The 55694-nt window shown below is 63.1% G+C and carries 55 protein-coding genes, 1 tRNA gene and 1 pseudogene (1 of these 57 running past the window's edge); 30 read left to right on the top strand and 27 right to left on the bottom strand.

Going from position 1 to position 55694, the window contains the following annotated elements; translation table 11 throughout:
* Both LB543_RS25195 and LB543_RS25190 read left to right on the top strand, forming a co-directional pair.
* Positions 1-218, top strand: the 3' end of a protein-coding gene (locus LB543_RS25195) for a hypothetical protein (RefSeq protein ID WP_224616094.1). Its footprint begins 301 nt before the window's first position; 218 of the gene's 519 nt are visible here — the last part of the coding sequence; the start codon falls outside the window, past its left edge; it ends in the stop codon at positions 216-218.
* A 61-nt stretch (positions 219-279) separates the two neighbouring features.
* Positions 280-768, top strand: coding sequence for a hypothetical protein (locus tag LB543_RS25190; protein WP_224594872.1), 489 nt, complete (start codon positions 280-282; stop codon positions 766-768).
* 48 nt (positions 769-816) lie between these two features.
* On the opposite strand, the gene LB543_RS25185 is transcribed toward LB543_RS25190, so the two are convergent.
* A complete protein-coding gene (locus LB543_RS25185; RefSeq protein ID WP_140813564.1) occupies positions 817-1614 on the bottom strand; it encodes a lytic transglycosylase domain-containing protein in 798 nt (265 codons plus the stop codon).
* Between the two features lie 292 nt (positions 1615-1906).
* On the opposite strand from LB543_RS25185, the gene LB543_RS25180 reads away from it, so the two are divergent.
* From LB543_RS25180 to LB543_RS25150, 7 genes are all read left to right on the top strand, one after another.
* Positions 1907-3004, top strand: coding sequence for a putative zinc-binding metallopeptidase (locus LB543_RS25180; RefSeq protein WP_224616092.1), 1098 nt, complete (start codon positions 1907-1909; stop codon positions 3002-3004).
* 65 nt (positions 3005-3069) lie between these two features.
* Positions 3070-3666 carry a DUF1236 domain-containing protein gene (locus LB543_RS25175; protein WP_224616091.1) on the top strand — a complete coding sequence of 199 codons (597 nt, stop codon included), beginning with the start codon at positions 3070-3072 and terminating at the stop codon, positions 3664-3666.
* A gap of 176 nt (positions 3667-3842) precedes the next feature.
* On the top strand, positions 3843-4796 hold the full coding sequence (locus tag LB543_RS25170) for a CPBP family intramembrane glutamic endopeptidase (RefSeq protein WP_224616089.1): 954 nt from the start codon (positions 3843-3845) through the stop codon (positions 4794-4796).
* 699 nt (positions 4797-5495) lie between these two features.
* Positions 5496-7091, top strand: a complete 1596-nt coding sequence (ffh, locus tag LB543_RS25165; RefSeq protein ID WP_224616087.1) for a signal recognition particle protein — start codon at positions 5496-5498, stop codon at positions 7089-7091.
* Positions 7092-7098: 7 nt separating this feature from the next.
* Positions 7099-7425, top strand: a complete 327-nt coding sequence (locus LB543_RS25160) for a chorismate mutase (protein ID WP_019862096.1) — start codon at positions 7099-7101, stop codon at positions 7423-7425.
* A 49-nt stretch (positions 7426-7474) separates the two neighbouring features.
* Positions 7475-7876 carry a 30S ribosomal protein S16 gene (gene rpsP / locus LB543_RS25155; RefSeq protein ID WP_224616084.1) on the top strand — a complete coding sequence of 134 codons (402 nt, stop codon included), beginning with the start codon at positions 7475-7477 and terminating at the stop codon, positions 7874-7876.
* Between the two features lie 152 nt (positions 7877-8028).
* On the top strand, positions 8029-8874 hold the full coding sequence (locus LB543_RS25150) for an acyl-CoA thioester hydrolase/BAAT C-terminal domain-containing protein (protein WP_224616083.1): 846 nt from the start codon (positions 8029-8031) through the stop codon (positions 8872-8874).
* A gap of 114 nt (positions 8875-8988) precedes the next feature.
* On the opposite strand, the gene LB543_RS25145 is transcribed toward LB543_RS25150, so the two are convergent.
* Entirely contained in the window at positions 8989-9252 is a 264-nt protein-coding gene (locus tag LB543_RS25145) for a glycine zipper domain-containing protein (protein ID WP_140764821.1), read from the bottom strand.
* A gap of 123 nt (positions 9253-9375) precedes the next feature.
* Complete coding sequence (locus tag LB543_RS25140) at positions 9376-9786, bottom strand: DoxX family protein (protein WP_224616081.1); 411 nt, start codon at positions 9784-9786, stop codon at positions 9376-9378.
* Between the two features lie 197 nt (positions 9787-9983).
* Between LB543_RS25140 and LB543_RS25135 the strand changes: the two genes are divergently transcribed.
* Positions 9984-10391 (top strand): ACT domain-containing protein, encoded by a 408-nt coding sequence (locus LB543_RS25135; protein ID WP_224616079.1) that lies wholly within the window; start codon positions 9984-9986, stop codon positions 10389-10391.
* 225 nt (positions 10392-10616) lie between these two features.
* Here LB543_RS25135 and LB543_RS25130 read toward each other — a convergent pair whose 3' ends face one another.
* Entirely contained in the window at positions 10617-11651 is a 1035-nt protein-coding gene (locus LB543_RS25130; protein WP_140510518.1) for an aspartate-semialdehyde dehydrogenase, read from the bottom strand.
* A 107-nt stretch (positions 11652-11758) separates the two neighbouring features.
* A complete protein-coding gene (locus LB543_RS25125; protein WP_224616077.1) occupies positions 11759-12079 on the bottom strand; it encodes a hypothetical protein in 321 nt (106 codons plus the stop codon).
* Between the two features lie 161 nt (positions 12080-12240).
* Between LB543_RS25125 and LB543_RS25120 the strand changes: the two genes are divergently transcribed.
* Positions 12241-14109 carry a DEAD/DEAH box helicase gene (locus LB543_RS25120; RefSeq protein ID WP_224616075.1) on the top strand — a complete coding sequence of 623 codons (1869 nt, stop codon included), beginning with the start codon at positions 12241-12243 and terminating at the stop codon, positions 14107-14109.
* A 35-nt stretch (positions 14110-14144) separates the two neighbouring features.
* Here LB543_RS25120 and LB543_RS25115 read toward each other — a convergent pair whose 3' ends face one another.
* The gene (locus LB543_RS25115; RefSeq protein ID WP_224616073.1) at positions 14145-15584 is read right to left on the bottom strand and encodes a glycosyltransferase; all 1440 of its coding nucleotides are present in this window, start codon (positions 15582-15584) and stop codon (positions 14145-14147) included.
* Positions 15585-15721: 137 nt separating this feature from the next.
* Between LB543_RS25115 and LB543_RS25110 the strand changes: the two genes are divergently transcribed.
* The 4 genes from LB543_RS25110 (at position 15722) to LB543_RS25095 (ending at position 18175) form a co-directional block, all read left to right on the top strand.
* Positions 15722-16429, top strand: coding sequence for a DUF805 domain-containing protein (locus LB543_RS25110; RefSeq protein ID WP_224616071.1), 708 nt, complete (start codon positions 15722-15724; stop codon positions 16427-16429).
* A gap of 42 nt (positions 16430-16471) precedes the next feature.
* Positions 16472-17158 carry a DUF805 domain-containing protein gene (locus LB543_RS25105; protein WP_224616069.1) on the top strand — a complete coding sequence of 229 codons (687 nt, stop codon included), beginning with the start codon at positions 16472-16474 and terminating at the stop codon, positions 17156-17158.
* 146 nt (positions 17159-17304) lie between these two features.
* Complete coding sequence (locus LB543_RS25100; protein ID WP_224616067.1) at positions 17305-17733, top strand: polyketide cyclase; 429 nt, start codon at positions 17305-17307, stop codon at positions 17731-17733.
* On the top strand, positions 17726-18175 hold the full coding sequence (locus LB543_RS25095) for a MarR family winged helix-turn-helix transcriptional regulator (RefSeq protein WP_224616065.1): 450 nt from the start codon (positions 17726-17728) through the stop codon (positions 18173-18175). Before LB543_RS25100 ends, LB543_RS25095 begins: the two co-directional genes overlap by 8 nt.
* Positions 18176-18194: 19 nt before the next feature.
* On the opposite strand, the gene leuB is transcribed toward LB543_RS25095, so the two are convergent.
* The 3 genes from leuB to LB543_RS25080 all read right to left on the bottom strand — a co-directional run bounded on the left by leuB (position 18195) and on the right by LB543_RS25080 (position 20215).
* Positions 18195-19298 (bottom strand): 3-isopropylmalate dehydrogenase, encoded by a 1104-nt coding sequence (gene leuB, locus LB543_RS25090; RefSeq protein WP_224616062.1) that lies wholly within the window; start codon positions 19296-19298, stop codon positions 18195-18197.
* 169 nt (positions 19299-19467) lie between these two features.
* The gene (locus LB543_RS25085; RefSeq protein ID WP_224616060.1) at positions 19468-19818 is read right to left on the bottom strand and encodes a VOC family protein; all 351 of its coding nucleotides are present in this window, start codon (positions 19816-19818) and stop codon (positions 19468-19470) included.
* Between the two features lie 13 nt (positions 19819-19831).
* On the bottom strand, positions 19832-20215 hold the full coding sequence (locus tag LB543_RS25080; protein ID WP_140764854.1) for a RidA family protein: 384 nt from the start codon (positions 20213-20215) through the stop codon (positions 19832-19834).
* 254 nt (positions 20216-20469) lie between these two features.
* Between LB543_RS25080 and LB543_RS25075 the strand changes: the two genes are divergently transcribed.
* Complete coding sequence (locus LB543_RS25075; protein ID WP_224616058.1) at positions 20470-23130, top strand: tetratricopeptide repeat protein; 2661 nt, start codon at positions 20470-20472, stop codon at positions 23128-23130.
* Between the two features lie 98 nt (positions 23131-23228).
* On the opposite strand, the gene LB543_RS25070 is transcribed toward LB543_RS25075, so the two are convergent.
* The 3 genes from LB543_RS25070 to leuD all read right to left on the bottom strand — a co-directional run bounded on the left by LB543_RS25070 (position 23229) and on the right by leuD (position 26052).
* Positions 23229-24233 carry a L,D-transpeptidase gene (locus LB543_RS25070; protein WP_224616056.1) on the bottom strand — a complete coding sequence of 335 codons (1005 nt, stop codon included), beginning with the start codon at positions 24231-24233 and terminating at the stop codon, positions 23229-23231.
* A gap of 251 nt (positions 24234-24484) precedes the next feature.
* Positions 24485-25393 carry a hypothetical protein gene (locus LB543_RS25065; RefSeq protein ID WP_224616054.1) on the bottom strand — a complete coding sequence of 303 codons (909 nt, stop codon included), beginning with the start codon at positions 25391-25393 and terminating at the stop codon, positions 24485-24487.
* Between the two features lie 53 nt (positions 25394-25446).
* A complete protein-coding gene (leuD, locus tag LB543_RS25060; protein WP_140813440.1) occupies positions 25447-26052 on the bottom strand; it encodes a 3-isopropylmalate dehydratase small subunit in 606 nt (201 codons plus the stop codon).
* A gap of 154 nt (positions 26053-26206) precedes the next feature.
* Here leuD and LB543_RS25055 point away from each other — a divergent pair, with 154 nt between their 5' ends.
* From LB543_RS25055 to LB543_RS25035, 5 genes are all read left to right on the top strand, one after another.
* On the top strand, positions 26207-26632 hold the full coding sequence (locus LB543_RS25055; RefSeq protein ID WP_140813441.1) for a GNAT family N-acetyltransferase: 426 nt from the start codon (positions 26207-26209) through the stop codon (positions 26630-26632).
* A gap of 85 nt (positions 26633-26717) precedes the next feature.
* Complete coding sequence (locus LB543_RS25050) at positions 26718-27035, top strand: ArsR/SmtB family transcription factor (RefSeq protein ID WP_224594441.1); 318 nt, start codon at positions 26718-26720, stop codon at positions 27033-27035.
* Positions 27035-27481 carry an SRPBCC family protein gene (locus LB543_RS25045; protein ID WP_140813443.1) on the top strand — a complete coding sequence of 149 codons (447 nt, stop codon included), beginning with the start codon at positions 27035-27037 and terminating at the stop codon, positions 27479-27481. The genes LB543_RS25050 and LB543_RS25045 overlap by 1 nt, the downstream gene beginning before the upstream one ends.
* Positions 27482-27524: 43 nt before the next feature.
* Positions 27525-28013 carry an SRPBCC domain-containing protein gene (locus tag LB543_RS25040; protein ID WP_140813444.1) on the top strand — a complete coding sequence of 163 codons (489 nt, stop codon included), beginning with the start codon at positions 27525-27527 and terminating at the stop codon, positions 28011-28013.
* Positions 28014-28080: 67 nt separating this feature from the next.
* On the top strand, positions 28081-28884 hold the full coding sequence (locus tag LB543_RS25035; RefSeq protein WP_224616052.1) for a DUF72 domain-containing protein: 804 nt from the start codon (positions 28081-28083) through the stop codon (positions 28882-28884).
* Between the two features lie 137 nt (positions 28885-29021).
* Here the strand turns inward: LB543_RS25035 and LB543_RS25030 are convergent, their stop codons facing one another.
* Genes LB543_RS25030 through LB543_RS34085 form a run of 4 tightly spaced genes read right to left on the bottom strand, consistent with a single transcriptional unit; the run spans position 29022 to position 32719 of the window.
* On the bottom strand, positions 29022-30188 hold the full coding sequence (locus tag LB543_RS25030; RefSeq protein WP_224616050.1) for an NAD(P)/FAD-dependent oxidoreductase: 1167 nt from the start codon (positions 30186-30188) through the stop codon (positions 29022-29024).
* A gap of 27 nt (positions 30189-30215) precedes the next feature.
* Complete coding sequence (locus LB543_RS25025) at positions 30216-31832, bottom strand: ATP-binding protein (RefSeq protein WP_224616048.1); 1617 nt, start codon at positions 31830-31832, stop codon at positions 30216-30218.
* On the bottom strand, positions 31823-32515 hold the full coding sequence (locus LB543_RS25020) for a response regulator transcription factor (RefSeq protein ID WP_140813448.1): 693 nt from the start codon (positions 32513-32515) through the stop codon (positions 31823-31825). The genes LB543_RS25025 and LB543_RS25020 overlap by 10 nt, the downstream gene beginning before the upstream one ends.
* 3 nt (positions 32516-32518) lie before the next feature.
* Positions 32519-32719, bottom strand: coding sequence for a hypothetical protein (locus tag LB543_RS34085; protein WP_318013010.1), 201 nt, complete (start codon positions 32717-32719; stop codon positions 32519-32521).
* Between the two features lie 616 nt (positions 32720-33335).
* Here LB543_RS34085 and LB543_RS25010 point away from each other — a divergent pair.
* Together LB543_RS25010 and LB543_RS25005 are read left to right on the top strand one after the other, a co-directional pair.
* On the top strand, positions 33336-34226 hold the full coding sequence (locus tag LB543_RS25010) for an HpcH/HpaI aldolase/citrate lyase family protein (protein ID WP_224616046.1): 891 nt from the start codon (positions 33336-33338) through the stop codon (positions 34224-34226).
* A gap of 36 nt (positions 34227-34262) precedes the next feature.
* Positions 34263-34469, top strand: coding sequence for a DUF1737 domain-containing protein (locus LB543_RS25005; protein ID WP_140493464.1), 207 nt, complete (start codon positions 34263-34265; stop codon positions 34467-34469).
* 18 nt (positions 34470-34487) lie between these two features.
* On the opposite strand, the gene LB543_RS25000 is transcribed toward LB543_RS25005, so the two are convergent.
* The 3 genes and pseudogenes from LB543_RS25000 to LB543_RS24990 form a co-directional block, all read right to left on the bottom strand.
* Positions 34488-34769: a helix-turn-helix domain-containing protein gene (locus LB543_RS25000; protein WP_140813451.1), complete on the bottom strand. Its 282-nt coding sequence runs from the start codon at positions 34767-34769 to the stop codon at positions 34488-34490.
* Between the two features lie 13 nt (positions 34770-34782).
* Positions 34783-35092, bottom strand: a pseudogene (locus LB543_RS24995) (type II toxin-antitoxin system RelE/ParE family toxin).
* Positions 35093-35348: 256 nt separating this feature from the next.
* The gene (locus tag LB543_RS24990) at positions 35349-35771 is read right to left on the bottom strand and encodes a metallopeptidase family protein (protein WP_224594420.1); all 423 of its coding nucleotides are present in this window, start codon (positions 35769-35771) and stop codon (positions 35349-35351) included.
* 136 nt (positions 35772-35907) lie between these two features.
* On the opposite strand from LB543_RS24990, the gene LB543_RS24985 reads away from it, so the two are divergent.
* The 4 genes from LB543_RS24985 (at position 35908) to LB543_RS24970 (ending at position 42726) form a co-directional block, all read left to right on the top strand.
* Positions 35908-36540: a LysE family translocator gene (locus LB543_RS24985; protein ID WP_140762395.1), complete on the top strand. Its 633-nt coding sequence runs from the start codon at positions 35908-35910 to the stop codon at positions 36538-36540.
* 399 nt (positions 36541-36939) lie between these two features.
* The gene (locus LB543_RS24980; RefSeq protein WP_224616044.1) at positions 36940-37971 is read left to right on the top strand and encodes an ImuA family protein; all 1032 of its coding nucleotides are present in this window, start codon (positions 36940-36942) and stop codon (positions 37969-37971) included.
* Positions 37913-39391 (top strand): DUF6504 family protein, encoded by a 1479-nt coding sequence (locus tag LB543_RS24975; protein WP_224616042.1) that lies wholly within the window; start codon positions 37913-37915, stop codon positions 39389-39391. Before LB543_RS24980 ends, LB543_RS24975 begins: the two co-directional genes overlap by 59 nt.
* Positions 39388-42726 carry an error-prone DNA polymerase gene (locus LB543_RS24970; RefSeq protein WP_224616041.1) on the top strand — a complete coding sequence of 1113 codons (3339 nt, stop codon included), beginning with the start codon at positions 39388-39390 and terminating at the stop codon, positions 42724-42726. Before LB543_RS24975 ends, LB543_RS24970 begins: the two co-directional genes overlap by 4 nt.
* A 306-nt stretch (positions 42727-43032) precedes the next feature.
* Here the strand turns inward: LB543_RS24970 and LB543_RS24965 are convergent, their stop codons facing one another.
* From LB543_RS24965 to LB543_RS24950, 4 genes are all read right to left on the bottom strand, one after another.
* Positions 43033-43284, bottom strand: coding sequence for a Trm112 family protein (locus LB543_RS24965; RefSeq protein ID WP_140813457.1), 252 nt, complete (start codon positions 43282-43284; stop codon positions 43033-43035).
* Between the two features lie 35 nt (positions 43285-43319).
* A complete protein-coding gene (locus LB543_RS24960; protein ID WP_224616039.1) occupies positions 43320-43991 on the bottom strand; it encodes an LON peptidase substrate-binding domain-containing protein in 672 nt (223 codons plus the stop codon).
* A gap of 105 nt (positions 43992-44096) precedes the next feature.
* Positions 44097-45098: a thioredoxin gene (gene trxA, locus LB543_RS24955; RefSeq protein ID WP_224616109.1), complete on the bottom strand. Its 1002-nt coding sequence runs from the start codon at positions 45096-45098 to the stop codon at positions 44097-44099.
* Positions 45099-45186: 88 nt separating this feature from the next.
* Positions 45187-45678: a prolyl-tRNA synthetase associated domain-containing protein gene (locus LB543_RS24950; RefSeq protein ID WP_224616037.1), complete on the bottom strand. Its 492-nt coding sequence runs from the start codon at positions 45676-45678 to the stop codon at positions 45187-45189.
* A gap of 210 nt (positions 45679-45888) precedes the next feature.
* Here LB543_RS24950 and LB543_RS24945 point away from each other — a divergent pair.
* Positions 45889-45963: transfer RNA gene (locus LB543_RS24945), tRNA-Gly, on the top strand.
* A 668-nt stretch (positions 45964-46631) separates the two neighbouring features.
* On the opposite strand, the gene LB543_RS24940 is transcribed toward LB543_RS24945, so the two are convergent.
* On the bottom strand, positions 46632-48362 hold the full coding sequence (locus LB543_RS24940) for a hypothetical protein (protein ID WP_224616035.1): 1731 nt from the start codon (positions 48360-48362) through the stop codon (positions 46632-46634).
* A gap of 231 nt (positions 48363-48593) precedes the next feature.
* Complete coding sequence (locus LB543_RS24935; RefSeq protein ID WP_224616033.1) at positions 48594-49181, bottom strand: hypothetical protein; 588 nt, start codon at positions 49179-49181, stop codon at positions 48594-48596.
* A 94-nt stretch (positions 49182-49275) separates the two neighbouring features.
* Between LB543_RS24935 and LB543_RS24930 the strand changes: the two genes are divergently transcribed.
* On the top strand, positions 49276-49488 hold the full coding sequence (locus tag LB543_RS24930) for a helix-turn-helix domain-containing protein (protein WP_224616032.1): 213 nt from the start codon (positions 49276-49278) through the stop codon (positions 49486-49488).
* A gap of 182 nt (positions 49489-49670) precedes the next feature.
* Here LB543_RS24930 and LB543_RS24925 read toward each other — a convergent pair whose 3' ends face one another.
* Entirely contained in the window at positions 49671-50117 is a 447-nt protein-coding gene (locus tag LB543_RS24925; RefSeq protein WP_224616031.1) for a MucR family transcriptional regulator, read from the bottom strand.
* Between the two features lie 241 nt (positions 50118-50358).
* Between LB543_RS24925 and LB543_RS24920 the strand changes: the two genes are divergently transcribed.
* A complete protein-coding gene (locus LB543_RS24920; RefSeq protein WP_224616030.1) occupies positions 50359-50808 on the top strand; it encodes a hypothetical protein in 450 nt (149 codons plus the stop codon).
* Positions 50809-50858: 50 nt separating this feature from the next.
* Here the strand turns inward: LB543_RS24920 and LB543_RS24915 are convergent, their stop codons facing one another.
* Complete coding sequence (locus LB543_RS24915; RefSeq protein ID WP_224616028.1) at positions 50859-55109, bottom strand: DUF3883 domain-containing protein; 4251 nt, start codon at positions 55107-55109, stop codon at positions 50859-50861.
* Between the last annotated feature and the right edge of the window lie 585 nt (positions 55110-55694).

The raw sequence follows: 55694 nt of genomic DNA, 5'->3' as shown, positions 1-55694 counted from the left end.
TACGCAGCGGCCGCATCAGCTATTCCGACATAAACAGGCTGCAGCTCGACCAGCCGACCGAGATCTGGATGGTCCTCAAGGGCAAGGCGAAGGCAACTGCGCCCACGCAATCCCAGGCGCCGCGGTCGCCCAACTTCCGTAACTGCAGCGGCATTGACGGCACTTTTCAGGTTCCCGCTTCCCAGAAATGCCCGGCGAGCGGCTACGCGCATTATTGAGAGTGATGTGCCCAGGCGCTCGGCCATTCCTGGAATCGCTTTCCTGCCCGCATTGGCTGTCCTGGCAAGCTTGGCTGTTGCCAAAGCCAACGACCATGACCCCGCCTCGCTCGACCTGGCCGCACTCATCGAGTGCCGGGCCGACGTGCCCAGCTACAACGGCCTTGCCTTCTGGCTAGCCGGCGAACCCGGCGCCGCGAAGGCGCTGAGCTGGAAAGAGGTTCCGTCAGTCAATCCGTTCCTGCGCCAATATGACTTGCCCGCCCCGGTCCATGTCTTCGGGCGCGAGACCGGAACGATCGTCTTTACCGCGACAGGGCCGATGGCGGTGCTTGATGGCATCGCCGCGCCGGACCTCGCCCGCCAGATCGACGTCCCGGCGATGGTCTCGACACCGGATAAATTCCTTGGCGAGAAGGTCGTGACCGAAAGCACCGAGGACGCCGGCGGCGTGAGTCTTGCCACGCGCATCACGCTCAATGTCTCGACGGTCGAGTCCCATCCCGGCAAGACGCTGGCCGGCTGCTCCTATGCGCTCGACGTGAAATGAAAACCCGGCGCGGAGGCCGGGTTCTTCGTTCAATGCCGTACGGTTCGATCAGTCGGCATCGATCGCGGTGGCGATGCGGGCGATGGCCTGCTGATAGACGCTTGCGGAATTCCAGCCGGCGATCGCGCCCATGTTTGACTGCGCGCTGGCGCCGGCCCGCCAGCCGTGACCCTTGAGGAAGTTGGCGGTGGAGGCCAACGCGGTCGCCTTGTCGCGCAGGTTTCCGCTGCCGACCGCATACTTCAAGACATTTCCGGGCAGGAACTGCGTGTGGCCGATCTCGCCATGCATGGCGCCGACCGACGAGGAGGTCAACGCGCCGCGGTCAACCAGCTTCAGGGCCGCGATGGCGTGCGGGTGGAAATAATCGGGGCGGCGGCAATCATAGGCAAGCGTCAAAATGGCGGAGACCGTGTTCTGGTTGCCCATCGAGGCACCGAAGCCGGTTTCCATGCCCCAGATGGCGAGCAGCACGCCCGGCGACACGCCGTAGTTCTGTTCGATCTGGTTGAACAGCGCCGCGTTGGACTTCTTCAGCGAACGGCCCCTGGAAATGATCGCCGACCCGCCACGGCGCTTCATGAAATCATCCACCGAGCCGCTGAAAGCCTTGTGGATGGCGCGGTCGGCGGAGATCGTCCTCGTTGCGTAGGTCGCGCCGGCCAGAGCGGCCAGGCCCCTGGACCCGACACCGTCGGATTTGGCCTCGGCGGCGAAATCCTGCTTCCAGGCGTCGAAGCCGGCGCCGGTCTTGCCGCAACTGGCCGCCGCTTGCGCGCCCGTTGCCAGCCCCAGCACCGCCACCACCGCGGCTGCTAAAATCCTACCCTTGGCAAGAAATGCCATGTTGTTCTCCTGGTTTGCCTGATTCACGTCCCGATTGCGAATTTGCCAGCGAAACGCGCATTTGTCACCGTCTGTGGCGTGATGCTGGCGGATGCCGGGGAATTTGCCTACGATCAAGGGATTATTGTGGCGAGGCCCTGGCATGAAAGAGGTTGATGTCGGCCATGGACCGCATCGGCGCCTGGGCCAGCGAAGCGAAATAGTCTCGACGGACCGCGGAACACCGGGCGGCGGCTCGCGTTTGGCCACGGGCCGCCATGCATCCTGTGCCCCCTGATGAATTGAGACCGAGATGAAACTTTTCGACTGCCCGCATTGCGGCCACCGTCTCTATTTCGAGAACGCCCAGTGCCTGAACTGCAGCAGTCTCGTGCTCTATGATCCCGAGGGCGCGCGCTTTGTCTTGTCCGGCGTCGATGGCGCCATCCAGTGCACCAATGCCGACGAATGCGCCTGCAACTGGATGGCCGAGCCGGGGCAGGTCTTCTGCCGCGCCTGCGTGCTGAACCAGCTGATCCCCGACCTCTCGGTCGACGGCAACCGCCGCCGCTGGATCCGCGTCGAGGCGGCGAAGAAGCGCGCCATCTATTCGCTGCTCGCCTTCGACCTGCCGGTGGCGCCCAAGCAGAGCCCGAGGGACGAGATCGGGCTGGCCTTCGACTTCCTCGCCGATCCGATCGGTGGCGGCCCGGGCGGCGAACGGATTCTCACCGGTCACGACAACGGCCGGATTACGCTGAACGTCGCGGAGGCCGATTCAGCCGAGCGCGAAAAACGTCGCATCGAGATGGGCGAGAATTACCGCACGCTGCTCGGCCATTTCCGCCACGAACTCGGCCATTACTACTGGGACCGCCTGATCCGCGACGATCCGCAAGGGCTGGAAGCGTTCCGCGCTTTGTTCGGCGACGAACGCGCCGATTACGAACAGGCGCTGAAGGCTTACTACGCCAACGGCGCCGCGCCCGACTGGCAGCAGCACCACATCTCGGCCTACGCCACCTCGCACCCATGGGAGGACTGGGCCGAGACCTGGGCCCATCACCTGCACATCACCGACACGCTGGAGATGGTCCATGCCCTGAACTTCCCGCTCGGCCGGCTGGAGACGGTGGAGGCGAACGAACTACCGCGGGGCGATACCGGCGGCGGGTTGCAGGCAGCGCCTTCGGAGCCGGCAAACACGCCCGAGCCCTTCGACAAGATCCTTGCCCGCTGGCTGGTGCTGTCGGAAGCCTCCAATTCGATCAACCGCTGCATGGGCCTGCCCGACCTCTACCCCTTCGTCATTTCGGACGTGACGGCGCAAAAATTGGCCTTTGTTCACGATCTTGTGACCGGCTTGCCGAAAGAAGCGGGAACAAATCGTGAGTTGGCACAAGCGTTTTAGCCGGAACGCATGCGCCGCTACCCCGTTTTCACCGCCGAGGGATCACGAAAAAACGGAGAGAAACCATGAAATCCGTATTGTTTCCCGCAATCGCCGGAGTGTTCACCGTGATGTCGGGTGCCGCGTTGGCCGATACCGCGGTCTCGGCAGTCACCGACCTCAACGTGCGCGCCGGCCCGGGTCCGCAATATCCGGTGATCAGGGTGCTCGCCGCCGGCCAGTCGGCGACGCTCAACGGCTGCATCGAAAACAGCAAATGGTGCACCATCGCCGAAGCCGGCGGCCAGGGCTGGGTCTATTCCGATTACGTCACCGCCGATTTCGGCGGCAGCCGTGTGGTGCTGACGCAGCGCCGCTCCGCCGTCGCCGTCGTCTCGCCGCCCGATGACATCGGCAACTACTCCACCGAGTACACCGGAGCGATCGTCGCCGGCGAGCCGATCGACACTGTCGTCCGGCCTCCGGCCGAGGTCAGGACCTATGTCGACACCCATCGCCTCGACCCCGTCTATCTCGAAGGCGAGGTGGTGACCGGCGCAACCCTGCCCGACACCGTCGAACTGCGTGAAATTCCGGACTACCAATATCGCTATGTCTATGTGAACGGTCAGCCGACGCTGGTCGATCCGCAGACGCGGCGCATCATGTACGTGGTACGTTGACAGAGGCCGGCGGTCGCCGAAGCGGTCGCTTGCGGGACTGGGAAGACCGTGCGGCGCCCGGACGGCGGGTGTGCCGCACGATCCGTTTGCGCGTCCAGATGATATCGATTCCGATTCCCGGGGCTATCGGCTAGATCAAGGACAGCTAGATCAAGCAGCGATGGATTCGGATCGACGTGACAATCGACGACACTGCGTTCGAGCGCTATCGCAACACGCCGAACGCCAGGACGACCTTGCCGCGCCTGTTGCTGGGGACGCTGATCGTCGTCCTGTTCTGGGGCGCCACCACCGCGGCGGTGCTGTTCGGCGGCACCTATGTCTACTTCGCCTGGCAGACGGCGACTTCGCCATACGGCATGGAGGGTTTCCTTGCCTCGCCCATCGGCATCCTCAGCGCTCTCACCTCTTTCGCCGGCACCTGGATCGGCCTGTGGCTCGCCATGCGCTGGGTGCATGGCGAGCCGCTGTCGGCCCTCCTCGGCGCCGGCCGCCGCGTATCGCGACCGGACTTCCTCAAGGGGCTGATCGCGGTGCTGATCACCTCGGCTCTGTCCGAAATCCTGCTCTATTTGCTGGCGCCGGGGATCGCGCGCGGCACGATCAGCCTGTCGTCCTGGCTGCTGTTCGCGATCCCGATCGTCGCGCTCACCTTGCTGCAGACCTCGTCGGAGGAGGTGCTGTTTCGCGGCTACCTGCTGCGCGGCCTCGCCAGCCGGTTCCGCAGCCCTTTCATCTGGGCGTTGCTGCCCGGCCTGCTGTTCACCTCGCTGCACTGGAGCGGCGGTTCCTCGGCCGCCATCAACGCGTGCGTGCTGGTCTCGATCGCCGCTTTCGCGCTGCTTCTGACGCTCGTGGTCTACGCGACCGGCAATCTCGGCGCAGCACTTGGCGCCCATCTCGGCAACAATCTGAGCGGCTTCCTGCTGATCTCGCATCAGGAAAGCTACAATTCCTTCGCCTTGTTCACCGCCAGGCCGCTCGAAGGGCCGGGGTGGACGACGTCGGATGCAGCGCTGATCGCCCTGATTGGCATCGGCTGCAGCCTGCTGACCATAGCGCTGCTTCTGCACCCGCGCTCGCCGCTGAAGGTCACGGCGGATCTTGCGGAGGCTAGCGGCGCGAGTTGAAAGCGCCGCTGAGCCGATGCCGGAAAAATGTGGGTGCACAAAAGGGAGACTACTTGGATTGGTTGATCCTCAACCCGTTACCAACGATACGATCCTGAGGATTCTGCACCTTGTTCTTATCGAAATTCGCGCGACGGATAAGCTGGACAAGGCTCGCAGGCTGGCGGACGCATTTCATAATGCGCCAGGCATGATTGCGTCCGGCTGCGACCCGCAGGATACCTGGGCAAGCGTCTTGTCCGCTGCACGTAGGGTGGAGATAGAGTCATTTATCATCTCATTGTTGCACCACGTTCAATCGCGTCGGATTTCGAACTGAGATGCTACGAACGCGGGCCTTGTCTTGACTCTCGCGCCGATTTCCTGTCTACAGCCCACCAATTCCGCGACGAGTATCCCTCCGAGCAAGCCGACCAGGACGCCGAAGCCTCTTTGAGGCCAAGTGCTGTAAACAGATCCTGGAGGCCAACACCCGGCAGCGCTGTGCGCCCCCGGGTGCTTTTTGGTTTTGGGCTTTTGCTTGGACTGGCTTTTGCTTGGACACTGGGCGCGAACGCATTACCTCTCGGTTCGAATGAATCGGGATCGAAGGAAGCAAGATGTTTGAATCGCTGCAGGAGCGCACAAGAGGCGTGGAGGGCCATCGGCCCGACAGGGATCACTATGAATCCAAGGCGCTCTCGCGCGGTGGGTTGATCAATGTTTGACTCCCTACAAGAGCGCCTTGGCTCCATCCTGAACGGCCTGACCGGCCGCGGCGCGCTGTCGGAGGCGGATGTCTCGGCGGCGTTGCGCGAGGTGCGCCGTGCGCTGCTCGAGGCCGACGTGGCGCTGGAAGTGGTGCGTTCCTTCACCGACAAGGTGCGCGAGAAGGCCGTTGGCGCCGCCGTGCTGAAGTCGATCAAGCCCGGACAGATGGTCGTCAAGATCGTCCATGACGAGCTGGTCGACATGCTTGGCGCCGAGGGCGTGGCAATCGACCTCAACGCGCCTGCCCCGGTCGTCGTCATGATGGTCGGCCTGCAGGGCTCCGGCAAGACCACGACTTCGGCCAAGATCGCCAAGCGCCTGACCGAGCGGCAGAACAAGAAGGTCCTGATGGCCTCGCTCGACACGCGGCGTCCCGCCGCGCAGGAGCAGTTGCGCCAGCTCGGCGAGCAGGTCAAGGTCGCGACGCTGCCTGTGATAGCAGGCCAGAACCCGGTGGATATCGCCAGGCGCGCCGTGCAGGCGGCCAAGCTCGGCGGCCATGACGTCGTCATCCTCGACACCGCCGGCCGCACCCATATCGACGAGCCGCTGATGGTCGAGATGGCCGACATCAAGAAGGTGTCGAGCCCACACGAGATCCTGCTGGTCGCCGACTCCCTGACCGGCCAGGACGCCGTCAACCTGGCGAAAAGCTTCGACGAGCGCGTCGGCATCACCGGCCTTGTGCTGACCCGCATGGACGGCGACGGCCGTGGCGGTGCCGCGCTTTCGATGCGCGCCGTCACCGGCAAGCCGATCAAGCTGATCGGCACCGGCGAAAAGATGGACGGGCTGGAGGAATTCCACCCCAAGCGCATCGCCGACCGCATCCTGGGCATGGGCGACATCGTCTCGCTCGTCGAGAAGGCGGCGGAAAACATCGACGCCGAGCAGGCGGCGGCGATGGCCAAGAAGATGCAGTCGGGCAAGTTCGACCTGAACGACCTTGCCCAGCAGCTTCAGCAGATGTCGAAAATGGGCGGCATGGGCGGCATCATGGGCATGATGCCGGGCATGGGCAAGATGAAGGACCAGATGGCCGCCGCCGGTCTCGACGACAAGATGTTCGGCCGCCAGCTCGCCATCATCTCCTCGATGACCAAGGCCGAGCGCGCCAATCCCGATATGCTGAAACACTCGCGCAAGAAGCGCATCGCCGCCGGCTCCGGCACCGATGCGGCCGAGATCAACAAGCTGCTCAAGATGCATCGCGGCATGGCCGACATGATGAAGGCGATGGGCGGCAAGGGCAAAGGCGGCGGCCTCATGCGCGGCATGATGGGCGGTCTTGCCTCCAAGATGGGTCTCGGCGGCATGATGCCCGGGGGTGGCATGGGCGGCATGATGGGCGGCGGCATGCCCGATCTGTCGAAGATGGATCCCAAGCAGCTCGAAGCCTTGCAGAAGCAGGCGCAGGCCGCCGGCCTCGGTGGCATGAAGGGCATGCCCGCTCCAGGCGGCGGCTTGCCCGGCCTGCCTGGCGGCATGAAGCTTCCCGGCCTTGGCGGTGGTGGCGGCCTGCCCGGTCTCGGCAAGAAAAAGTGAGGACGCTATGAACGAAGAAAAGGACATGGCCGACGCCCGCACCATCCTGGCCGGCTACCGCGCCTCGATCGACAACATCGACGCCGCCCTCATCCATATGCTGGCCGAGCGCTTCCGCTGCACCAAGGCGGTTGGCGTGCTCAAGGCCGAGCATGGCCTGCCGCCGGCCGACCCGGCGCGCGAGCAGCAGCAGATCGCCCGTCTTCGCCAGCTGGCCAAGGATGCGCATCTCGATCCGGATTTCGCGGAAAAATTCCTCAACTTCGTCGTCCGCGAAGTGATCCGGCACCACGAACAGATCGCCGCTGCCAACGGCGTGACGAAAACCGGCTGATAACCAGCCTGAACAGATCAACGAAATCAGAGCTTTTAGGAGAAAAGAAATGGCACTGAAGATCAGACTGGCCCGTGCGGGCTCGAAGAAGCGTCCTTACTACCACGTCGTCGTCGCCGACGCCCGTTCGCCTCGCGACGGCCGGTTCATCGAGTCGCTCGGCTCGTGGAACCCGCTGCTGCCGAAGGACGGCGAGCGCATCAAGGTCGATGCCGACCGCGTCAAGCATTGGCTGTCGCACGGCGCCCAGCCGACCGACCGCGTGCTGCGCTTCCTCGACGAGGCCGGCCTTGCCAAGCGCGAAGCCCGCTCCAACCCGAAGAAGGCCGAGCCCGGCAAGAAGGCGCAGGAACGCGCCGCCCTGCTGAAGAAGGCCCAGGAAGACGCCGCTGCCGCCGTCGCTGCGGCCGCTGCCGCACCGGCCGAGTCGGAAGCCGCCACGGCGGAGTAATCGCTTCCCATTCCTTGCGGAAACAGAACGGCGGGCCCGTGCCCGCCGTTTTGCTGTTTGCAATTGTCGTTCACCTGCCCTTTGCTGCTTCCCTGGAGCAATTCCAGGAAAAGTAGCTCCGGAAAAGCTTCTGATTTCCGGCCGAGGATCGGATGGACGAACGGGCAGTCGCGGAGGAGATCCTGTCCGGCCTCGTCGCCGGAACCCTGTTGCGATGCGCCGATGCCACGACAGGCGTCGTGGTGTTGGGCGGATCGAGCGGCCGTGTCGATGTTTCCCGCGCACGACTATTTGCCAGCGAGGGCGTCTCTGCCCTTGCCCTCCGGTGGTTCGGCGGCGAAGGCCAGGGTCCCGGCATATGCGAAATCCCCCTGGAGACGTTTTTCGTTGCGACCGACCGCCTTGTCGGATTGGGATGCCGGCGCATCGTCTATATCGGCACGTCCAAGGGCGCCGAGGCATCCTTGCTCGCGGCGGCGCATGACCCGCGCATCGACGCCGTGGTTGCGATCAGCCCGACATCGGTGGTCTGGGGAAACATCGGGCCGGGCCGCGACGGCATAAGTTGGCCCGAGCGATCGTCATGGACGCTCGAGGGGCGCCCTCTCCCCTTTGTTCCGGCCGACCCCAACTGGAAGGCGAGCTATGTCGATGGCCTTGTGTCCTACCGAGGACTTTTCCAACACTGCCTGACAAGGTTCGAGCAGGAAGCGGACAGGGCCGCCATTCCCGTCGAATCTATTTCGGCGGAGATCGTGCTGGTCGCCGACGGCGACGACGCGCTGTGGCCATCCCTGGATTTTGCTCGATCGATGGTCCAGCGTCGAAAAGACGCCGGAAAGGCCACGCGCCTCGTTTCCGCTCCCGACGCGGGCCACCGCATTCTCCTGCCCGGTGAAACTACCCCGCGCTCGAGTTCGCATGCCCATGGCGGCAACGACCGCGCCGATGCGAAGCTGGGGCGGGATGCCTGGCGATACATTCGGGAGCTGCTGTAGCGCAGCCTGCGGTGGCGGATGTCTCACGAGTGCCCGCAATGCGTAGACAGTTTATCGCCTGAAAACGGCGGGCCAAAAAAGCCCGCCGCCTTGCTCTTCATGTGTGGTGTTCGATCAATAACCGCTTGGGCAGCGATCGACATAGGTATGGCCATAGCGGTCGCGATAGCGGCAACGGCCCGGTTCGCTGGCCCGGCCGATGAGCGCGCCGGCCACGGCGCCGACCGCACCGCCGACAACCGCGCCTTGCACCGGATTGTTGGCGACCGCCGCGCCAACCGCAGCACCGCCGAGGCCACCGACGGCAGCACCCTTTTCCGTTTGCGAACAGGCGCCGAGCGCCGTTGTCAGCACCAGAATGGTCAGGATTCTCTTCATTTGTCGTTCCTCTCACATGCGGATCGCCGTCTCGCCGCCAAGTCCTAAACTCTCGGACGGCTAATTTGATCCCGAGGAGAATGAAGATCGCGACGACATCCGGCAGCGGTTGGCGCGGAACGGCTATCGGGTGAACGGGATCAGTGCACGCACTTTGAGGTCGCGCAGATAGAGGCCGCCCCACAGGATGATGCCGAGATAGACGCCGAACAGCGTGTGCGAAAACAGCGGATTGCCGATACGCGCATTGGTGGCGATGGCGCCGCCCATATAGGCGGTGAGCAGGATGGCGCCGAGCACGGAAGTGCGCGGCAATGCGTAGAGCGCGGTCGAGATCAGGCCGATGACGCCGAGCAAGCGCGCGACATTGGGGTCGGCCGGCCAGCCGAGCGGCACCATCGTCTGGGTTACGACGTCGAGTGGCGGCAGCTTGATGGCGCCGTCGAAGATCATGAACAGGACGATGAGGCCGCTGAGCACACGGCCGGTCCACAAGGCGCCGGACGAGACGGGCGCGGTTTGAGAAATGCTCATGGTGTTCCCTCCTGATGGTTCGAGCCGTGTGATTGGCTTCGTACCAAGGACGGGCCATGCAGCGGCAATCCTACACCGGAGGAATTGTTTTGATGCCGATTGCCTCGATGGCGCGCTGGCCCTGTTGCCACCTATCGGCATCCGCCCAGGGCGGCTATTGAGGAGCGGATGGCCCATTGCATCAGGCGAGACGAAAAATGTCCGGCGAGACCGATCTGAGGACCCTGTTGGCGTCGATGACGCCGGAATTGCTTGATGGCACCTACGTCTTCGCCACGATGGCGCCAGGGGTTTCCCAGCCGGAAGGCCTCGACCCGGTGATGGTGTTCCATGAGCGCGAAGGCACGACGCTGATCGTGACCGAGGAAGCGGCAAGAGAAGCAGGGCTGACCGCTTCGTTCCGCTGCCGGATGATCACGCTGAACGTCCACTCGTCGCTCGAAGCCGTCGGCTTCCTCGCCGCCATCACCGCGCGCCTCGCCGCCGCCGGCATGGGCGTCAATCCGGTCTCGGGTTTTTATCACGACCATCTGTTTGTGCCGGCCGAGAGGGCCAAGGAGGCGATGGAGGTGTTGCGCGAATTGAGTATGGATAGCGCGGTTTGAAATCGGCGCAGAGCGACTTTGACGGCTAATCTCATGACTCGGCAGCGCCAAATTGGCATGCCGGCGCCGCCCCTCATCCGCCTGCCGGCACCTTCTCCCCGTATAGTGACGGGGAGAAGGGAGCTGATAGCCGAAGGCCGAGCCCGCGACTGCGGGCCGCCGGTCGTCCGGCGCCCTCGCGGAGGGCCCGCCGCGAGGGCGGCGATACGGCCCGTGAGCGAAAAGTTATGCCGCCTTCTTCTTGGGCTGGATGAGCCCACGCTCGACCAGCAACTCGGCGATCTGCACCGCGTTCAACGCCGCGCCCTTGCGCAGATTGTCGGAGACGATCCACATCGACAGGCCGTTGTCGACGGTCGAATCCTCGCGGATGCGCGAGATGAAGGTGGCGTCCTCGCCGGCCGATTCGAGCGGCGTGATGTAGCCGCCATCCTCGCGCTTGTCCAAGACCTGGCATCCCGGCGCCTCGCGCAGGATGTCGCGCGCCTCGTCGGCGGTGATCGGCTTCTCGAACTCGATGTTGACCGCTTCCGAATGGCCGATGAACACCGGCACGCGCACGCAGGTCGCCGTCAGCTTGATCTTGGGGTCGAGCATCTTCTTGGTCTCGGCGACCATCTTCCACTCTTCCTTGGTGAAGCCGTCGTCGAGGAAGACGTCGATATGCGGGATGACGTTGAAGGCGATGCGCTTGGTGAACTTCTTGACGTCGACCTGATCGGCGACGAAGACCGCGCGGGTCTGAGTAAAGAGCTCGTCCATGCCTTCCTTGCCGGCGCCCGACACGGACTGGTAGGTGGCGACGACGACGCGCTTGATGGTGGCGGCGTCATGCAGCGGCTTCAGCGCCACGACGAGCTGCGCCGTCGAGCAATTCGGGTTGGCGATGATGTTCTTGCGCGTGAACAGCGAGATCGCGTCGGGGTTCACCTCGGGCACGATCAGCGGCACGTCCTGGTCGTAGCGGAAGGCCGACGAATTATCGATGACGACGCAGCCCTGCTTGCCGATCTTCGGCGACCATTCCTTGGAGACGTTGCCGCCGGCCGACATGATGCAAATGTCGGTGTCGGAAAAATCATACTGGTCGAGCGGCCTGACCTTCAGCGTGCGGTCGCCGAACGACACTTCCGTGCCCATGCTGCGCCGCGAGGCGAGCGCCACGACTTCGCTGACCGGAAAGCCGCGTTCTTCCAGAATGTTGAGCATTTCCCGGCCCACATTGCCCGTGGCGCCGACGACTGCAACCTTGAAACTCATAGAAATCTCCTGTCCCTCTCCGCTTGGTTTTTGGAGAAAACCCGCCGGCCAAGTGCGGGTTCCGTCCCCCGGGCCGGACCCGGGAGAGGGTGGTTAGGCCAAGGGAATCACACCGCTTTGGTGGTGGTTTTGGCCATGGTTTTGGTCGAACTATAGGATGCGCCAACGCGCCCGGCCTCACTGATGTGGCCGGGGAAGTCGAAGGCAGGAAGAGCCATTGAAAGGCCGCGCATCGAAAAACGATCCCGTTCAAAGCGGGCTTTTACGCGGTTTGCCGCAGGAGTCAATTGGCGACGCACAACGCGGTTTTCCCTTCTCCCCTTGTGGGAGAAGGTGGGCTCGCGAAGCGAGGTCGGATGAGGGTGCTCCAGCTTGGCAATGACGGCGCACCGTCCAGCACCCTCAACCGTCTTGGCGCAACGCGCCAATCCACCTTCTCCCGCAAGGGGAGAAGGGAAACCGGCGCCTCCTGCCCTGTACAAGAAGGGCGGCAGGAAGTACGAACGGCCAAGATTGTTTGGCTGGCGCGGCGCCAGCCCCGGCATGTGCTCCATGATGAGCGCGGAACCCTGAATTCCGAAAGAACGAGATGTCCAACTTCGATGGTATTGTTCCCGCGCTGGCACAAGCGCTGGAAAAACGCGGTTATTCCGACCTGACACCGGTGCAGAAGGCGGTGCTGGAGCTCGGCCAGGCCGACGCTCTGGTGTCGGCGCAGACCGGCTCGGGCAAGACCGTTGCCTTCGGCCTTGCCATGGCGCCGACGCTGCTCGACGGCGCGGAACGTTTCGGCCAGGCGGCGGCGCCGCTGGCGTTGGCGGTGGCGCCGACGCGCGAGCTGGCGCTGCAGGTGACGCGCGAGCTCGAATGGCTCTACGAGCCGACCGGCGCCACGGTTGCCTCCTGCGTCGGCGGCATGGACATGCGCACCGAACGGCGCGCGCTGGAGCGCGGCGCCCACATCGTCGTCGGCACGCCGGGCCGGCTGCGCGACCACATCACCCGTAATTCGCTCGACATGTCGACGCTGAAGGCCGTGGTGCTGGACGAGGCCGACGAGATGCTCGATCTCGGCTTTCGCGAAGACCTCGAATTCATCCTCGATGCCGCACCGGCCGACCGCCGCACGCTGATGTTCTCGGCCACCGTGCCGCGCTCCATCGCCACGCTCGCCCAGGGCTATCAGCGCGATGCCGTGCGCATCTCGGCCGCCGGCGAGGAAAAGCAGCATCTCGACATCGAATACCGGGCGCTGAATGTCGCCCAGGCCGACCGCGAGAACGCCATCATCAACGTGCTGCGCTTCTATGAAGCCAAGAATGCGCTGGTATTCTGCAACACGCGTGCCGCCGTCAACCATCTCACCGCGCGCTTCAACAATCGCAATTTTTCGGTCGTGGCGCTGTCGGGCGAGCTCAGCCAGAACGAGCGCAGCCATGCGCTGCAGGCGATGCGCGACGGCCGCGCCAAGGTGTGCATCGCCACCGATGTCGCGGCGCGCGGCATCGACCTGCCCAACCTCGAGCTGGTGATCCACGCCGACCTGCCGACCAACCCGGAAACGCTGCTGCACCGCAGCGGCCGCACCGGGCGTGCCGGACGCAAGGGCGTCAGCGCGCTGATCGTGCCCAACAGCGCCCGCAGGCGCACCGAGCGGCTGCTGCAAAGCGCCAAGCTGACGGCGACATGGGCGAGCCCGCCCTCGGCCGACGACGTAATGCGGCGCGACGACGAGCGCATCCTTGCCGACCCGGCCTTCGACGAACCGGTGAAGGACGACGAGCGCGCTTTCATCGACGCGCTTCTCGCCAGGCACGGCGCCGAACAGGTGGCGGCCGCTTTCGTGCGCCAATGCCGGTCCAGCCGCTCGGCGCCCGAGGACCTGATGGATGTCGCACCTTTCACACCTTCGCGCGAAAGACCGGCGGGCGAGAAGTTCGCGCACCGCGACGAGGCGCCCAGCCGCCGCGACGATTTCGGCGCCAGTGTCTGGTTCTCGCTGTCGGTCGGGCGCCGGCAGAATGCCGAGCCGCGCTGGCTGATCCCGATGCTGTGTCGTGCCGGCAGCATCAGCAAGCGTGAGATCGGCGCCATCAAGATGCAGCCGGAAGAGACGTTCGTGCAGATCGCCGCCGACTGGGCGGAGCGTTTTCTCGCCGCGATCGGTCCCGACCGCAAATTGCAGGGCAGCATCGTGGTCAAGCGACTGGAGGGCACGCCTGACTTGTCGCGGGCGGGCTATCAGCCGCCGAGCCCGGACAAGAAACCGCATCGCGGCAAGGCGTCGTCCGACCCGAACGCACCGAAGCGCAAATTCGAGAAGCGTGCGCCGGCTTCGACCGACCAGCGCCCGGCAGCCGCGCATGAGGCAAAACCGTGGGCGAAGAAGCCGGGCAAGCCGAAATTCGAAAATGCCGGCGCGCCGAAGCACAAGAAGGCCAAGAAGCGTCCGTCGTAAGACCGGCGCGAATGCGGGACCGCTGATTTTGCGCGTCAGGGTGCGCTCGTCTCGGAATGCTGGCGGGATGCGCTTTCGCCGAGGCCGGCCTTGATGGCGGCCCAGCTTGCCGAGGCCGGCGTCGGCCGGTGGTTTTGGGCGATGCGCTCCGCCAGCGAGGAGCGCCAGGCGTGGTCTTCCGCCATCCTGCGGATCGCGGCGTACCAGCCGGCCTGGTCGTTGGGGTCGATCGCCGGCATCAAGCCGCCGCTTGCCTCGATCAGCGACGGCGCGGTCGAGACGATGACCGGAACGCCGAAGTCGAGACACTCCGAGGCGCCGTAGCCCCAGCCCTCTATATGCGAGGGAAAGACGCCGAAGGAGGCGCTGCGATAATATTGGATGAGTTCCTCGTCGCTGACCAGCCCGGTGAACGTGACCGACTGGAGTAGCTCCGGATGCGCCGCGAGGTAGGCGCGCAGCGGCTCGATCATCCAGCCCCAGCGCCCGGCGCAGACAAGCCTCGGCAGCTTGACGCCTTCTTCCAGTGCCTGCTGCCAGACGCGCGCCAGGAGGATGTGGTTCTTGCGCACTTCGATGGTCGAGCAATAGATCACGAACGGTTCGCCCGTCTCGATGCGCGAGGTCGCGCCCATGCGCGAAGCGGTTTCATGCAGGATGGAAGGCATCGGAAACCGGTACACCACAGGCGCGGCGATGCCGGCCTTGCGCATGTGATCGGTCAGCGTCGCGCCGACCTCGTCGGAGGCGCAGAACGCCGGCGCGCCGGCGCGCACCAGCTGTTCGAGACAAGAGCCGAACCGGGCCTCGGCGATGCTCGAACCGATCAGGTCCGGGCGCAGTGTCGGGATGAGATCATGGCAAAGGAAGGCAAGTTTGCCGACGGCGCTCGAGACCGCGGATCGGTGCTGCTGGATCAGGAAGTGATGGCTGATCAGCACGAGGCCCGGCTCCACCTCGATGCTCTGGCCCGGCGCATCGGGCTCCGCGCCCAATCGGATCCATGCCCGCTGGTACAGGCGATAGGCGCGGATCAGCAGCCGCGTCGCCTGGTAGGCGACCCCTTTGCGGCCGTTGGTCACCGTCTTGGCAAGATGACGGTCCGTCTCGCGCTTGTCCCATGGCTGTTGCCTCACCGCCGCGAAAGCCTGCGACAGGGCCGTGCGTCTTCCCGGCCACCGTTTGACGCGGTGCGGTGAAATCCGGTCCGCCGCGACATGATCCAGTTCATAAGGGGTAAGCGGCCGAAACTTGGCCTCGTTCGGCCTGTATGCCACCACCTCCACGCAAGGATCCGGATCCGCCAGCGCGGCGTTGACGAGAAAGCTCTCCACGCGCGGAATGCCCGCCAGGCTCTTGCCGGGCGGCCAGAACATCAGCCCGGTGGCGTCGATGGCCAGAGAGGCCCGTCCCGATGTCATCGTCGCCTCGCCATCCGTGGTCACCGCGCCGGCATCGGAACCTTCGACTGTCATTGTCTGCCTTGGCCAAAACGGTTGCACTCGATGTCTTATGCTTCATTTGCCGCGAAGGCGGTAGCCATGGGCGGCTTGCCCATCGGCTCGGCCGTGTGCCACATCTTGGCAGGGACGTGGCGACAAGGGGGTGGGCGATGCGCGGCGAAGTGCTCCACTATGACGAAGACCAGGGCTTCGGCTTCATCACCGGAGCCGACGGCAACCGCTACACCTTCACCCGCGAGAGCCTGCGCCGGCAAACCGCCATGCCCAGCGGGACGGTGGTCGAGTTCCAGGCGGGCGGCGGCCAGGCGCGCGACGTCTTTTCGATCGCCCAGACCACAGGCCCGGTCGCCAACGCCGGGATCAGCGCCGCGCCGGCTCAGTCCGGTCCCGCGCCCATGGCCGGCGCGTCGCAGCCGCAGTATTTCGGCCGATCGTCCGAGCCGGCCGAGCCCACCGATCTCTGGGGCTATTTCTGGCGTGGCTTGACCCGGAACTATTTCAATTTTCGCGACCGCGCCCGCCGCAAGGAATATTGGGGCTATTGCCTGTTCTGGACGATTGCGCTGTTGGTGGTCATCGGCACCGGCGTTTTCGCCGATTTCGAGATCGGCAATTTCGACAACGCCGAGGTGCCGGCGATGACAGTCGGGCTTTTCGGTCTTTTCCTGCTGGCCACCTTCCTGCCCGGTCTCGGCATGATCGTGCGTCGCCTGCACGACCTTGGCCTGACCGGTTGGCTCTGCCTGCTGATCCTCATCCCGACTTTCGGCAGCCTGATCATCCTGGTCGTCGCGCTGATCCCGACACAGGCGCGGGAAAACCAGTGGGGACCGGTCCCGGCTGGAGTCAGGACATAATCTAGCGTGCATATTGCAATTGTTAACAACCCTGGATAGCATTTGTTCATCGCATCGCAAGGGGGGAAGGCTATGCGCGGCACAGTTTATCACTACGACCAGGATCAGGATTTCGGTTATATCAACGGGGTCGACGGCACCCGCTATTTATTTGCGCGCAAGGATCTGGACCGGGGGGTGGCCCTCGTCAGAGGCGCTGTCGTCGAGTTCCAGCCAGACGACGGCGCGGCGCATGATATAGTCGCCGTGCCCTCGCCGTCTTCAGGCGCGGGTCAGCCACCGCGGCGAGGCCAGCCTGCCGAAAAGCGGTCTGCCGGTTCCACGGGACTCTGGGCCTATTTCGGGCGCACGGTGAGCGTGAATTATTTCAATTTCAACGGACGCGCCGGCCGCAAGGAATTCTGGGCCTTTTGGCTATGTTTTCTTCTTGTGCAGGTAGCGCTTGTTGGCTTTGGGATCCTTGTCAATCTCGCCGTCAACGGCTTCGGCGCCAATGCGGGCAGGAGTTCGATAGGCTTCTTACCCGCCATTATCTACACGCTGGCGTTCGGCTTCTCATGGATTGCGTTAGTCGTACGACGCCTGCACGACGTCGGCCTGAGCGGCTGGCTTGTCTTGGTCTGCTTCATCCCGGTCATCGGCGAAGCTGCCTTGCTGGTCCTCGGACTTATGCCGTCCCAGGGAGGCAAAAACCCCTGGGGATCGGTACCGGCAGGGGTCAGGGTTTAGCGACCAGTTCCCGAGAGAAAGTCACTCCCAAAGAACGACCGTTCCGACCTTCGTCATGGATGAAGATTCCGCTTGCAATTTAATCCGTGCACAGATAGTCTCCGCACGGATCGAATATCGATCGGGCAAGATGGATGGAGCAGACAATGTGGACCAATGAATACACCGCGACTTCTCCGCTTCCGGCGCAAGCCATCTGGAACGCGCTCAAGGCCTTGCATGAAGGCCGCCTGACCTATGAAGGCTCCGACACCTTCGTGCTGCACGGGCCGTTCGCCAAGGGCAGCCGCGTGTCGGTGACACCGGTCGGACAGGACACGTTCGAATCGACCATCGTCGATCTCGTCGACAATGTGACCTATGCCGACGAAACCTCGTTCGGCGACACGACGCTGCTGTTCCGCCATACGCTGGTGCCCGTCGAAGGCGGCACGCAGGTGACGCACCGGCTCGATATCTCCGGCCCTTCGGCCGCCGAGGTCGGTCCGGAACTCGGGCCGCAGATCAGCGGGGATTTCGACGTCTCGATGACCAGACTGTTCGAACAGGCGGAGGCGTTGGCGAACCGTGGCTGAACTCGACACGCGCTTCAAGGGCGGACCATCGGAGAGCCCCGGATTGCTGCTCTGGCGAACCACCATGCGCTGGCAGCGCGTCATGACGGCGGCGCTTGCGCCGCTCGACCTGACACATGTCCAGTTCGTGCTGCTCGCCTCGGCGATGTGGCTCGGCCGCAATGGCGAGCCGCCCAACCAGGTGCAGCTCGCCGCCCAGGCCGGCACGGAGGTGAAGATGACATCGGATGTCGTCGCCCGGCTGGAGGCGAAAGGATTGATCGCACGCGAGCCTGATCCCCGGGATTCCCGAGCCAAGGTGATCCGCGTCACATCAGCCGGGACGGCGGCCGCACAGCAAGCGATCGTCGCCGTCGAGACCGCCGACGCGGCCTTCTTCGAGCCTGTGGACGAGGCGCGGCTCGTCGGCCTGCTGCAGCAGCTTGCCGGCGAGATCCGCTGAGGCCGAGTTGCCCTGCGGCTTAGGCCAGGAACCTGCCGATGATCGCGTCGCCCATCTCGACGGTACCAACCTCGGTCATGCCGGGGGAGAAAATGTCCTTGGTGCGCAGGCCCTGGTCGAGCACAGCGGCGATTGAAGCTTCGAGCTTGTCGGCCTCATCGACCATGCCGAAGGAATAGCGCAGGCACATGGCGAAGGAGGCGATCATGGCGATCGGGTTGGCGATGCCCTTGCCGGCAATGTCGGGGGCAGAGCCGTGTACCGGCTCGTAGAGCGCCTTGCGCTTCTTGGTCTTCACGTCGGGCGCGCCGAGCGAGGCCGACGGCAGCATGCCGATCGAGCCGGTCAGCATGGCGGCGATGTCGGACAGCATGTCGCCGAACAGATTGTCGGTGACGATGACGTCGAACTGCTTTGGCCAGCGCACCAGCTGCATGCCGCCGGCGTCGGCCAGCATGTGGTCGAGCTTGACGTCGGAATAGCGCGCCTTGTGGGTCTGGGTGACGACCTCGTTCCACAACACGCCCGACTTCATGACGTTGCGCTTTTCCATCGAGGTGACGTGGTTCTTGCGGGTCCGCGCCAATTCGAAGGCGACGCCCGAAATGCGCTCGATCTCGAACGTGTCGTAGACCTGCGTGTCGATGCCGCGCTTCTGGCCGTTGCCGAGGTCGATGATCTGCTTGGGTTCGCCGAAATAGACGCCACCCGTCAGCTCGCGCACGATGAGGATGTCGAGGCCTTCGACAACGTCCTGCTTGAGCGAAGACGATGCGGCCAGCGCCGGATAGCAGATGGCCGGGCGCAGGTTGGCGAACAGCTCCATGTCCTTGCGCAGGCGCAGCAGGCCGGCCTCGGGGCGCACCTCGTAAGGCACGGCATCCCATTTCGGCCCGCCGACGGCGCCGAACAGCACCGCATCCGCGGCCATCGCTTTTTCCATGTCGGCATCGGAAATCGCCGCGCCATGCGCATCGTAGGCGCAGCCGCCGACCAGGCCCTCGTCGGTGACGAAGCCGCTGCCGAACTTCTCGTTCATGGCCGCGATCAACTTCTTGACCTCGGCCATGGCCTCGGGGCCGATGCCGTCGCCGGGGAGCAGGAAAAGATGCTTCGTTGCCATGGAGAAAACCGTCCCAGAAAGATTTGAACCGCGGCCTTGCTAAACGCCAAGCGGTTGCAGCGCAAGCCGTAAGGACACAGGGCGGCTGAACAGCGCGCCACGCAGCGATCCTTCGCGCGCGCCTCTGCCCCGCCGGCATATCCAAGTTACTGCCCCACGGAACATGCCATCACCGATGCGAGAGAATATTGACCAGCCTGCCGCAGGGATCGCGCACATAGAAGCGCCGCACGCCCCAGGGTTCATCGGCCGGCCCGTATTCGACGGCGAAACCGGCCGCCTTCATGGCCTCGAGTGCCGCATCGACATCGTCGACCTCGATCGACAGGTCCGGTACCGGCGTGCCCGAGCCGCCTTGCGCCATGAAGCTGACCTGCACCTGCATCATCTCCCCGGAGCCGTAGGTCACGATCCAACCCTGGTCCATCAGGATGTCGAGGCCGAGCACGTCATGGTAGAAACGTCTCGCTGCCGCCGCATCCTGTGTCTCGACATTGGCCACGATGCGCCGGACCTTCATCGTCTTGGTCCTCTCAGGCTGTCCGCCGCAGCGCCGTCACCTCGATCTCGATCTTCATTTCCGGCTTGTTGAGCCGGCACACGATCATCGTCGCCGCCGGCCTGATGTCGCCGAATGTCTCGCCGAGGATCGGGAAGACCACGTCCACGAAGGCCTGGTCGGTGATGTAGTAGTGCGCGCGCACCACATCTGACATCTCGAAGCCGCCGTCCTGCAACGCCTTGCCGATCGTCGCCAGGCAATTGCGCGTCTGCGCCTCGACCGTCTCCGGCATCGTCATGGTGGCATAGTCGTAGCCGGTCGTCCCGGACACGAAACACCAGTCGCCCTGCACCACGGCGCGCGAATAGCCGGCGGTTTTCTCGAAAGGCGAACCGGTCGAGATGAGCTTGCGCATGAGGGACCTCGCATTGTTGCAGCCACTCTGTGGCGAAAACGCCGATCCTGCCATGGGCCAATGCGAATGGATCGGCGGTGCAGGACCTGTGACGTCGACGGGCCAGCCCCTTTCCCGCCATGCTCTTCCAGGACTCCATAGCAAGGATATCGGCGGTGGCGGCATTGCAATTTCTGCTTGCATTTTGGAACAAAAACAGAACTATATAGTAACCGCAAGGGCCGTCGCAGCAACTCCGGGGGGAGCACTAGACCATGTCACGCCGAACGAGCGCGCTGGCGCGCGCTGCTATTTCAATTCTTTTGCTCTGGACGTCCTCTGCGCTGACCGCGATTGCAGTGCTCGGCGTCGCGACCACGACGGCGCTCGCCGACAACGCGGTGAACGGACAGAGCGCCACCGCAACCGCCCCGGCCGCGACCCCGCCCGCGGCCAAGCTGAGCGCGAGCGAACATATTCCGCCTGTCGATTCGAAGCTGGCGAAGCTGATCGACGACGCGGACCCCCGCGTCCTGGTCGCGGTATCCAAAGGCGATAGCCTCGCGCACGAGGGTAAGTACGACGAAGCGATCAAGGCCTACGAAGAGGCCATCGCGATCGCTCCTGAGAGCCCGCTTCCCTATCTCGGTCGCGGCAAGGCCTTTGACGGCAAGAACGACTATACCCGCGCCATCGCCGACTACGACAAGGCCATCGCTATGATTCCGGATATGGCCGCGCCGCTCATGCGCCGTGGCATGGCCAAGGCCGCCGCGGGCGACGCGGTCGGCGCGCTTGCCGATTGCATCGGGGCCGCCAGGCTCGATCCAAAAGCGAGCGGCGCCTACTTCTGTTCCGGAGCGGCCTGGTACGCCACGGGCGACCTCAAGCGAGCGATCGAGGCTTTTTCAGTGGCGATCGAGATCGATCCGAAAGACGCCGCCAGCCATTACGGACGCGGCATGGTGCAAGCCGACGGCCAGAACTATGCCGAGGCCGTTGCTGACTTCGACCAGGCGGCAAAACTCGACTCGCACAATCCAAACTACGCGGCCGCCCGCAACGCGGCGCTGGCGGTCCAGGCCAAAGGCGGCGCCGGCGCGAATGCGATTTTACCACCCTCGAAGGAGCTCAGAGCTTTCGTCGATCGCGGCTATGCCTTCTACCACAAGGGCAAATATGATCATGCGATCGCCGAATACAACAAGGCGATCGCGCTCGATCCGAAAGATGTCTCGGCCTATGTCGGGCGGGGCATCGCGCTGGTCGACAAGGGAAAGTATGACGCGGCTATCGAGGATTATAACAAGGTAGTCGAACTTAATCCCGACTATTCAGACGTTTACATCGGCCGTGCCGTCGCGTGGACCAAAAAGAATGAGCCGGATCGCGCCATAGCCGACTTGAGCCGCGCCATCGAGCTCGATGCCGATTACGCGCCGGCCTATTTCGGACGTGGCAGCGCCTTCATCGACAAAGGCGACTACGACCGGGCAATTGCCGATTTCGACCAAGCGCTGAAACTCGATCCTGGGATGGCGCTTGCCACCAAGGGCCGAATGATGGCCGTGGCGGCGAAAGACAAAGCCGCGGCAACCAAGCCTTCCGGCCAGGCTCGAAACAAAATCGTCGAGGACGCTATCGAGCAGGGCACGATCTGGCGCTCCCAAAATCAATTCGACCGCGCGATCGAGCAGTACGACATGGCGGTCGCCGCCGACCCATCCAATGCCGGCGCCCATACCTTGCGCGGCTTCACCTTTGCGTTGAAGGGCGACCTCGACCGGGCGCTGTCCGACTACAACAACGCGATTAAGCTCGATCCAAAGTCGACCGACGCCTATTTCTACCGTTCCGCCATCTGGCGGCAGAAGGGCAAGATCGACCGCGCCATTGCGGATCTGAGCACCATCATTGCGTTGCAACCGGCCAATGCCGACGCTTATGTGCTGCGCAGCCGGGCTCGCGCTGTAAAACACGATTGCGATGGCATCATCGCCGATTCGACAAAGGTGATCGGGCTGCGGCCAATGGATGCGGAAGCATGGTTCAATCGCGGATTCTGCTGGAACAGGAAGAAACAATACGACCGCGCCATCGCCGATCTCGACGAGACTCTACGCCTCGATCCAAACTACACCAATGGCCGCAAGGAGCGCGATGATGCGACTGCTGCGAGAGCGGCAGACAAGCAGACGCCAACGACCGGGGCCGCAGCAACGGCGCACAACGCCAAAAAGCGTGGCATAGCCCTGTACAACAAGGGTCAATACGACCTTGCGATCGCCAAATTCGATCAGACGTTGGCGCTCGAACCCGACGATGCGGAGGCTTTCGGATATCGCGGTCTCGCGTGGGGGCAGAAGGGCAATTACGATCGCGCCATAACGGACTACGGCAGCGCGATCGCGATCGAGCCAAAAAACAGCAGCTATTATTCCGCACGTGGCTTTGCCTGGACGGCCAAGAACGACCACAAACGTGCCATCGACGACTTCGGCAAGGCAATCGAGTTCGATCCCACCTACCCCCTCCATTTCCACGCTCGAGCGATCAGCCGGATGACCATCGGCGATTACGACGGCGCCATAGCAGACTATGACAAAGCTATCAGCCTTAGTCCGGGCGTTGCCAAAATGCGTGTCGAACGCGGTATCGTCTGGATGGCCAAAGGCGATCCGAAGCGCGCTCTGGCGGATTTCGACATGGCGATCCAGATCGATCGGAACGGTCCGGGCGGCTACTTCGGCAGAGGTCTCGTGCAGGCACGCGCGGGCGATCACGACGGCGCAATCGCCAACTTCAATCACGCGATCAAGCTTTACCCCAACTATGCCGATGCCTACACTTTCCGAGGCCGCTCCTGGGAGGCAAAAGGCAATCACACGCGTGCCGAGGCCGACCGCAAGAAGGCGCTGAGCCTCGGCGCAAACTAAGGCTTGTTTGACGTTGAAGATCTCGCGCGCCGGCTACCGTGAGGTGCTCTCCTTGCGGCTCCGGCACCGGCTCGGGGGTCTGCATTGCCCGCCATGCGTCAGTCGGGTTGGCCATTGGCCGATTCAGCCGTTTCTCCGGTGAAGACGACCCTTGTGCCTTTCTGCACCTCAAGGGCGAGGTCTTCGGCATCCCAATTGGTCAGTCTGATGCAACCATGCGAAAAGGTCTTCCCGATCTTGGCTGGTTCGGGCGTGCCGTGAATTCCGTAACTTTCAATGGACAGGTCGATCCACACCGATCCGACGGGATTGTTCGGCCCTGCGGCGATGGTGAAGGGCCTTTTGGTTCTTACCCCCTTGAAGGCGAAGTGGGGATCATAGTGATAGGTGGGATTGTGGACCACGCGTACGACTTGTGTCTCGCCGCTCGGTGCCGGCTTCTCCTCGCTCCCAATCGAGGCGGGGTAGACCGCAACCACTTTGCCGGAATTGTCGAGAACGCGAACTTGGCGCGCGGCCTTGTCGACCTCGACGCTGGCAACGGCCGAGGGCGGATCGCCTCGGTCGATAGCCGGCACCAGCAACTTTGCGCCCGCCGTCCTGAAGCTGACGCCCGAGTTGAGCTTTCGCAGCAATTGTTCGCTGATGTGGAAGTGCTCTGCGATCCGTTCCAGCGAACTGCGATAGCCGAGCCTGCGCAGGCGAGCCATTCGTTCCATACTGGCCGGAATGCGCTTGGTAAACGGTCCACGCACGTCCTTGCGCGTCAGCTCGTAATTCACGAGAACCGCGCCTGGTGAGGTTGCGACGAGCTTGTCCCAGGTCTCCCGGTTGAGCTTGCCATCGGCGGGCAGCGCGTTGGCCGCCTGAAAGGCCCGGACCGCCTTGGTGAAGTTCTCCGCCTGGCGGCCGTCAATGAGGCCAGGCGAGAACCGCGCGCGATCCAAAAGGATTTGTGCCTTGAGCGCGGTCGCATCGACGCCCTTCGTTGCGGCGTCGCCGAATTGAGCATTGTTGACGGCGGCTGCGTCCAGCTTTGCCGCCTCCGTGGCGCCAGATGCTAAGGCGAACAAAACAAGCGCCAGAAGAACGAGCCTGACCATCAATGTTACTCCAGGCACTGCCGCGCGAAGCTGCTTCTATGACGCGGCGCGGCCGATCTGGTTCCATTTGTCCCAGCGAATATCGCCGTCGACGCGGATTGGGCGAAGACCGTCCTCGATCTCCGCGCCGGCGACCGGCGCTCAAAGGAAGAAAAACCGCAGTCCCGCGCGCGTCCGCAACAGTGGACGGTTGTCGCGCGTAGGCCGGAAGAAATTCGCCCCCGACCCTGTTTTCGCCGGAAATGCTCTAGCTAATTGGCCGACCCCAGCGCCTTGTCGAGCGCTTCCTTCACGTCGGCCGGCCATGTCGTTAGCGCCGGCCAGGCGTTCGGTTGGCCATTGTCGCCGCGGCGGGCGAAGTAGAGCTGCTGCTTGGCCGGGTCGACCGCCATGAAGCCGTCATTGCCGCCGCAATCATGCGGCACGCAACCGCTGGCGTAGAAAGCGCCGGACGCGGTCTTTTCCGTGCCGCCGCCGACCAGCAGGCTGGTCGCCATGTCAGGCATGTCCTTGCCGAGCAGTTTTTCGGCTTCCTTGTAGACGGCCTCGTTGTGGAAAGCGTCGATGATGTTGTCGTATTTCGACGGGTCGATATCCTTCCAGTCGGTGCCCGGCTGCGGCACGTAGGTTAGATTACCTGAAATGGTCAGCCCTGTGGTCGGCGACCATTGCAAGGCCGGCTTCTCGTCACCGGGCAGCAAATAGGGCACGAAATAGATGGCGCTGTCGGACACCGCCGAGGGCGGCGCGCCGCACTCGTCCTGCTCCACGGTGGTGCTCTGGATCTCGCCGCCTTGCGGTTTCCAGACGATCACCTTGGCCGGACCGCACTGGTTGCCGCCATCGCCGACATCGATCAGCGCGACGTTGACGTCGCCGATCTTGACGATCTTGTCGAAGAAGACGTCATAGTTGCTGGCCAGCTGTTTGCCGTCATAGGAAAGCACCTTCTCGCCGTCCTGCTCCGGCTGCGTGATGGTCAGCTGGCCGCCTTCGAACGGGATCGGCGCCTGCTTGTCGTCATCGGCAGCGTTTGCGGTATCCGTGTCAGGAGCCGGCTTCTCCGCCGAAGGGGGCGTCTGGGTCTGCGTTTGCGCAAATGCGGCGGGCGCCACCAACAAGGCCAGCGCGCAAACGCCGGCAAGAAGCTGATGTCTCATGACTGTCCCTCCCTCGGTCGCCGCTCGGCCCGAAGGACCGGTCTATTCGCCGCTCAGGCCCAGGGGCGCAGTTCGGCGTTCTTCTTCTCGAACGAGGCGATGGCGCCGGCCTTTTCCATGGTCAGCCCGATATCGTCGAGCCCGTTGAGCAGGCAGTGCCGCTTGAAGTCGTCGAGATCGAATTTGACCACGCCGCCGTCCGGACCACGGATTTCCTTGGCTTCGAGATCGACCGACAGAGTGGCGTTGGAGCCGCGCGAAGCGTCATCCATCAGCTTCTCCAGATCCTCGGGGCTGACGGTGATCGGCAGCACGCCGTTCTTGAAGCAGTTGTTGTAGAAGATGTCGGCGAATGAGGTCGAGATGACGCAGCGTATGCCGAAATCGAGCAGCGCCCACGGCGCGTGCTCCCGGCTTGAGCCGCAGCCGAAATTGTCGCCGGCGACAAGAATCTGCGCCTTGCGGTAGGCCGGCTTGTTGAGCACGAAATCCCGATTTTCCGAACCGTCGTCATTGTAGCGCATTTCGGCGAACAGGCCCGTGCCAAGCCCGGTGCGCTTGATCGTCTTGAGATAATCCTTCGGGATGATCATGTCGGTGTCGACATTGACGATCGGCATGGGAGCGGCGACGCCGGTGAGCTTGGTGAATTTTTCCATGGCTTTGGCCCGTGTTTTTCGTTGCGGGGGATTTTCTGAGGCCCGGTTTACACAAAGCCGCGGGCAAATAAAAGGCAACTGTTTGCGCACGCCGGCACGAAGGTGCCGCACAAAACAGCTTCGAATTCACCGCCCCATGGTGCAGTCTGGTCCCATGGCAGAAGACTCCCATGTCCTCTACGCGCGCGAACCGGCGCTCGGCATTCCCGAATTCCGCCGCGTGCTGGTGGAATCCGGTCTCGGCGAGGTCAGGCCCGTCGATGACGAGGCAAGGCTGAAGGCGATGCTGGAGGGCGCCAACCTGATCGTGACCGCCCGTCTCGACATGGAAGCCGCGCCGCTGATTGGCGTCGCCCGCTGCCTGACCGACTTTTCCTGGGTCTGCTACATCTCCGATCTCGCCGTCTCGGCCAAGGCGCAAGGCCTGGGCATCGGCAAGGGGCTGATGGACGAGGTGGCCCGGCAGCTCGGACCGTCGGTCGCCATCAGCCTGATTTCGGTGCCCGACGCTGTCGGCTTCTACGAACGCATCGGCATGCAGCGCATGCCCGACGCCTTCTGGATCTCCCGCAAGCGCTGATTTCTTCTCCTGTTGCCGCCTACGGCCGGCAACGGCGCGCGATCTTATCGCTTGACATGCAACCAAATGGTTGCATGTTAGAGGCATGAGCATGGATGCAGTCTTTCGCGCCCTGGCGGACCCGACACGCCGGCAATTGCTGGACAGCCTCCATGCCAGGAACGGGCAGACGCTGAATGCGCTGTGCGCTGAGATGGCCATGACCCGCCAGGCGGTGACCAAGCACCTGGCGATCCTGGAGGAAGCAAACCTCGTCACCACCATCCGCAAGGGACGCGAGAAAGAGCACTATCTCAACCCGGTTCCGATCAACGAGATCGCCGAACGCTGGATCGGCAAATTCGAGCGGGGGCGGCTGACCGCCCTCAGCGACCTGAAGAGACGCCTCGAAAGGGAAGACTGATGAGCAACAGTTTCGTTTATGTGACCTATATCCGAACCACGGCCGAAAAGCTCTGGGAAGCGTTGACCGACCCGGAGTTCAACCGGCAGTTTTTCCTCTGCTCCTATCAGGAGAGCGAGTGGAAAGTGGGCTCCAGCTGGAAGCTGATCTTCCCGGACGGGCGCGTTGCCGACAGCGGCGAGATCCTCGAAATCGACCCGCCGCGGCGCCTGGTCATAAAATGGCGTAATGAATGGATGCCCGAGGTCAGGGAAGACGGCTACACACGCTGCACCTTCACCATCGAGCAGGACGGCGAACTGATGAAGCTCGCCGTCACCCATGAAGCGGACGGGCCGCACAGGCTGATCGGCAATGTCGCCAAGGGCTGGCCGCTGGTGCTGGCCAGCCTGAAGAGCCTGCTCGAGACCGGCCAGGGGTTCGAACGCCCGCCGTCAAAAAACTGAAGGCTCGTTTCGACTGCGAAACGAATTTGATGTGGAGATATCCATGATGCACGCTCTCAGGGTGCGGAGCATGACCAACGGCGACACCGTCATGGCGTCCGCCGAAATGGAAGCACCGCCGGAACGCATCTTCGAGGCGCTGGTCGGCAAGGAAGTCGAGCAATGGTGGGGGTCAGCCGACACCTACCGGATGGTCGACTGGTCGGCCGACCTGCGCGTCGGCGGCCGTTGGAACGTTATTGTCCGCACGGCCGACGGCACGGACCTGCCGGCGAGCGGCGAATTCGTCGAGATCGAAGCACCGCGCCGGATCGTACAGACGCGGGCCTATGCATGGGACCATCCCACGCTTGGCCGACGGCAAACCACGGTAGCCTGGCTGCTGCAGCCGATTGCCAGGGGCACGCGCCTCACCATCTGCCATGGCGGCTTCGCCGGGCTGCACGAGGCGGCGGCCGAACATGCAGAGGGGTGGGCGCGGGTGCTGGCCTGGCTTCAAGCGCATGTCGAGGCCGGAAGACTGGCGGCGTGAGCAGCAGGTCGTTGCTTTGCGCAGCCTCTGTCCTTGACCCACACCTCATTCGGCCCACATCCCACGCATGGGAAAACAGGCATGTTTCATAGGCACGGCCGGCTGGGGCATTCCGACACGATGCAAGAATGATTTTCCGCAACCCGGGTCGCATCTAGAACGCTACGCCCGGCACTTTCCGGTCGTCGAGATCGACACGTCCTTCTACAAGCCGCACCGCCGCGAGACCTATGAGCGCTGGGCACGCGCCGTGCCGGAGCACTTCCGCTTCGCCGTCAAGGTGCCGAAGGCCATCACCCATGAGCGCCGTCTCGTCGACTGCGGTGACGACCTTTTGGAAAGCTTTCTCCGGCAGGTCGAAGGTCTCGGTGCAAAGCTGAGCGTGCTTCTGGTGCAGCTCCCGCCGAGCTTGCCCTTCGAGCCGGATGTCGCGAGCGGTTTCTTCGACATGCTGAGCACGCGAACGCAAACCAGGCTGGTCTGTGAGCCGCGCCATCCCAACTGGTTCGAACCGGACGCCGAAGCGCTTCTGGCCAATCGCCGGATCGCGCGTGTCGCCGCCGACCCGACTCCGGTGCCTGCGGCCGCAGCGCCGGGCGGCTGGCCCGGCCTTGCCTATTTCCGCTGGCATGGCGCGCCGCGCGTCTATTACTCGGACTACGACGACGAAAGCCTCGATCGATTTAGCCGGCAAATGGAGGAGGAGGCGGCTTCCGGTGCCGAGGTCTGGGGCATCTTCGACAACACGGCCGCCGGCCATGCGCTCGGCAACGCACTTAAGGTTGACGCGACGATGGCGCAGACGCTGGAGGGGCAGCGCCCCCTCTGCCCTGCCGGGCATCCCCCCCTCAAAAAGGGGGGAGATTGGTAGCTTTGATGCCGGCGCGTTCTCTTCGACGTTGAAGATTCGCGAAACCGTCGCCACATCCGATCTCCCCACTTGAGGGGGAGATGTCCGGCAGGACAGAGGGGGGCGCTGTCCCGCCGGCATCAATCGTTCTTGCTCCCTCAAATCACATTCAACTCCCGAAACGCCCGCCCTTCAGCGACGCGTCCATACCCGAACGCAGAGCAGTCGATCGTCCGATACCCGCCATGCACCAAAAACTCGGCCAGCGCCTTGCCGACCGCAGGCGCCTGCTGCAGGCCGTGGCCGGAGAACCCGTTGGCGAACAGGAAATTCGTGACCTCGGGATGCGGGCCGATCACCGCGTTCTGGTCGAGCGTGTTGTAGTCGTAGTGCCCGGCCCAGGCGCGGGTCGGTTTGATGGCCTCGAAGGCCGGGATGCGGGTCGCCAGCACCGGCCAGATCACCTCTTCGAACAGCGGCCAGTCGACGTCGAAATCCCCGGGGTCGGCCGGGCCGTCGCCTTCTTCCGGCTCGGCGCCGCCGGTGAGGTAGACCTGGCCTTCCGGCCTGACATAGATGCCGGAGGGATCGACCAGCAGTGGCATGTCGGCATATTTCTCGCGCGCCTCGAAGACAAAGACGTTGCGCTTGCGCGGCTCGACCGGCAGCATCAGTCCGGCAAGGGCGGCGACCTTGCCGGCATTCGGTCCGGCGGCGTTGATGACGGTGCCGGCCTCGATCCGATCGCCATTGTCGAGGCTGACGCTGGTGACGCGGTCACCTCGCCGCTCGATGCCGGTGACCGAAGCGCCGATGAAGTCGATCTTCTTCTGCCGCATCGCCTTGCGGAACAGCATCAGCATGGCATGCGCGTCGAACCAGCCTTCGCCTGTCCGGCCATAGGCGCCGGCGGTGATGCCTTCGGCCGACAGCCAGGGGAAGCGGTGCGTCAGCTGGTCGGCGTCCTCGAGCAGGATGTCGGCGCCCTCGGCGACCTGCGCCGCGTGATTGGCCTTCAGGATCGGCAGCCCGGCCTCGCCGGCAAGGATGAGATAGCCGCCTTCGCGAAAACCGATATCGGCGTCCGCGCCGAATTCTTCCTTCAGCCGCCGGAACAGTTTCAGCGTGAATTGCGACAGGCGGATGTTTTCCGGAATCGAGAATTGCTGGCGGATCGAGGCCATGGACAGCGTCGTCGCCGCATGGGCGAATTGCGGGTCGCGCTCGATCAGCGCGATTGAGCCGGAAAAACCCTCCTCGCGCAGATAGTAGGCGACCGAGGAGCCGACGATGGCTCCGCCGATGATGACGATGTCGTAGCGCACTTTTTTCTCCGATCCGCCGTCCGCAATCTACGCGACCGGCAAAGTGATCTCGAAGCGCGTGCCGCGCTCGGAGTCAACCAGCCGGATCGTACCATCATGCGCTTTCAGGAGGGCCAGCACGATGCCGAGGCCCATGCCGGTGCCGCCGGCAGAGCGGCGCGTGGTGAAGAATGGCTCGAAGATACGCGCCCGATTGCTTGGCGAAATGCCGGCGCCATCGTCGCCGACCAGCACCGTCGCCTTGCCGCCGGCGCTTGCGGCAATAATCGAAACTTGCGTCGCGCCATGCCTGGCCGAGTTGTCGAGGAGATTGCCAAGCACGATTGCTCCGTTCTCGGCCGATATGCGCAAGGCCAGATCGCCGCCGGCCTCGATGCGAATCGCCAGCCTGTTGTCGACGGGAAGCAGCGCCAGCGCCGCACCGATCGAGGTGCTTTCGCCGCTCGGTGCAAGGTTTTCGGCCCGCGCCAGGTCGAGCAGGCGCCGGACCAGCAGATTGAGCCGCCCGGCATCGGTGACGATATTGTCGGAGAAGCGCCGCCGCTCGTCATCGTCCATCGCCGGGCCGGAATCGCGCAGCAGTTCGGCAGCCCCCTGGATCGCCGTCAGGGGCGATTTGAGTTCGTGCGAGACATGGGTGGCGAAGGTCTGGATCGAGTCCGATCGCGCCTGCAATTTTTCGGCCATGTCGAGGAAAGCTGCGGACAGCTCCGCCATTTCGCGCGTGCCATGATGGTCGAGCGGCCGGATCGCGTCGCGCTCGCCGGCGGCGATGCGCTGGGTGCGGTCGATCAGCGCATAGATCGGCCGGCTGACGGTGCGCAGGAAGACGAGGCCGATGAGCAGCGTGCCGCCGAGGATGGCGATCGCCGCCGCCGATACCTTGCCGCGTTCGCCATAGAGATGTTTTATGATGTTGTTGGGCGTCCGCGAGACATAGACCACGCCGGCGACCTTGCCGTCGACGGCAACCGGCAGGGCGACGAAGACGCGCACCCTGGTGCCGCGGCTGACAGAATAGAGCGGCGGCGCCGGCTGGTTGGGGACGCGTAGCCTGAGCGCGCTGGCATAGCGCCCGGCGAGCGCCTCACGCACCTCCTCGACCCCGGCAAGCGACTGCCCGACCTCGTCGCGCCCGGCAATGACGACGCCTGTGGGATCGAGCAGCCGGAAGCCGGCCAGCGTGGTTTTCTGCGTCGCATCGAGAATACCCGACAGGCGCGCCCCGATAGCGGCAAAAGCGGGATCGGCCATGGCCGGCATCCCCGCCGGCCGGGTCGCAAGCACGTAATCCGAGGCGAGATCGAGCTGCGGCTCGATCGGCCGATAAGGCGAGGCGGGATTGGCGCCTCGGCTCGCGCTGCCGTTGGCCGGCGGGATTGGCGCGCCGAGCTTTTCCGGCGAAATGCCGCCGTCGTGCACCTCCTGCGCATAGATGGCGGCGATGGCCGCCCCTTGCGCGATCAGCTCCGCCTCGGTCTGGCGGATCAGCTGGTTCTCATAGAGGCCAAAGAAGAACAGGCCGACCAGCGGCAGGGCCATCACCAGCATCAGGATGGCGACGACGACCGTGGCGAGGCGCGGCCGCCATTTGCGGCCGATCCACTTGCTGCCCATCCATTTTCTGGAAGTGGTCAGCCGCATCGGCCGAGCCGGAAACCGACGCCATGCACGGTCTCGATGGCATCCAGGCACCCGACCGCCGCCAGCTTGGCGCGGATGTTGCGGATATGGCTGTCGACGGTGCGGTCGGCGACATGGATCTTGCCGGCATAGGCATTGGCCATCACCGCGTCGCGATCGAGCACATGGGTGGGCCGCGCCAGAAACCCTTTCAGGATCGAGAATTCTATTCCGGTCAGGGCAAGCGGCTTGCCGTCGAAGCCGGCGCCATGGCTGGCCGGCATCAGCGTGAGCTTGCCGTGGATAAATTGCCGGTCGTCGGCCGGTTCGGGTGCCGCCGGGCGGGCGCGCCGCAGGATGACGTTGACCCGGGCGACCAGTTCGCGCGGGCTGAACGGTTTGGTGACATAGTCGTCGCCGCCCATTTCGAGCCCGAGGATGCGATCGATCTCCTCGTCGCGGGCGGATAGGAACAGCACCGGCACGTCTGACGTGTGGCGCAGCCGCCGGCAGACCTCCAGCCCGTCCATCTCCGGCATGCCGATGTCGAGCACGACAAGGTCCGGTGTGCGCCGTTCGATTGCCTGCAGGGCGGCGGCGCCATCGGACACGGCAGCCGTCTTCATGCCGGCCTTTTCCAGCGCGAAGCAGATCACTTCGCGGATATGCGGGTCGTCGTCGGCGACGAGGATGTGATGCGGCATCGGTCAGCGGCCCGGCACAGGTTCTGCGATGCCAGGAGTAACGATCGGCCGCCTGCTGTCGAGATAGCGAAGCAGGCGCCAGTCGCGAAAACTCCAGCTCCGCCAGTTTTCCAGCCCGGGAAACGCGCCCGGACCGAGCGAGCGCGGATACCAGGCGTCGAGGGGAATGCCCTGGCCGGTCATTTCGAGGGGAGTGCTCGACATTGTAATTGGCGATCAGCGTTGCGAAATCGATGAAACAGCAGGCATCAAGCGCTAGGGATAACGTCGGAAGATTGGCGGACAGCAGCCATTCTGGATTTTCCAGCACGATACGGGCGCAAAAAGGGGATGACAATTGCGGCGGGCTTCGCGCGTGGCGGATCGACCAGCCACCAGCCTTCGCTGCGCAGCCGATAGGGCAGACGGGGTTTTGCTCGCTTGTGCATGCCGCCTGTCTCGCAGGCTGGCAGGGAGGCCGCAGGGCGGATTCGAGGACGTTTTCGGCAATCGCGTGCAGTTTTCGTGCAGGGGTCGAGTCACCCGCCCCTCCGAACGTCAGCGCCGCCCCTCACCTGCCTGCCGGCATCCTCTCCCCGTATAGGGACGGGGAGAGGGGCGCTGCCATCGATGGTTTCGCCAATCGCCAACGTTGCAGAACAAGCGCCGACATTGCGGCCAGCCCTTTCTCCCCGTCCCTATACGGGGAGAAATGCCCGGCAGGGCAATGAGGGGCGGAGGCGCCTTCGACGGTTGGCTTGCGTCAGGCACAATCGTATGGCTCGCCGAAGCGATTGTGCACGCGCTTGCCTCGACCAACCACACGCGGCATAGATCGGACATGGAATCCTACCGCCCGCGCCGCTCCGTGCTCTATGTCCCGGCCTCCAGCGACAAGGCGCTGGCCAAGATCGCGCGGCTTGCCTGCGACGCCGTCATCATCGACCTCGAGGACGCCGTCGCTCCCGCCGACAAGATCGCCGCGCGCGAAAAACTGGCCGGCATTTTCGCCAACCGTCCTGATGCCGGCCACAATGGCCGGCGCTGCGAGATGGTGGTGCGCGTCAATGCGCTGTCCAGCGAATGGGGCACCGAGGATCTTGCGGCCGTCGCCAAGGCGGAGCCGGACGGCATCCTGCTGCCCAAGGTCGACACGCCGCGCGACGTGCTCGAGGTCGGCGACGTGCTGGACGACAATTTTGCTCCCGACAGCCTGAAACTATGGGCGATGATCGAGACGCCCAAGGCCATGCTCAACATCGGCGCCATCGCCGAGCTCGGCCGCGACCCCGCCTCGCGGCTGGATTGTTTCATTGCCGGAACGAATGACCTGATCAAGAATACAGGCGTGCTGGCGACGCCGGACCGCGCCTATCTCCTGCCATGGCTGATGCAGATGCTGCTGGCGGCGCGCGCCGGCGGCCTCGACATGCTCGACGGGGTGTTCAACGATTTTCGCGACCCGGACGCGTTTGCGCGCGAGTGCACGCAGGCCGCGGCCATGGGCTTCGACGGCAAGACGCTGATCCATCCATCGCAGATCGAGGCCGCCAACCGTGCCTTCGCACCGTCGGCGCAGGCGCTGGCCGAGGCGCGCGCGGTGAAGGATGCCTTCGCGCTGGCGCAAAACAGCGGCAAGGGCGTCATCGCGCTGAATGGCAAGATGGTCGAGCGACTGCATCTGGCGCAGGCCGAAAAACTGCTGGCGAAGGCTGCCGCCATCGGCGCATGATATTCGTCGGCTTGGGATACACGACAGGAATGGACGATGAAACTCTACCGCTTTCTCACCGCCCCGGACGACGCCAGCTTCTGCCACAAGGTGACGGCGGCGCTGAACAAGGGCTGGCACCTGTTCGGCTCGCCGACCTACGCCTATGACAAGAAAACCAAGACCATGCGTTGCGGCCAGGCCGTGGTGAAGGATGTCGAAGGCCAGGAATACGGGCCGGATACCAAGCTCAGCGACTGGTAGCCGATGGCAAAGAGAGCATCAGGCGGCATCGGCAATATCAAGGCGCACGACAAGTCCCGCCAGTGCGGCAAGATTGATCAACGTGTCCAGACTGAAATTCGTGATCCTGCCCCGCAGGAGGTCGCTAAGGCGTGGCTGAGTAATCCCGAGCCGGTTGGCTGCTTCGGCCTGGGTAACGTCCCAACTCCGCACCCGCTGTTCGATCGCGATCAGCAAGTTGGAGCGCATGGTCATGTTGGCGGATTCGGCCGGAGTATCCTCCAGCGCGTCCCACACGTTTTCAAAACTCTGACGTTCCATCGTCCTACCTCCACTAGATTTGCCTGAGCCGGGATGTGGCAAGATCCAAATCTCGTTTCACCGTCTGTTGCGTCTTCTTCTGGAAGGCGTGCAGCACAAGACAGCGTCGCCTATGCTCGCGACGTAAAGCACCCGGAACGCGCCGGCGTCATCGCGGACGCGGATTTCCCGCACACCCGGCCGACCGTCGTCATTGGCTTCCAGTCGCTTGGTTCAAGTCCGAGTTGCACCTTATGCAGCGGGACGCCTGTTTCCTTGCGCGCCGCCTCTGGAAAATCCCGGAGCTGGGCAAGAGAATCTCCGAGGAACTCTAAGCGCTTCATCACTGGCATTGGCAGAGTTATATCAAAACTTGTATAATCGTGCGAGACAGTGAGCCGCCAGCGGCCGATTGATAACTATAGCGACGGCTCACCGACCCACGCTGCGACCAGGCCATGGTCGGGGATATCGACGTTCAGGAATACGGGCCGGACACCCAGCTCAGCGAAAGTAGGGAAAGCCCTCCTCCTTCGTCCTGCTGGAGCAGACAAGGAGCAAAGCGAGGCGGCGCAGACCCCTGGGGTGACGAAGATGCGCCTACTCAGCCGCCTCTTCGATTCGCTCCATGTCATCGTCCGACAGGCCGAAATGGTGGCCGATCTCGTGGATCAGCACGTGGGTGACGATGTCGCCCAGCGATTCCTCGTTTTCGGCCCAGTAGTCGAGCATGGCGCGGCGATAGAGGGTGATGCGGTTCGGGCCTTCGCCGGTCTGTGGGTTCCAGCGTTCGGCGATGCCGCGCCCCTCGAACAGGCCGAGCAGGTCGAACGGCGTCTCCAGCGACAAATCGTCCATGATCTCGTCGGTCGGGAATTCGGCGATCTGGATGACGATCTCGCCGGTCAACTTGCGAAAATCCTCCGGCAGATGGGCGTAGGCCTCCAGCGCCAGGAACTCCAATTCCTCCATCGAGGGCGCAAGTTCGCCATGCCAGCTGCGGGTCTTGTAGATGCGGGCCATGCTTTGTCCTTTGCTCCCGGCATATAGGCTTTCGCGCTGGCCCAGGCAAATGGCGTGGCAATTTCTGGTCCAGTGCCTTTGCCAATGCCGGGGAATCGCGTAGGGGTCGGTTCCGGCCATGTCTCAAGGAGCTTTCATGCCGGACCTTTCCACACTTGGACTTTTCGCGATTGCCTGTCTCGCGCTGACCGCGACGCCGGGGCCGGACATGCTGTTGATCGCTTCCCGTAGTGCCAGCCAGGGGCGCTCCTCGGGCCTGGCGACCTATGCCGGCATCGCCTCTGGCACCTATTGTCATGCATTGGCCGCCGCCTTCGGCCTGTCGCAACTCTTCCTGGTCGCGCCCATCGCCTACGACATCGTGCGCTTTGCCGGCGCGGCCTACCTCGCCTATCTCGCCTTCAAGGCCTTCCGCGCCGAGGGAACGGCATTTGCACCGGTTTCCGGCCTGCCGCGCTATTCGCGGGCACGCATCTTCCGACAGGGATTGCTGACCAACCTGCTCAACCCGAAAATGGCACTGTTCGTGCTCGCGCTCTTCCCGCAGTTCGTACGTCCCGAGGCTGGGTCGGTCGCGGCGCAGATCCTGGTGCTGGCGACCGTGCTCAATTTGATCGGACTGATGATCAATGGCCTAGTCATCCTGACCGCGAGCCGGATCGGCGCTGCCTTGTCGAAACGGACGCGGTTCCAACGGGCGCCGCAAATTCTGCTGGGAACCGTATTCACGGGGCTTGCCGCACGGCTGGCCTTTGGCGGTCAGCGTTGATCCTCGGAAGTGTGACGCCGTCTCATTGACGAATACGTTGGCGATTGGCGAGGAAACGCCCGTCACTTCGTCATTCTGGGGCGGAGCAAGGAGCGCAGCGACGCGGCGCAGACCCCGGAATCCATGCCGGGACTCCAGTGCGCTGCCACGGGTGCAGAATTTGCTCCGCTGCACTTCACGGCCAAGGTCGCGGCATGGATCCCAGGGCTCCCCGACGCCGCTGCGCGGCTGCTTCGCCCAGGTATGACGACCCCATGGTGACGTGCAGACATGTGGATGTCGGACTCGTGTGTCGATACGCGCAGGAATAAATTCCTTATGACTCCGCTTGACTCTTCCGGACCGCTCTGGAATCCTAGGGAACATAACAGGAACAATTGTGAGTGGAAGCTGACCGTCATGGCGATGACCGCCGTGGCGCGGGAGACTGTTTTTACCCTGCGCCGCCAGATCGCGAAAATCGAGGGAACGCTGCCCGAGCGCCTGCAGGCGCCGGCGGCGACGACCCTTGATGCCGGCGCCGGCAGCGATCTGACGATCGTCCGGCGCGGGCTTGCCGCCGCCTTGCCGGACGCTTTCCTGCCCATCGGCGTCGAGCGGCTCGATGCCGCGCTCAGCGGCGGCCTGCCGAAAGCCGCCTTGACCGAAATCCATGGGCTGGAAACCCGCGACGCGGGAGCCGTGGCCGGCTTCGCCTTGTCGCTCGTCAGCCTGATCCTCAACCAGGCGCAGGGGCTGCCCATCCTGTGGATCGGGACATCGGAAATTTTCCACGAAGCCGGCTTTCCCTACGCCAGGGGGCTGCATGCCTGCTTCGGCATCGAGCCCGGGCAATTGCTGTTTTCCGAGGCGCCCAGGCTTGTCGATGCGCTGTGGGTCGCCGAGGAGGCCGCCCGGATGACCGCGCTTGCCGCCGTCATCCTGGAAATCCGCGGCAATCCGCAGCGGCTGGACCTGACCGCGACACGCCGGCTGCATGCAAGGGCGCAAGCTGCCGGCCGGCCGGTGTTCCTGCTGCGGCAGGCGGCCGAGCCCGAACCGACGGCGGCGCCTGTCCGTCTGATCGCCGCGTCGGCGCCGGCCGTGCCGCGCGCCACGGTCGCCGGGCCGCTCGCCGGTTCGATCGGCCACCCCGCCTTCACCATCAGCATCGGCAAGAGCCGCACGGCTCTGCCTGGACAATTCACACTGGAGTGGAACCCCGATGAACGCAGATTCGATGAAAGAAGGGGCGACGAAAGACGGGAATGGGCAGAGAATTCTGTCCCTGTGGTTTCCCTATCTCGCGACCGAAAGGATCCTGCGGCAGCGGCTGGGGAAATCCTGGCGTTCCCGGCCGTCGGATCATCCGTCGCCATCTCACCCACCGCTCGTGATCAGCCACCGCCAGGGCAACGCGCAGCGCATCTCGGCCCTCGACGAGCGGGCTGAGGCGCTGCACCTGAAGCGCGACATGGGGATTGCCGATGCGCGCGCCATGCATCCGTCGATCGACATCGTCGAAGCCGATCCGGAGGCCGACCGGCGCCTGCTCGAGGGCCTTGCCGACTGGTGCGACCGCTACACGCCGCTGGTGGCGCTGGACAGCATCGACGGCCTGTTCCTCGACGTCACCGGTTGTACCCATCTGTTCGGCGGCGAACGCGCCATGCTCGACGAAATCCTGTCGCGCTTCCTCCACCAGGGTTTCGACGTCCGCGCCGGGCTTGCCGGCACGCCCGGGGCGGCCTGGGCAGCGGCACGCTTTTGCGGCGACCGCATCGTTCTATCGGGCGAGGAGGAAGCCTTGCTTGCCCCCTTGCCGCTGGCGGCCCTTCGCATAGCGCCGGAAACCCGGACCAGCCTGGAAAGTGTCGGGCTGCGCACGGCGGGCGCCATCATGGCCGCGCCGCGCGCGCCGCTCGCCCGCCGCTTCGGCGCTTTGCTGCTCCAGCGCCTCGACCAGGCGCTCGGCCGTCTCGACGAAGCGATCTCACCGCGCCTTCCCGTCGCGCCGCTTTCGGTCGAACGCCATCTCGCCGAGCCCGTCACGCTGACGGAAGAGATAGAGCGGCTGGTGGGCATGCTGGCGACGACCTTGAAGGCCGACCTCGAACGCCGCGGCGAAGGCGCCCGGACGCTGGCGCTGCTGCTCTTTCGCGTCGACGGCGCCGTCAGCCGCATCGCGCTCGGCACCTCGCGGCCGATGCGCGAACCCTTGCTGATCCGGAAATTGTTCCATGAGCGGCTGGCAGCACTCGAGCAGCATATCGACGCCGGCTATGGCTTCGACCTGGTGCGCCTCTCGGTGCTGGCCGTCGCCGCTTTCGACACGCAGCAGACCGATCTGACCGGTGAAGCGGCCGATGACGGCGCCGACATCGCCCTGTTCGCCGACCGTATCCGCGCCCGCCTCGGCGAGGGCGCGGTTCTGCAGCCGGTTCCCGTGGAAAGCCATCTGCCCGAACGCGCCGTCGCCATCGTCCCGTTCAGCGAGGCGCCGCGCCGGACCACGCCGCCGAGGAAGCCGGACAGGATGCAGGCGCCGATGACCATTTTCCCGCCGGAACGGCCGATCCGGCTGTTCCGCGCGCCCGAGCCCATCGATGTGCCGGCCACCGAAATGCCGGAGGGACCGCCGCTGCATTTCCGTTGGCGCCGCGCGCTTTACCGCGTCACCCGTGCCGAAGGTCCCGAACGCATCGCCGCCGAATGGTGGCGCGAGGCGCCAGGCGATCCGGCGGCATCGACACGCGACTATTTCCGCATCGAGGATGCCGATGGCCGCCGCTACTGGCTCTACCGGCAAGGCCTTTACGGTGGCGTCTCGCGGATCCCGCCGCGCTGGTTCATGCACGGGGTCTTCGCATGAACGCGCTGACCGTCATCCCCTATGCCGAATTCGGCATCCAGTCGAATTTCTCCTTCCTGCGCGGTGCCTCCAAGCCGGAGGAGCTCGTGGTCGCGGCCAAGCTCATGGGCTTCTCCGCGATCGGGCTCGCCGACCGCAACAGCGTGGCCGGCGTGGTGCGCGCCTGGCAGCAGGCCAAGGTCGAAAAGCTTGCCTATCACCCCGGCTGCCGGCTGGTTTTTGGCGACGGCACGCCGGACATTCTCGCCTATCCCAGGGACCGCAAGGGCTGGGGGCATCTGTGCCGCATGCTCACCCAGGCCAATCTGCGTGACGAGACCGAAAAGGGTGCCACCCTGCTCCGGCGCGACGACCTGCTCGAATGGGGGGACCGGACGTCGCTGGCGGTCCTGCCCGATCTGGAGCAGCGCGCGCAGGACAGCCTGGCTTTGCTCCGCCAACTCCAGGACCGCTTCGGCAGGGCCCTGCGGCTCGGTGTGTCGCCCTGTTATGCCGGCCATGACCGCTTCCGGATCGAGCAGGCGGCCGCGTTTGCCCAGAGCACCGGTATCCCGCTGATGGCGACCAACGATGTGCTCTATCACACGGCCGAACGCCGCCCGCTGCAGGACGTGCTGACCGCGATCCGCCTCAATATTCCGGTCGCCGAGGTGGGGCTGGAACTGACCGCCAATGCCGAACGCCATTTGAAGCCGCCGCTGGAAATGGCGCGCCTGTTCCGCAGGCATCCGCAGGCGCTGGCGGAGACGCTGCGTTTTGCGCAAGAGCTGACCTTCTCGCTCGGCGACCTCCAGTACAATTATCCCGACGAGCCGACGGAATCGGGCCTCGGGCCGCAGGCGGAGTTGGAAAGGTTGGCAAGGGAGGGAGCGGTCATCCGCTACCCCGCAGGTGTGCCTGAATCCGTGACCAAGCGCATCAAGGAAGAGCTCGCTCTGATCGAGCGCCTCAACTATGCCCGTTACTTCCTGACCGTCTACGACATCGTCAAGTTCGCGCGCAGCAAGGATATTCTCTGCCAGGGGCGTGGGTCAGCCGCCAACTCGGTCGTCTGTTTCTGCATCGGCATCACCGAAGTGGGGCCGGAAAAAATCGATTCGCTTTTCGAGCGCTTCATTTCCGAGGAAAGGAACGAACCGCCTGACATCGACGTCGATTTCGAGCACGAAAAGCGCGAAACCGTCATCCAGTACATCTACGAGAAATACAGCTCCAAGCGCACCGCCCTTGCCGCCGCCGTCATCAGCTATCGCGGCCGTTCGGCGCTGCGCGAAGTGTCGAAGGCGATGGGCCTGTCGGAGGATGTCCGGGCGTCGCTCTCCGGATCGATCTGGGGCTGGTCGACCTCGGAACTCGGCGAGAAGGAGGCAAGGGCCGGCGGCCTCGACCGCAGCGATCCCATATCGCGGCATGTGATGGAACGCGCCAACGAGATCATGGGCTTCCCCCGTCATCTCTCCCAGCATGTCGGCGGCTTCGTCATCACCAGGGACCGGCTCGACGAGATCGTGCCCATCGTCAAGACGGCAATGGACGAGCGCAAGATGGTCGAATGGGACAAGGACGATCTGGATTCGGTGAAGATCCTGAAGGTGGATGTGCTGGCGCTCGGTATGCTGACCTGCCTGCAACGCGCCTTCACGCTGCTCACGGACCATTATCCGAAGGCACGAGATGAATTTGGCCGGCCCTATGTGCTGGCCACGCTCCCGGCGGAGAACCAACGTGTCTATGACATGATCTGCCGTGCCGATACGCTCGGCGTCTTCCAGATCGAGTCGCGCGCGCAGATGTCGATGCTGCCGCGTCTCAAGCCACGCGAATTCTACGATCTCGTCATCGAGGTGGCGATCGTACGCCCCGGCCCTATCCAGGGCGACATGGTCCACCCTTATCTGCGTCGCCGGCAAGGCAAGGAAGAAGCCGAATATCAAAAGCCGGAACTGGAAGCGATCCTCGGCAAGACGCTTGGCGTGCCGCTGTTTCAGGAACAGGCGATGAATATCGCGATCGTCGCCGGCGGTTTCAAACCGGGCGAGGCCGACGAATTGCGCCGCGCCATGGCCACCTTCAAGCGCACCGGCACCATCGGCAATTACCGCCAGCGCATGATCGACGGCATGGTCGGCAAGGGCTACACGAAGGATTTCGCCGAGCGCTGTTTCAAGCAGATCGAGGGTTTTGGCGAATACGGTTTTCCCGAAAGCCACGCCGCATCCTTCGCGCTGCTCGTTTACGCCTCCTGCTGGTTCAAGACCTTCTATCCCGACGTGTTCTGCGCCGCGATCCTGAACTCGCAGCCGATGGGGTTTTACCAGCCGGCGCAGCTGGTGCGCGACGCCCGCGACCATGGCGTCGACATCCGCGAGGTCGACGTCAATTTCTCCGTCTGGGACTGCACCCTGGAAAAGGCGCCTTTTGACCCGGCCCGCATCCTGCCGCGCCATGCCGAAATGCGCGGTGTCATCGAGACAAGCCATGCGCTGCGGCTCGGCTTCAGGCAGATCAAGGGACTTTCCAAGGAACGCATGGAGGCTTTCGTCGAGCGGCGCGGCGCCGGCTACTCGACCGTCCGGGATGTCTGGCTGCGCTCCGGCCTCAATGTCGACGAGATCGAGAAGCTGGCGCAGGCCGACGCCTTTCGGTCCATCGGTCTCGATCGCCGCGCGGCACTTTGGCAGGTCCGCGCGCTCGACGGCAAGAGTGCCGCCGAGAAGCTGCCGCTGTTCGACCAGCCGGCGCTCGGCCTGCGCGAGCTGGAGCCGCAGACGAAGCTGCCGAAAATGCCGCTCGGCGAGCATGTCATCCACGATTACCGTTCGCTCGGCCTGTCGCTGAAGGCGCATCCGGTCGCCTTCCTGCGCGAGCGGCTCGACCGCGCCGGCGTTACCCCCAATGCCAGCCTGCCGTCCGTGCGCGACGGCAGGCGGGTTTCCGTTGCCGGGCTGGTGCTGGTGCGCCAGCGCCCCGGCAAGGGCAATGCGATCTTTCTCACGCTGGAAGACGACAAGGCCGTCGCCAATGTCATCTTCTGGGAAAGAACTTTTACCCGCTTCCGGCCCATCGTCATGGGCGCGCGCTTCGTCAAGGTCAGCGGGAAACTGCAGTCGGAATCAGGTGTCGTCCATATCGTGGCCGAGAAGATCGAGGACCTGACGCCCTGGCTGACCGTGCTCCTGGAAAAGGTCAGTGCAGCCGCACCGCCAGCCGCCGATCCTTCGGACCGCTCCAGCCAACCCGCGATACGGCCCGCAATACAAAAAGCCGGACAGGACCTCGCTATGCTGTCGGAAGAAGCGGAAAGGGTCATGCCCAAAGGGCGCAATTTTCAGTAGGCCTGCCCTTCGTCATCAAGCGCTGGCGGGACAGCGCCCCCCTCTGCCCTGCCGGGCATCTCCCCCACGAGGGGGGAGATCGGCTGTTGTTTCGGCTTTCACCAATTTCCAACGTTGGCAGAGAAGCGCCGTCAATGAAACTGCCAATCTCCCCCCTTGAGGGGGTGAGGAGTGGTCCGCGAAGCGGACGGAAAGCCAATTGCTTGGCTTTCCGAATAACGAACGCCCGGAGCGACAGCGAAGGGCCGGGTCCGGCAGGACAGAGGGGGGCGCCGTAGAACACCGACCTCAATGTCCGGCCACGCTCTATGACGCTGAACTGCCCGGCCCACCCAGCTTTGGCGGCGACAGCACATCCTCGGCCGAGATGGTCCGCGCCTCCGAAGGAAGCATGATCGGTATGCCGTCGCGCACGGGATAAGCGAGCTTGGCGATCCGCGAGACCAGCTCGCCACGTTCGGGGTCCCAGGCCAGCGGTCCCTTGGTCAGCGGGCAGGCCAAGAGTTCCAGCAGCTTCGGGTCGACGCTGGTTTTCTTTCCGTCACGCCCATCCGCCATTGCGTCCCCTTTCCAGCTTCAGGCCTGCGTTCACCTTACTGCAGGCTCGAACCAAAATCCTCATTCTCGCGCGCCAGCGTCATTTCGGTGATGGCGATCAGCGTCTCGGCCCGCGTCTTCAGGTCCGCGGCTTCCAGCAATGCCTGCTTCTCGGCCGGTCCGTAGGGCGCCATCATCGACAGCGCGTTGACCAGCATGGCGTTTTCGGCGCGGCTGACGCTTTCCCAGTCGGCTTCCAGATCATTGGCCTGCAGATAGGCGCGAAAGGCTCGCAGCAGCGCCGGCCGGTCGATTTCATCAGCCGCCTGATCCTCGTCCAGATCGGCAAGGAAGGGCGCCGGCTTGCACTGGCGGAACGGCGTCTTGACCGTCAGCTCGTGGGCGATGCGGAACCGGCACACGCCTTGCAGCGAGATCAGGTAGCGGCCGTCGCCGGTCTCTGAAAAGGCGATGATGCGACCGATGCAGCCGACATTGCAAAGCTCCGGCTCGCCGTCCTCGCGCAATGCGCCATTGAGGCCGGGCTGGATGATGCCGATGAGGCGCGAGCCGGCGACCGCCTCGTCCACCATTTGCAGATAGCGCGGCTCGAAGATGTTGAGCGGCATGCGGCCGCCCGGCAGCAGGAGCGCCCCCTCGAGCGGAAAGATCGGGATCGTCGACGGCAAATCCTTGGCGAGCCGGTAATGCGCGTTTCCCGCTTGCACCTCGTTCCTCCGATCGCTTCATTGCGAAGCGTCAATCCTGTCCTGTCTATCTGGCGCTCGGGCCCGACGCCACAAGCCCGTGCGACAAAACAACCGACAACCGGCTCAGGAAAACAGCAATGCCGACAATTTGCGGCGCGCCGCAAGCGTCGCCTCGTCGGTCATGCCCCAAGCCTCGAACAGCTGCAGCAGCTGCGTCCTGGCGCCATCCTCGTTCCAACTCCGGTCGGCCTTGATGATGGCCAGCAAATTGTCGGCGGCTGCCGTGCGATCGCCCTTGGCGTTCTGGATCATGGCCAGATCGAAACGCGCCTGATGATCCTTGGGGTTTTCGGCCAAGCGCCGTTCGAGCTCGGCCGGATTGCCCAACGCCGCCGCCTGCGCGGCCAGCGCGATCTTGGCGCGCAGGGCAGCCAGCGGCGGTGCATCCTTCTTGGCCTCCGGCGCTGTTGCCAGGAGCGCCTCGGCACCCTCGGTGTCGCCGGCCTCGAACAACAGGTCGCCCAGCCCGCCAATCGCCTCGACCGTCTCCGGCGCCTGCGCCAGGATGGCGTCATAGATGTCAGCTGCGGCCTGCATGTCGCCGGCATCACGGGCTTCGGCTGCCGCGGCCAGCGCCTCGGCCACCGGCGGCGCGCCATTGCCCTTGCCGCCGACCTTGGTAATGAATTCGTTGATCTGGCTCTCGGGGACGGCGCCCATGAAGCCGTCGACCGGCTGGCCGTCCTTGAAGGCGATGACCGCCGGAATCGACTGGATGCCGAGCTGGCCGGCGATCGAGGGGTGGTCGTCGATGTTCATCTTGACCAGCTTGACCCTGCCGCCGGCGGCCTTGACCGCCTTTTCCAGCTGCGGGGTGAGCTGCTTGCAAGGTCCGCACCACGGCGCCCAGAAATCGACAAGCACCGGCTGGCGGCGCGATTCCTGGATGACGTCGGCGGCGAAGGCGGCGGTCGTCGTGTCCTTGATGACATCCCCGGATGCAGGGCCGGCAGGCGCATCGCCAAGCGCGGCCTTCGCTGGCGCCGACCCGCCATACTGCACCGTGGTGGCATACTGGCCGCCATTGTTTCCGAATGATCCGCCAAACGGATTGTTGTCGCTCATCTCGTCACCCTTTCGGTCGCGCCGCCAGCCCGGCTCGGCGCCTTGTCTCAATTGGAAATCGGCTTCGCCATCCATGTGGCGATCATGCCTAGACTTTCAAGATAGCAGCATCGTGCCCGGTTGCCTCGACGAATCTAATGAGGTCGGCCGCCGCGATCGATGTCGTCGCCTCGTTGGTCAGCGGATGCGCGTTGATGACGGAATGCGCCATCAAATCCTTGTCGAGCACCAGCTTGACCCTGTTTTCCCTGTCGTTGATGACGCCGAAGACGGTGACCGCGCCCGGCGTGACGCCCAAAAGCTCCATCAGCATCTCCGCCTTGCCGAAGGAAACCCGGCTGGCGGCGCCGATCACCTGGTGGATCTGCTTGAGATCGACGACCGCGTCCTCGCCGACGGTGACCAGGAAGAAATTGTCCTTCTTGTCCTTCAGGAACAGGTTCTTGGTGTGTCCCCCGGCGATTTCCCCGCGCAGCGCCTGCGAATCGGCCACTGTGTAGAGCGGCGGATGGCGTATCGTCGAAACGGTGATGCCCAGTTCGGCAAGAAAGGCCATCAGTTCGGCTTCGGTCTTCGGCATCGATCTTCTTCTCGACCGTTTCTCGGGCCTGCCGTTTACGGCCAATGAGGCGGCCGGCGCAAGACCGTCGCGCAAGGGGCGATGAAATCGGCCCATCGCAAGCGGTTTGCCGGCATCGTTCGGGAGGTTGCAAAAAGCCTGTTATTCCCTGTTGCAATCGCCGCGCTCTTCAGCCATATAGGCCCGGCTTGCGGCCAAGACGCCGTGTGAGCGGGTGTAGCTCAGGGGTAGAGCACAACCTTGCCAAGGTTGGGGTCGAGCGTTCGAATCGCTTCACCCGCTCCAGTTTCCTCAAGGAAATTAAGCATTTAGATCAGGGCCACCTCACGGTGGCCCTTTCTGTTTTCCTCTTGGTCAACACCTGGTCAACACGGGATGCGCCGTGACGCTGTCTAAGCTCCCTGCCTTTACTCGTCATCATAGGGAATGCGGCAGGACTCAGTGCCCGCCTCCGAGCGGGCCGGCTTGAGCCAGGTTTCGACGAAATACCGGCCAGGATCGTCCAATTCCGGGCAAATCTGCTCGAAAAGGGCTGATCCTGCTGGACTTGGTTGGCGTTGTCGAACGTTGCACGTCGTTAGCCGCTCAGTTGCAAAATTTGGCGATGCGAGCTTAACGCTTCAGCCTCCAGGCGAGCACTTCGGCCGCCACGACCCGACATCGGTGCTTGCCCTCATCTTTGGTATGGCGGTAACCCCGGGTGGCCAAAGGCCGGAGCTAGACCATCACCTGTGAGGTCAAGGCAGGTCTTGGCTTGCCAAGAACTCTTCCATTTCCACCGCAGTGTCGCCAGGCCGAAATGGCGAACTCGGCGGCAATCTCGAAAGCCAGTGAATTGGGGCGGATCAGACCTTTTTCGAATCCAATGGCGTGCGTTCATGCACAACGCGTGACGGGAAGTCGCATAAAATTGCACGTGAGCGCCACAGCTAACTCACATACTGAACTACAGCTCACTCGTTCTTGAGCGATTTTGGGCATTCTGAAAGATCATTTATTTGCTTACGCGTTATATTTTTATTGTTGACCGTCAACTTATTCTTCTGCAGGTTCAATATAGCTATTTGGCCCGGTCTATTTGTCGACTTCGTGCCTATATACTTTATGTCGATGCCGACATTGATTAACGAGTTTGCGACTTTTTTCAGATCTCCTACCCGCGTATTTGGCCCGCATATAAGTGCGTTTGACAGCGCCTTCGCGTGTTCAGGCCCAATATACTCAATTTTTGTGTATTGAATCGAGTTCTTCTCAAGCGCATCGATTACTCGATTCCGATCAGCGGGTTTTGCATAGTAGGCGACTAATTTGTTGCCCGTGTCCGGCCTCGTGTCCTCCACTGCGGATTGCAAACTAACCGCAGTATCAGATTTGTCGTAGCTGACTTCTGAAATAAATGGCGGATCATCTCCGACGTAAGTCAGCACTACCGTGGGCTTCGAGGACTCGAGCTGCTGCTCTTTACCTAGCGTCCACGTAAGTACCCACTGGTTGTTCAGAAGAGGGATTGCCTCCGCATTTGGAAGTTTCGACGCTTGCACGACAGCCGCGTTCACTTGTCCTTCCGCTGACGAAGGGTCAATCTGGCTCCAAGTGCCTGTATAGTCCTTAGGATCAAGTTTGCTGATATCGATCCTCGGCATCTCCTCAAGAATCTTTCCCTGTGCGTCTCGGGCCCACGTCGTTTTCGAGACGCAGTCAACGTCTCGGGCCGACAGGCATTGAACGGTATCAAAGGCGTCTTTGGCTTCCGGAGAATAGGCCGTCACCTTGTCCGTGCCAGCCTGAACGATGACGGCGCCCGCCGACTTTAGAAATCCGTCTTTGATCGCTTTTTCGTCGCCGCCGGCAGCGGCAACTGCCAAGCCTCCTGCGGCACCAGCCACAGCCGACTTTCTTAGGATCTCGCCGGTGGTACCGGTCGGCATGTCACTGATTGCGCCGGTCTGCGAGGTGAGCGCGGCTAGGAGCCCAGCGCGGAGTGCCATGTCAGCGTTTCCGGTCTGGCGGTAAGTCGACCAGGCAGCATAGGCGGCAGCGCCAGCAGGCCCCCCGTACGTAGCAGCAGCAGTGGCAGCAGCAGCGTTGATGACCTTGCTTTCCTGCGTTGCTTTGGAAAAATTCTTCTCGCTTGACTGTAGTTTCTCAGTTCCGAGCCCCCACATCGCGTCGACAACTTTTCCGTCCCGAAGGCGCTTAGCCGCAGCGGCTGCCTGCGTGAGCTGATCGTTGGCCTGGTTCTTTACGAAGTTGCCCACTGCCTTTCCCGCGTCGACGGCATCGTCGAAGCTTTCTTTTCCCTGATTACCGACGTCACGCCATGCCTTGACGTAAGTTGCCGTTGCGTCGTTTGCTGCCTTATATGTTGTGCGAACAGTGTCCTCGCCAGCCTTCTTCACAGTTTCGAGAACGTCGCCATTGGCCTTTTTCAAGGTCCGGGCAGTGTCGTTGGCAGCTTTCTGAATTGTCGTTAGGGTGTCGCCGCCGAATTGCTGAACAGTTACTCCAATCACCGGAACAGCACCAAGAGTCGGATCGATACGAGTTCCGCCCACTACACCGCCGCCACAGGTGTCGCAAACTCTCACAGGACCTACGGAAATGTCGAAGGCTGAGGATGGAGATGAGATTGGCATCAATAGGAAGAGCGATACAATCACGAGGCATCCATCATAGCGGCGCATGTGCTCCCTCCCGTGCTCTGACCAGTGGCCGAGTAAAAACCCTTTGTTCGCTTTAAGAGGCCATTACAGCTAAAGTATCAGGAAATTGGGAATTTTAAAAGCCAGTCCCTTCTCCCGCAACTATGGCTCACGGTCCACTTTCGACCCTAGCAGTTGGGTAGAAAATGCGTCGCCTCATTCAAATCATGGAAAGTTTTCTCGACGGATGCCGTTGCTTCAGTGTCCTCTAACTTAGCCACTGAACTCCGCCGCGTCTTCCTCTTTCAGCGCCGCGACCAGCTTGACCGCAGACTCCCAATGCTTGGCAACATCGCTCCGCGTCCTTTCCCGGCTTCGGCTACCGACCGGCAAGCTTCCCGCGATCGCTTTTAAGTCATCAAGTACGGAAGCGATGTGCGGCCACGGGAAATCGGTAGGGTCACCAATATCCCGATCAGCGCCGACGATCATCTCTAACTTGGCGATGACGCCGATGAGCGACGTTGCCGCGACTTCGGGGAGCGAATCCTGAAGCTTGAGAGCTTCGGTCATCGCAAGGACCTCGGCCTCCCGCGCAACTGCATAGTCCCATCGACCGCCGAGAGCGAGTGCTGTCTGGTCTTGAACTCCCGCCGGGGAATCTGGTGTCAATCCCTGAATTCCGGGATTGACCATGATTTGGCTCTCCAACCGCTGCTGCACGCGGCATAGCAGCAGGGAGATGTACCGAGCCATTTGCCAATCGCTCACCAGCAGAAGCGCGGGATCGCGTAGGGCTCCCCGTTGCAATTCCGTATCGTCGCCGGTTGCGGCGAGAACAGTCGACTTTTTCGCTGCCACAGCATGGGCTCCTTCCGTGGGGCAAGTCTCCCGCCATGAGAATACATATTATAGTTGATAAACTTAAAGTGTGTAAACCTCGATTGTCCGACGCATGGACATGCGTCAGCTGGTTGGAAAAAACTTCGCGCGTATTCGGCGGGAGAAAGGCCTGACGCAGGAGGACGTAGAAGCACGCTCTGGATTCAGTCAGCAATATTTGAGCAGCCTCGAACGCGGTCGGCGTAACCCCACGGTGATCACCCTTTACGAACTTGCCCAGGCGCTAGGTGTAAGCCACTTGGAGTTGGTCAAGCCGAGTGACTAACCCTAGCCAGTTTTCATAGGAATACCTGGGCGCAAGCCGCTCGCGAGCGCGCCAATCAAACGGCGCTGTAGCGCGCGAGCGGCGACTTCGCGCCTCATGTCGAACGCTGGCGCTACGTTCGCGACCTCTGGAACAGCAGCTTGCCTTTCGGCCAGAGTGCCTTGCTTGCGGCTGAACGAAAATCAAGCCTTCCGGCGTGCTGATTTCTTGGCAGGCGCGGCGACGGTCTTGCGGCCAAGCCCGCTGGACTTGGCGAGCGCCGATCGTTGGGCCGCATAGTTCGGCGCCACCATGGGATAATCAGACTTCAGCCCCCACTTGGCCCGGTACTCGTCTGGCGTCAGCCCATAGTGCACGCCGAGATGGCGTTTCAGCGATTTGAACTTCTTCCCGTCCTCAAGGCAGATGATGTAGTCAGGGAACACTGATCGCTTCGGATTGACGGCTGGCTCCAGCCTCGGCGCTTCGGGCACAGATGGCTGACCAACACCTGTCAAGGACAAGTGAATTGAAGCGATGAGGTCAGGTAGCCCTGCGACCGGCAGGGGATTCTTGCTTACATAGGCAGACACAATTTCGGCAGTCAGCTCGACTAGGTCGACCGACTGGGCTTCGGGTTGTTCGTTCAACTATTCGCTCCTGTAAGGGATCTGACGGCGCCCCGCGCAACTTTATATGGGCAATTCTTGGGAACTGCCACCGAGCGGATTCGGCATCTGCCACGATGTTGGCGCGAAAGATGCCAGAGTTGATCAGCGATGCAGTAGTCTGCGCCAGGCTCGTCGCTTCAGCTCGGAGGACTGATGCCCTCCCAGGCTTGACGAGGCGGATACCGGTATCGCCCAGCCCTCTGGAAGGAACCCGATCGGAATGACAGCCCGCCCAAAGACCAACCGCCTTAAGCTACCGCCGCTGGTTGCCGGAGAATGGCGAGGAGAGATCGTCGGCTCAGCCAACGTCAATTTTGGCCAGATCGTGCAGCCAGGCCCGCCGCGCCAATCGGTTGAGTTCACCTATGTCATACTGGCTGCATCGCTCATCATGCCGAATACAGCATTCAGATGGCCTGGAATCGTCATGATCATGGCCCCCACGCCCATGAAGACGGAACACCCCGATGCGGGTGCTCTTTTTGAGACCGTTGAGCTGCCATCGCTGAGCCTCTCCCTCGAGGTCACAAGGGAGCAATTTTCGGACATGCTGCCACGTCTCGAGGCACATCGGATCAAGGATTTTCATTTTACGGTAGAGGAAAAGGATGCAGTGGGCAGATGGCCAGTGCGAAGCTGGGGCATGGGCACCACTAGGTTGACAAGCTGATTGGATTCCGCACATGCAGATTACCATCGATCAGTTTGTTTCTCCGCCGTTTACACACCATCCCCGGTCGAATCACCGATCCTTCTCCTGAGACGATCTAAGCTTGGATCGTCCTCTTCTAGGTCATTCAAATCTTCCTGTGTGACCCGCACGACGTGCACAAACCGATCTGCTCGGCGTTCGGGCCAGCGAACACCCGCCTCCATGCGCCAGCCGTCACGTAGTGAAGGACCTTCCATCGCCGCATCCCAGAGCCACTCCACGCGGCGCTCCAGTAAAGCCAGGTCGCGAAGCGGATCCCAAGACCACCGGACTGAGTAGGAACGGTCGCTGTTCTCAACGAGCAGTGCCATGAAGTAGCGATCTGCATGCCGCTCGGCCTTCTCACGCTCCAGCTCCGACCAGTAAAGACGTTCGGCGGTTAAGCTCTTCACCTCGATGTGCCATTCCTCGCCAGCTCGCGACAGAAGGACGTCGGTCTCGCGCAACCGATCGTCTCTGACGTTCGCCGTGCATAACCAAGAGGTATCTAGATTGTGAACGATTTGCTGCATGAGCCACGCCTCCGCCCGCATTCCCCGGGCGGCCACGGCTTTGGCGACTTCGGCAGCCTCGCGTCCCGTCCGTCTCGCCTGCTCATCTTGATTGCGGCCGCCACCGAACAGCTTCTTGCGGGTCAAATGACCCTTAGGCCGTCCTCCACCAGAGCGACGGGCGTTGTCGTTCCCAAGGTCGCCTCTCTTGTTGAGACCGTCGTCCACGCTGGAGGCGTCCTCCTCCGATGTGCCGTCTTCGCTTTCGTCTTCCTCGTCATCGAACGAATCGAGACCCTGGGCACCGTCACCTTCGCTCTCGTCGTCAGTACTTGATTGGGGAACGTTGGTTTCGGCCCCGCCGTCGGTGTCGTCCTCCTCATCCCCGGCCTCTTCAAAATCATACATGGCCTCTTTGATCCGGTATCCCGGGATACCGTCGTCGGCAAGGATGGCCGCGATTTCGTCGCGCCGCGCCTTGAGAACCTTCGCGAACCGGTATTTCAGGTCCGCAGCGTGGCCGCCAAAGCCCTCAGCTAACGCCGCCGCCACAGCTTCCCATTGATCCGGGGCCTGGAGGCTGATGAGCCACTCGGTCCCGTTGTTGTAGGACGCCGAGCTTCTGTCGGCGAGCAGCTGACCCTCGATCGAGATACGGAGCCGGAGATCTTGAACCGCGATCAGGCGCGGAATAGATTTCAGTGGCTGCGCTTTGGTCGCGCATATGGCGGCAAGCGCCCCGCGTCGGCTTGCCACCCTGCTCTCCATGAATTTCGTGCGTCTTTCAGGAGCTGACTCATAGCTTGGCTCCACCTCAAGTAACTCGGACGCTGGGCGCACACCGAGCGCCTGGACCGCACCCATACCTCGTTCTAGGCGTACAGGGAGGATCGCCTTTCCGAGCAGCCCAAGGCCGTTGAGCACCTCTTGGTTTTCGAAGCGGCCTTTGTCGATCCAAAGCGTGTTCGCCGACTTCTCGACGACCACCTCGTCCTGTTGTCCTGGCCGTATTGCCGCAACCCTTGTGATCTTCGACGTTCCGTTGGGACGGCTTGCGGTGCGCAGGAGGGCATCATAGAAATCGCGCACCGATTTCGGCGACGGGATCTCGCCGGCCTCAATGTCTGCTAGAACCTTGTCGGACCAAGCGCACCAGGTGGCCCAATCGGTCGGCAAGGAGCTCCGGACGCCGAGGCGGTCGACGAAGGTCGCCTTCGAGGCGGCGCGCCTCAGAGCATTGGTGGTGCCAACGTCGAGAATCGGCGTTATCCCCGGTACGCCCTTCCCGGGCCAGAACAGTTCATGAGGCGCCAGGCGATCGCCACGGCGCCCGCCGAAGGGCCGCTGCGGAAGATAGCGCTCCTGTCGCATCTGGTAGTTGGCAAACGAAGTGAAGGGCGAAGGCGCATGGGTCCGGTCAGCGCTGTTCGTCTTGCGCCACCGAGCGAAGAGTCCCGCCGCCGCGGTAGAGAGCGTCATCATGCAGGTTGCGACGTGCGAAGGCCCAAGACCTTCGAGTGCCGCGGGGAAGTGCTCAACATACCATTCCTGATTGATGTAATTTAGGCCGCGATCCGTCAACGACTGCCAGAACCGTGAGTAGGCCGGATCCATCCTCAGCGAACCATTTCGTGGTACCAGCTGGATTTTGGGCTCCCATGCCACGCCGAGAAATCGCAGAAGCGCCTTCCATCGCTTCAATCCGAAGAGGACAGTTGCTTGGCGGGGCATCCCGACGACGTAGCGATCGGAAACTCCTTTGAAGTACGCGGCAAGCTCCGGGGGCGCGCCTAGGTCACGGTTCGCATACGCCTTGACCGCCGGTACCCAACCGTCCTTTGTCGGCACCCGCACGACGCTGGCCAGTGCATGGCGTACACTGGTATCCTCGAAGCGCTCGACGAAGGCTTCTTGGAGGCCGAACTCCGGCACCTTCACCCATTTCTCGATCAGCCCGAGGGTCTCGAAGCCGTGTGCTTCCCAATCCTCGTCGCCCCAGGCCTTGAGCATCGCGACCAAAGAGCGCTTGAGCCAATCGTCTGCGGATTGGAGCAACCGACCCGTAAGCAACGGTGCCCAGCGCGCGGTTGCAGCCGAATCGTAGCCGTTCAACAGCTCTTCGGCGTCTAGATGAAGCGTGTCGGCCGGTAGCCATGTAGGCCATTCCTCCGGCCGATGGCGGAGCAGACCCGGCGCCTGATTGAGCGCACGAAACGTCCCTTCGGCAGTCGGCCAAATCTGCGCATGCGCGAGCGTCTGCATGACCGCGTTCTGCTGCGTTGATGCTAGGCAAGCTGAGTAGACAATTCTCAGTGCCTGTACAGCAGCATCAAGGCTCAATGCCTTCGTTCGGCCGAGAATCTCGGCGTAATCGACCGGTCGGAGCGGCTGGGCATCGAATGGAGACCTTAGTTCGCCGAAGACGGGCGTGAGCGCCGGTACAGCGAGCCTATTCTCGCGAGCCAGTTTTGACGGCACGATACCGTCGAACTCGTGCTCCCAAACCCTGCATTCGGCCGGCTTCACCTTTCCGCCACCGAGCACAGGGATAAAGTCTGCCTCAGTCACCGCCCGGGCGATTGCTTGCTGGATGAGCCGATCCGGTCGCTTAACGCGACCGCTTTTCGTCGCACGGACGATGTCGGCGAACAGCCTTACGGCCGAGGTCGCTGGAATGTCGCGGATGACTTGGAGGACGAGCCCTTGAAGCTGCTCCCGCACCAACGGATCGTAGTTATCAGCACGGATGCTGTTCCGGTTGCTAGTAAGGGCGAACGAGCCGTGTACGAGGAACCTAGCAGCAATAGTTTCTGTCGTCGGGAAGAAGACGTGTACAGGGATTTCCGCGGCGGCCGGACCGGCAATCCCGTCGTGGATTGGCACCGCGATGGCGGCGCTGAGGCTCTTCGAGTGCTCTGATGGAGCAGTGGCAAGAGCGCTCCAGATACGCCATTCGCTCGAGACGACAACGTCTCGCCGCATGATCGACAGCATGGCCGGTGAGTTCCGCAGCGTCGCGCCACGTTGGCGCGCGACGGACAGTCTCATCGTTTGCTGGCCGTGCTGCTCCACGAGCACGGTGTCAATGTGGCGGCAGAGAAGCAGAAAATGAGGATCCAAGGATTCGAGCCTGGCCAAGATTGAATCCCTGCCCTTTAATCTGAACGGCAGGCGGATGACCGTGGCATAGCCGGCACGGATCAGACCGGCCGCCTCTTTATCGCGCTCGATCCGATGCGGCAGCCTGAATGTCAGGGGGGGCGCATCGGCTTGGATCGCCTCCAACGCAGCCTTGGATATTTCTGCGTCGAAGCCAAAGTCGAATGGGCCCGAATGGATACTCGGACGATCACTTATCTCCAAGACGGATTTGAAGCCCAGGCCTTTTGCGCCAATAAGATCCGCCGAGCTCGTCCCGCTGGGAGCCAGCGCGTCGTCCGCATTCTGCAGCAACTCCCACAGCGATCGTCCCGCATAGTCTCGGCTCGTCTCATCCTCGTGGTTTGCGTCCTCCTGAAGTTGGTCACGATCGATCCGGTAGACCTCAAGACGCCGCTCTCGGATCGCGTCCACAAGTTTCCTGTCGGACACGTCGTCGAGCGTCTCTCCGAATCCACGGGCAGCCTTGGCGCTCAAGTTTTCGCGGCAAATTGATATGACGCCGCGGCGGTCAAACCGCCGTCCGTGATTAGCGACGTACAATGCATTATCGGTGATGCGGAAAAGAAGCGTTCGAACGCCGGCCTCTGTCGGCCGCGGTGGGCTCATGCAACTCCTCCCCCGAGCAACCGGAACTCTCGGTCCGAATCGACCTTGGTTGTGACAGCGCCGTTGACTTTTGCCGCCGTCAGCCCAAACCGCAGGATGGCATTGCTGATGCCCGGAAGTAGCGACTGGCGCACGCCACTATGCGGCAGCCAGGCCAGATTGAATCCATGCGTTGCCGTTCGTTCGCTCCATTTCGTTAGAAGCATCTTTCCCCCCCACGCCCCGTCTAATGGTTAGCCTTCATCGCGCAAACGCAAAAGGCGTCAAATGCTGGTCGTGCTCCCAAATTCGAAGTAGCCGGCCTACGGAGGCGAGTCCTTCGCATTCGACTATTCTCATAGCGTGAGTGACGGAACGCGCGACGTACCTGACCGGCGCACACTTTGCCAAGCCCCTGAAACAGATCGAAAAACGCCGTCGCAGCAATGTGTGATTTAGACCTGCACATTGCAAAATGGAACCATAAGTTATTGAAAATAAACGACCGCAGACACGCAGCACATTGCTGCCTTTTATCTTGCCATCTTAATCGGTTGTGCTTCCGGTGAGCTTTTCGACATCGTCGTTCCTCTCTTTTGGTGCGAT

The sequence above is a fragment of the Mesorhizobium sp. ESP7-2 genome, from assembly GCF_020164715.1.
Taxonomy (GTDB): domain Bacteria; phylum Pseudomonadota; class Alphaproteobacteria; order Rhizobiales; family Rhizobiaceae; genus Mesorhizobium.
This window is presented reverse-complemented; position numbering and strand designations above follow the sequence as displayed.

What these genes read in the sequence shown, in the direction of transcription:
- LB543_RS25185 (WP_140813564.1), bottom strand. Translation starts at nt 1,614, where the DNA reads ATGGCATTTCTTGCCAAGGGTAGGATTTTAGCAGCCGCGGTGGTGGCG.
- LB543_RS25180 (WP_224616092.1), top strand. Translation starts at nt 1,907, where the DNA reads ATGAAACTTTTCGACTGCCCGCATTGCGGCCACCGTCTCTATTTCGAG.
- LB543_RS25175 (WP_224616091.1), top strand. Translation starts at nt 3,070, where the DNA reads ATGAAATCCGTATTGTTTCCCGCAATCGCCGGAGTGTTCACCGTGATG.
- ffh (WP_224616087.1), top strand. Translation starts at nt 5,496, where the DNA reads ATGTTTGACTCCCTACAAGAGCGCCTTGGCTCCATCCTGAACGGCCTG.
- LB543_RS25160 (WP_019862096.1), top strand. Translation starts at nt 7,099, where the DNA reads ATGAACGAAGAAAAGGACATGGCCGACGCCCGCACCATCCTGGCCGGC.
- rpsP (WP_224616084.1), top strand. Translation starts at nt 7,475, where the DNA reads ATGGCACTGAAGATCAGACTGGCCCGTGCGGGCTCGAAGAAGCGTCCT.
- LB543_RS25150 (WP_224616083.1), top strand. Translation starts at nt 8,029, where the DNA reads ATGGACGAACGGGCAGTCGCGGAGGAGATCCTGTCCGGCCTCGTCGCC.
- LB543_RS25145 (WP_140764821.1), bottom strand. Translation starts at nt 9,252, where the DNA reads ATGAAGAGAATCCTGACCATTCTGGTGCTGACAACGGCGCTCGGCGCC.
- LB543_RS25140 (WP_224616081.1), bottom strand. Translation starts at nt 9,786, where the DNA reads ATGAGCATTTCTCAAACCGCGCCCGTCTCGTCCGGCGCCTTGTGGACC.
- LB543_RS25135 (WP_224616079.1), top strand. Translation starts at nt 9,984, where the DNA reads ATGTCCGGCGAGACCGATCTGAGGACCCTGTTGGCGTCGATGACGCCG.
- LB543_RS25130 (WP_140510518.1), bottom strand. Translation starts at nt 11,651, where the DNA reads ATGAGTTTCAAGGTTGCAGTCGTCGGCGCCACGGGCAATGTGGGCCGG.
- LB543_RS25120 (WP_224616075.1), top strand. Translation starts at nt 12,241, where the DNA reads ATGTCCAACTTCGATGGTATTGTTCCCGCGCTGGCACAAGCGCTGGAA.
- LB543_RS25115 (WP_224616073.1), bottom strand. Translation starts at nt 15,584, where the DNA reads ATGACAGTCGAAGGTTCCGATGCCGGCGCGGTGACCACGGATGGCGAG.
- LB543_RS25110 (WP_224616071.1), top strand. Translation starts at nt 15,722, where the DNA reads ATGCGCGGCGAAGTGCTCCACTATGACGAAGACCAGGGCTTCGGCTTC.
- LB543_RS25100 (WP_224616067.1), top strand. Translation starts at nt 17,305, where the DNA reads ATGTGGACCAATGAATACACCGCGACTTCTCCGCTTCCGGCGCAAGCC.
- leuB (WP_224616062.1), bottom strand. Translation starts at nt 19,298, where the DNA reads ATGGCAACGAAGCATCTTTTCCTGCTCCCCGGCGACGGCATCGGCCCC.
- LB543_RS25085 (WP_224616060.1), bottom strand. Translation starts at nt 19,818, where the DNA reads ATGAAGGTCCGGCGCATCGTGGCCAATGTCGAGACACAGGATGCGGCG.
- LB543_RS25080 (WP_140764854.1), bottom strand. Translation starts at nt 20,215, where the DNA reads ATGCGCAAGCTCATCTCGACCGGTTCGCCTTTCGAGAAAACCGCCGGC.
- LB543_RS25075 (WP_224616058.1), top strand. Translation starts at nt 20,470, where the DNA reads ATGTCACGCCGAACGAGCGCGCTGGCGCGCGCTGCTATTTCAATTCTT.
- LB543_RS25070 (WP_224616056.1), bottom strand. Translation starts at nt 24,233, where the DNA reads ATGGTCAGGCTCGTTCTTCTGGCGCTTGTTTTGTTCGCCTTAGCATCT.
- LB543_RS25065 (WP_224616054.1), bottom strand. Translation starts at nt 25,393, where the DNA reads ATGAGACATCAGCTTCTTGCCGGCGTTTGCGCGCTGGCCTTGTTGGTG.
- leuD (WP_140813440.1), bottom strand. Translation starts at nt 26,052, where the DNA reads ATGGAAAAATTCACCAAGCTCACCGGCGTCGCCGCTCCCATGCCGATC.
- LB543_RS25055 (WP_140813441.1), top strand. Translation starts at nt 26,207, where the DNA reads ATGGCAGAAGACTCCCATGTCCTCTACGCGCGCGAACCGGCGCTCGGC.
- LB543_RS25050 (WP_224594441.1), top strand. Translation starts at nt 26,718, where the DNA reads ATGAGCATGGATGCAGTCTTTCGCGCCCTGGCGGACCCGACACGCCGG.
- LB543_RS25045 (WP_140813443.1), top strand. Translation starts at nt 27,035, where the DNA reads ATGAGCAACAGTTTCGTTTATGTGACCTATATCCGAACCACGGCCGAA.
- LB543_RS25040 (WP_140813444.1), top strand. Translation starts at nt 27,525, where the DNA reads ATGATGCACGCTCTCAGGGTGCGGAGCATGACCAACGGCGACACCGTC.
- LB543_RS25035 (WP_224616052.1), top strand. Translation starts at nt 28,081, where the DNA reads ATGGGAAAACAGGCATGTTTCATAGGCACGGCCGGCTGGGGCATTCCG.
- LB543_RS25025 (WP_224616048.1), bottom strand. Translation starts at nt 31,832, where the DNA reads ATGCGGCTGACCACTTCCAGAAAATGGATGGGCAGCAAGTGGATCGGC.
- LB543_RS25020 (WP_140813448.1), bottom strand. Translation starts at nt 32,515, where the DNA reads ATGCCGCATCACATCCTCGTCGCCGACGACGACCCGCATATCCGCGAA.
- LB543_RS34085 (WP_318013010.1), bottom strand. Translation starts at nt 32,719, where the DNA reads ATGTCGAGCACTCCCCTCGAAATGACCGGCCAGGGCATTCCCCTCGAC.
- LB543_RS25010 (WP_224616046.1), top strand. Translation starts at nt 33,336, where the DNA reads ATGGAATCCTACCGCCCGCGCCGCTCCGTGCTCTATGTCCCGGCCTCC.
- LB543_RS25005 (WP_140493464.1), top strand. Translation starts at nt 34,263, where the DNA reads ATGAAACTCTACCGCTTTCTCACCGCCCCGGACGACGCCAGCTTCTGC.
- LB543_RS25000 (WP_140813451.1), bottom strand. Translation starts at nt 34,769, where the DNA reads ATGGAACGTCAGAGTTTTGAAAACGTGTGGGACGCGCTGGAGGATACT.
- LB543_RS24990 (WP_224594420.1), bottom strand. Translation starts at nt 35,771, where the DNA reads ATGGCCCGCATCTACAAGACCCGCAGCTGGCATGGCGAACTTGCGCCC.
- LB543_RS24985 (WP_140762395.1), top strand. Translation starts at nt 35,908, where the DNA reads ATGCCGGACCTTTCCACACTTGGACTTTTCGCGATTGCCTGTCTCGCG.
- LB543_RS24980 (WP_224616044.1), top strand. Translation starts at nt 36,940, where the DNA reads ATGGCGATGACCGCCGTGGCGCGGGAGACTGTTTTTACCCTGCGCCGC.
- LB543_RS24970 (WP_224616041.1), top strand. Translation starts at nt 39,388, where the DNA reads ATGAACGCGCTGACCGTCATCCCCTATGCCGAATTCGGCATCCAGTCG.
- LB543_RS24965 (WP_140813457.1), bottom strand. Translation starts at nt 43,284, where the DNA reads ATGGCGGATGGGCGTGACGGAAAGAAAACCAGCGTCGACCCGAAGCTG.
- trxA (WP_224616109.1), bottom strand. Translation starts at nt 45,098, where the DNA reads ATGAGCGACAACAATCCGTTTGGCGGATCATTCGGAAACAATGGCGGC.
- LB543_RS24950 (WP_224616037.1), bottom strand. Translation starts at nt 45,678, where the DNA reads ATGCCGAAGACCGAAGCCGAACTGATGGCCTTTCTTGCCGAACTGGGC.
- LB543_RS24940 (WP_224616035.1), bottom strand. Translation starts at nt 48,362, where the DNA reads ATGCGCCGCTATGATGGATGCCTCGTGATTGTATCGCTCTTCCTATTG.
- LB543_RS24930 (WP_224616032.1), top strand. Translation starts at nt 49,276, where the DNA reads ATGGACATGCGTCAGCTGGTTGGAAAAAACTTCGCGCGTATTCGGCGG.
- LB543_RS24920 (WP_224616030.1), top strand. Translation starts at nt 50,359, where the DNA reads ATGACAGCCCGCCCAAAGACCAACCGCCTTAAGCTACCGCCGCTGGTT.
- LB543_RS24915 (WP_224616028.1), bottom strand. Translation starts at nt 55,109, where the DNA reads ATGAGCCCACCGCGGCCGACAGAGGCCGGCGTTCGAACGCTTCTTTTC.